Origin of the sequence: Paractinoplanes ferrugineus, assembly GCF_016862195.1 — a bacterium.
In the GTDB taxonomy this organism is placed as follows: domain Bacteria; phylum Actinomycetota; class Actinomycetes; order Mycobacteriales; family Micromonosporaceae; genus Actinoplanes; species Actinoplanes ferrugineus.
Genome location: NZ_BOMM01000052.1, coordinates 173015 through 228171, shown reverse-complemented (window position 1 = coordinate 228171; position 55157 = coordinate 173015). Strand labels below are relative to the sequence as shown.

Sequence of the window (55157 nt, the reverse complement as noted above, 5' to 3'; positions counted from 1 at the left end):
GTTGACGCGCACGCTGCGTAGCGCCCGCAGCACACTGGTCATCGCGTCCATCTGATCGCCGTCGATCATGGGGAATAGCTTCGCCCGCACGGCCTCGGCATAGGCCGAGTCGTCTTGAACGCTGGTGTGCTGCCGGTTGGCGGCTTTCAGGAGACGATCGTGCGAGGTGAACAGCTGCCCGTTGAGTGCGGTGAGCTGCTCGGTGAGTCCGTCGATGTCGGCCGGTACGGAGTCACGTTGAAGAATGAGCTCGCTGCCGACACGAGCGGGCGCGATGAACCATGCCTGTTCCAGTCGGTCGGCGTTAGCGCCGCGCCATCTGATCCACAAGCCGAGCGTGAGCCACTGCGTTACCTCGTCGGTGCCGCGAAGGCCGAACTCCAGCCACCAGAGACCCGTCTTCTCGCGATCCGGGTTGCGGTTGTGATGGCGATCGGCCAGGGTCCCACTGGCGCGCTGTGACATGGACAATGCGGCCGGGCGCACATCGCCGTCGAGCATGGTCGGAACCCAACCGCCGCTGGTGAGCGACTTGCCGGATCCGTTAGGGCCGACGAGGGCTGTCCAGCCGTCGCGGAACAGAAATTGTTCGTCGATCCATGCCCAGGAGTTCACCACTCCGGCCCGGACCGGCTGCCAGCGGCCGGTCGCGCCTGGTTCGGCGTCGACGTTCAGTGGGCGAGCGGTGTTGAGTCCATCGAACAAGGTGACCTCTGTGGGCGGCTTGAGCTGGTCAGTCATGGCTACCGTCCTGTATGAAAAGGTCGTCCGCGATGGGGGGTGTCGCTGCTTGTCGTTCAGGGTTGCTGGGGCGGACCTGCCAGTAGAAATGAGCGCCGGTGGGAACCCACTCGGCGGGATTGTCGGCTCGGCGAGCGAGAACACCGGCCCGTTCCAGAGTGACCAGCGCGTCCTTGGTCAGGGCTTGGATCGAGCCGGCGGTGCGGTGGCTTCTCGCCCAGTCACTGTGAGCGGACATCGCTTGTTCGATGACGGCTACGCATTGCTCAATTTGAACGCTTTCGGGCCTGTTGGCCCGGAGCCAGTGCACGATCAGGAGTGCCGCCTGTCCTCGGATGGACTGAGTGTGCGGGAATTCCAGATCCGTCGTGGCTTGATCAGCGTCGCAGGTGAGCCAGACATTGCGCCGTACGAAGCAGTTGAGTCCGGCCACCATCGCGGTCTGCAGGGCCTGCCGTCGTCCACCCGACGTGGAGAGATAGCGGGCCGCTGGGCCTTCGTGGTTGAGCGTTACGGCGGCGTCGTCGAGTACGGCCCGCAGCGCCCGGTGGCGCCGCTGCAAGTCCTGCTGGCTCTCGGAGGCGTGCTCAGGCAGGTCTTGCTGGTCCTGGCTGAGCACGGCGACGTGGGTCTTCGGCTGATCGAGGTCGATAGGCATCTGGGAGAGGGCTGTTACCGCGAGGAAGTCGTTCAGCCGTTCCGGGTCGCAAGTGATCACTACGTCATTGCTGGCGTCATGTTCGCCGGCCGTCAAGGGTCGATCGGTGCTGATCACATGCCAATGCCGCAGGAGCTCCAGCGCTTCGACGAACGCTCGCCGGTGCTGGTCGGCGCGAGCCTTCGTCTCGCCGGCTTCGGCGACGACTTTGAAGGCGGGCAGGGCGTCTCGCGCTGACTCGCCGGCGCACACTCGAATGACTTCGCGTTGCAGGTCGCCGTAAGTGGCCATAGGTCGCCGCCACAACTGTTCTCCGATCAAACTGAGCAACACCAGGACCAGCGGCGATGACGGGCCACCACCGGGACCGGCGAGCACGCAGCGGTCACGCGGTGGTGCCTGCCGGCGTTTGAACAGCCTGATGAAGCGCCCAAATTCCGATGTCTTGACGTGCCACCCCGCGTTGCTCTGGAACCAGCCAAGCAGCTCCTTGTCGCGGTGCCGAGCCAGCCGGTAGATGTCCGGCCTCGACTCCTCGGTCAGCAGCGGCTCCTTCAGAAGGGCCGAGATGATGGGCGTCAGCTCGCTGCTTTGGAGATCTTCGGGCAGGTCGAACGCGGTATCCAAGTCGTTCATCGCGTGCCTGCCAGCATGGGCTGATGGTCGATCTGTGAGATCTCGATCAGGACGTCGGGCGCTGTGAGGAAGCCATCACCCGCACGCACGCGGTGCACCACGCCAGGCTGGCCCGGGGCCAGCCGAAGCCGGCATCGCAAAGTCAACGCCTCGCCGTACCCAAGATCGGGATCGAAACTGTCCATCGCCTCTTCGATCAGCTCGACCAGGATCTCGAGGTGCTCGTCGTCGACGCCGGTGAAAAAATCTAGGTTTACGATCCCCGGGGTCACCAAGCCGGCAGACAAGTCGGCCCAGCGCGCCATTTCTGCCAGGGCCGCCTGTTCCTCGGCCTCTCGTTTGAGGGCGAGATTCTCCAGCTGCCGGGCGGCGCGCGGGCCCGGGGTCACCGTGGCCGGCCGACGGCCGAGCACGACATGTGTGGCGATGCCGAGTGTCTGCTCGGACCATTCCGCCGGACGCACGTCGTCCTCGTCGCTGATTCCTCGGGGATGCTGAGCGGCCCACAGCCCCGTCGCCGCGGCGAATACCGCATACGCGTCGGAGTCGTTCTCCTGAGCATGGATCATGTAGGCCAGCTGCCGGAAGTCCGCAGCGAGATCACTTGCGCGGTGGGCGGCATGGTAGCGACGCATGATGGCAGACAGCAGGGCGTCGATGGCGAAGTTCGCCGAGTCGATGATCTTGTCGATGTTGCCGCCCTGCACGAACCATGCGTCCAGACTTTCTAACTGCGTCACTGCGTCATCGACCCAGGCCGTGGTGTCGGCGAACACGGCGCCGGCGCCCGGAGCGGCGGCCTCGGCAATGACGTCGTACCCCGTCAGGCGGACGTCGTCCAAACTTCGCCGTAGAGGGATCAGCGCTGCTTGCGTGTGCTGAACGAATTGCCGCAGCACCGTCATAATTCGGCGCCGGCTTTCGCCGAACACCTCATCGTCAGTCACGTCGTGCTGGTTTAGCATGCGAGTCGCCTCGTAGTAGTCACCAGCAGCATTAAGAAGCTGCGCGACATGCGACCGCACCGCCGCAACATCCAATGCCAGCCGCATCGGCTCGTCGTGAAAGTGCAGGAGCAGCTGACGCAACGTCTCTTGGATAGAATCGATCAAACGCGGCGGCAGGGCGAGCACACGATTAAGGTCAATAATTGCATCCCGGACCGACCGTACGATAATGCGGCCCGTTTTACTGAGTGACCATGCCTCCTGTCTGCGGTTGCCGTCCCGTAATTCCTCTCGCGCGGCCGTGGGACTCAGAAACACCAGAACAAGCCGCATCTGAACCAGCTCGTCCAGGCGGTCACGGAGAAGCTCCGAGGTCATCGGCTCCCGATAGCCCTCATCGGCCATCTGCGCCGCGATGTCCTGCATGGTGGACATCGCAGAGGTGCCGCTGAGCCGGAGCAACGCAGACAGAACAGCCGCGTAGTCCTCGCGGGCGTCACCACGAGGCTCCCCGGCAAACCTCCACATATCCGGCTCGATGCCCCGCCACCAGTCCGCATTCATGATCCTCCCCAGGGCGCTTCTGATTCGGGCAGGAGTTTGGCAGGTGGGTACGACAAAAATGTGCCTGCGTACACATGTTCTATCCCAGCGAGTTACTGCGATCTCCGAAACTGCAGTTCAGGGAGCCTGCGAGACGATGCAAGTGGTTCCAAGATCACGGCAGGACACCGCTCTCCTGTGGAACGGACGTGCTAATTCGATGGCCGGTGCGGGCGCGGTGCGCCCGTTGGAGAAGCGGATCATCCGACCGGGCGCGTGCATTTTAGAGTGTGATTGACCTGCCCAAATGCACCGAAGGATTCGATCATGTCAGCGGTTTTTCGCGCATCTTTAGTTGGCCGGGGACCGCGGGCACGGTTCCCGGACGCGGAGCGCTGTCAACGAAGCATTAGCTGGCGGTGCAGATGGCGTACGGTCAGCTCACCGAGCGCTGCGCCGGTACCGAAGAGAAGTCCGGCGACGAGCACGCCCACGCCCGCCAGTACCGGCCGGGCCGCCGGTGGCATGGCAAAGCCCCATGGCGCCAGCATCGATGGGTGGTCCGCTGGCAAGCCAGGGTCGGCGAGTAGACGCCGCAGCCGATGAGCTGGAAGCACCAATGTCAAGAACCGCAACGACAGTCGGCGTACCGTGGAGCACATAGATGGGACCGGCATTCCATAGCCGGGTACGCGGGGTGAGAACCTCCGGCTGATCCCGCCGGGCACGTCGCGCGCGGTGACCACCTTGGGCAGCCCGCACCGTGCGGGCCTGGCACCGACGTAGCCCCCGGGATCGGACCTCCCGACCGCAGGGTGCGGTTCGGGGGCGAGTAGCCCCAGGCGTAACCGAGGGCACGAGCCGACGAGGAAACCGTCATGGCCCGACCTGAACCGATGGATCAACAGGCCGCCGACCGCATCAGCGCTGCCGCTGACCGCGACCCCGACTCGCCGACCGCGACCAGCGGCTTTGACGACCGGGCGCAAGAGGCCGCCGACCGTAATGATGCGCCGGAAGACCCGTACGACTACGACGACTACGACGACTACGACACCGAGTAGCCGCGTCCACGCACGGTGCGCCGTCACCTCACACCAGGCGGGGCACCGTGATCCGGCAGTGACCGCTGGAAGATTTGGAGCGCTCCGAGCCGGTGAGCTGGGCGTGCTGCCCGCCTTGTCTGCGGGGAGTTTAGCGTTGCGGTATGACCCCAGACGCGATGATCCAGGCTGCTCTTGAGGTAGCAGAGGAGGGTCTGGCCCGTGGTGAGATGCCGATCGGAGCCGTTGTGGAGATGGGCGGGCAGATCATCGCTAGCGCGTACACCCAGGACCGAGCGCAGGGGCGCCGGCTGGTGCACGCCGACCTGCTAGCGATGATCGCTGCGGACCAGGCGCTTGGCTGGCGGCCCCGCGCGCATCGGTTACGGCTGGCGGTGAACCTCGAGCCGTGCCTGATGTGCCTGGGCGCGGCGATGGCGCTCAAGGTCGACGAGGTGTTCTTCGGACTCGAGTCGCCGGCCGATGGCAGCTCCGGCATTGCCGCGGCGTGGCCGCCTAGCCCGGACCTGCCTTGGTACGTGCCGCCCTCCATGACGGGTGGTATCCGCCGCGCCGAGGTACAAGATCAGTTCCGACGCTACTGCGAACGCAGCGAGGATTCGGGGTTTCGCCGCTGGGCCCGCACTCTGACTGAACTGCCCTGAGCACACTCTCCCGGACGCGGGTGGGACTGTCGCTCTGATCGCAGCCATCGGCGTGCCCCCACTCCCGCAGCATCACCCGAATCCATGCTGAGGCGACGGCCGCCGCTGGCGGTCAGCCGATCGGCGGCGGGCCCGGGATGGCAATCACGGCCAAGGATCCCGGCGGGACGGTGCGCTGAGGGTGAGGCCGTCGCGTAGCAGCGGTAGCAGCCGGTCGGGGTCGGTGAGCAATCCGCCACCGTCGTACGGCCACATCGCCGGATCGGGGAAAGTGATGCCGAAGTAGGTCGTGTCCGGGTGCAAGTCCCAGGTGGGGTCGACGACGACCCCGTCCGGTGTGACACACCAGCCGTGCGGCAGCGGGAGCAGCTGGGCGCCGGCGGTCACGGTGGCGAACCCTTCGGCGTACATCAGGCCGTCGGTGGCGTAGGTGGCTGCGGTCGAGGCGGCATTGCCGTAGCAAAGCCGGTCCGGCAGTTTCAAAACCTCAATGGGCCGCGCCGCCGCAGTGAAGAACTCGCCGTGCGCGTCGAGCAGGTGGTAGGCCGAGAGGAAAGCCCAGCCGTTCGGTCGGGCGTTGACCTCAGCGACGGTGGCGCAGCCGCGCAGGTAGGACAGCAGGGTGTCCTGTGGCGGGGACAGGTCGGTGTCGCGTAGTTGCTCCAGCGTCATCGCCGCAGAGACTCCTCTCGGATGTCCTGGTGCATCGTAGACCGGTCATGATCACACCGCGGCTCCTTCGCCGCTCGGGAACGCACCATTGACCTAGTGGCGGTGCCCGCAGGGCCGGTAAGGAGCTACGGCGTGCAATTGGTCAGATGCAGGTGCGGTCGGTGCTGCGGGGATCGTCGACGCGGCGGGCCGCGTAGATGTCGCCGGCCCGGGCGGTCCGCCGCCAGGGCCGGGCTTTGTTCAGGGCGATGTCGAGGGCCGGGTCGGCGCGGTCAAGGTCAGCGATGATCAGGTCCTCACCGTCGGAAGCGGCCTGGTGCAGCACTGTGCCGTGCGGGCCGATCAGCGAGGACGGCATCGACGCCGCACATTGGGCTGGCAGGGCGGTGCTGATCCAGAACCCGTGGGTGGCGGCGTACCCGCGAGCGATCACCTCGAAGATCGGGTCCTCGGAGAAGGTGGAGAACAGCACCGTGTCGACCTCAAGCCCCCCGAGTTCCGTCCACAGCTCAGGGAAATTGACCTCGATGCAGATCAACAGCCCCAGACGCCAGCCATCGACCTCGACCACGCAGGCCCGGGTGCCGGGGGTGTAGAAGCCGTTGACCTCGTTATGGGACAGGTAGCGTTTGTCGTAACGGTCAACCATCTGCCCGCGGTCGTTGATCACCCAGAGGCTGTTGTGCGGCCGGTGGCCGTTGCTGAGGCGATGGTTGCCGCCGACTACCACCCAGATACCCAGTTCGGCGGCCAAGGTCATGGTGTGCTCGAGTTGCTCGGTGACTGGTGTCCAGTCGATGTGCCAGCCGGTGAAGTGGCTCTTGGCCGGACCGATGTAGCCAGTGTGGGCGCCCTCTGGCAGGTGGATCAGCCGGGCGCCCGCGCCGGCTGCGTCGCGCATCGCTGCCCGGATCGCGGCGCCGTTGCGTTCCGGGTCTGTCGTCACCCGGGTTTGGCCGATAGCGATACGCAGCGGCGCGCTCATCGCGGCGCCCGGCCGGGCATCCGCTGGTGCTCGTTGAGAAGCTGTAGATGGGTGCCGAAGCTGGCGGTCAGGCTATTCAAAAGGGCTTCCCCCTTGGCGGCGGTTGCCACTGAGGGTCTGCCGATGACGCCGCTAGATGTGTAAGCGCCCATACCGTCGATCAGCAACAGGGACCGATCGCCGGCGACATGGTCTTGCTCCAGTGCCTCGTCACGCAGGACCTCGGGGTATGCCTCGGCGAGGATGGACGCCTCCAGCTCGCCGGCGTGCATGTCGTCGTGCGCGGAGGTCTCGAGCTCTGCGTCACGACGGGCGGTGTCCCAGTCCGTCCGGGTCGGGTACAGCGTCATCGAGCGAGGCGTGTTCGCGTTAGCGGCTTGGACCACGTTGGCCAGTACGTAGTTGCCGCCGTGAGCGTTGACGATCGCCAGGCGGTGCATGCCTTGGGCGTGCAGGGAGCCGGCAACGTCGGTGACGATGGCCGACAGGGTCTGGTGGCTGATGCTGACGGTGCCGGGCCATGCAGCGTGTTCGTGGGAGCAGGACATCGTCACCGCCGGCAACAGCAGCACGTTGTAGGCGGTGGCGATACGTGTGGCGATGGCCGTCGCGATGAGGGTGTCGGTGGCCAGCGGTAGGAAATCGCCGTGTTGCTCGAAGCTGCCGACCGGCAGGACCGCGGTAGTCGGACGTTGCTGCCGTACGTCAGCGGTCGTCGTGCGCGATGTCAGATCCACCGGCTCATCCTGGCATCTCCGCGGCTCACAGGTGGTCAACGAAGGCGCTGCCCGTATCTGCGCGCCCTCGCCGATGGCGACGAGGTGGTGGCGCTACCACCCGATTCAGCTGCAACAGTCCTGGCCGTGCTGTCGGGTCTGGTCAACGGTGCTGAGGCGGATTGGACTACGCGCAGGTCGCGACGGAGGAGGTCACCGCGTCGTAGCCGCCGCTAACGGGCAGGGCCACGACTAGGGCCGCTCGTCGGTGCTGCCCGGGGCGGGTTGGCCAGCGGTTCTGGCGAGGTGCCCCGAGTTGCCGAGTGGTTAAAATGGCCGACATGTCGGAGGTCGATGACACCGTCGCGGACTTCGTTGACGCCTCCGCGTCGGGGCTGGGCAAGGCCGACCTGATCTTTGTGTTCGGATCAACCCTGCCCGATGCTGTGGCGCCGGCCGCGGAGGTCTTCCGATCGGGGCTTGCGCCGCTGATCGTTCTCACTGGAGGTCCGAACCGCCGTAAGCCTGATCAGGTGGAGAGCGACGTGCATGCGCGGCTGCTCCAGTCGCAGGGAATCGCGCCGGAGCAGATGCTCGTCGAACGACGTTCTCGCACCTCCGTGGAGAACGTGGCCTTCGCCCGCCCGCTCATCGAGGAACGTCTTGACGCGGTACGAACGGTCGTCGTCGTGGTCAAGTGGTGGCAACGGCGACAGGTGCACGTGCTCGCCGCAGGCCTGCCTACCGTCGAACGGATCTACGCCGCCATTTGGAATCCGCCCGCCCGCGCTGACGGGCGCCCCTATGACCGGACGAGTTGGGCTTCGAGTTCAGATCGGCCGCGAATCGAAGGCGAGTTCGAGTACCTGAAGAAGCTCTTGAGCAATGGCGACTTACCGCCGCTATCCCGCACGGAGGCGGGCTGGACTCGAACGAAGCCAGGAGCCTGACTCGTCGGGCAGCGGAGACGTCACAAACTTCCCCCCTCTGCCCTACCGCGGCATCATCGAGCCGTAATCACGGAAAGTGGGCGAGAATCTGTCCAGCAGTCGCGTCGCCGGTCGCGGCGGCATTGCTGCGTTCGCGGCGAGGGTGATCCCACCCGCCGTGAGCGTGGTTTGGGCGACCCACAGCGCTAGCTGGAGCAGGGCCAGCGCCAGTCCGCGCCACGCAGAGCGAGCGGTTCACCTACAGGTGCGGCGGGCCACCAACGAGTGCTACTAGGCGGTCGGCTGGGTGAGCAGCCGGCCTGCCACGGGCTCGGCGCGGTCGAGGTGAACCGGCGCCTCGGCCTGTCCCACGACCGCTACGACCTGGCCAGCAGCCACGGCCGCCGCCACGAGCTCGACGCGAAGACGGTCTGATCGGCGCTGCCGGCTAGCGGCGGGCCAGCTCCACGGAGAGCACCCGGCGTAGGGCGGTGACGACCTCGCCGGGTGCGAACCGTTGTGCCGCCTCGCGTTCAGCACGGGCGACAGCACCGAAGATGCGATCCTGGTCGACCACCCGCAGCGTCGCCACGAGCCAGCCCTCCAGGTCGATCAGATCCTCCGGCAAGTCCAGAGCTTCCGGTGGCGGCTCGGGAGTTGGTGTACTCGAGGCGGGTAGCGGCTCTGCGGCTGAGGCGTATCGGCCGGGTGGCAGGCCGACCCGGTAGGGGTGGACACACACGGCGGTACCCGCCTGGTCGACGCGCCAACCGATCTGCCGGTCGTAGGCGATCTCCTGGCTCGGCCGGGCCACTACATCGAACGCGCCAGGGCCCAGCGCCTGAGCTGGGCACACTGCGCAGGTGTCCTCGCTCCATCGCGCCAGCGGCCCACCCATCCCGCAATCGTACGGAAACAGCGACGCGACCAGCCCGCAGTCAGCCGGCGGACACCGCGCGCATCGATGCCGAGATCAGCAGCGACACGGCAGAGCGAGCCCTCGTCGCCTCCTCGGTGAAGCTGCCGACCGTCATACTCACCCGGTGAGGGTATGGGCCGGCATCCGGGCAACCACGGGTGGCTGAGCGACCGTTTGTCTCCGACGGGTGAGCCTGTCGGGACGTGATAGCGGACCCGGCGCGATGCTGCTAACGTCGGCAGTGGCGTGGCCCACCGCCGAACCTCCTGTGACCGTCCCCGACGCGCGGTCCTCGACGGAGGCAAAGGGACTTTTCAAAGTACCGGGTCGCTGTCCTGGATCGCATGTTCCGGACGTCTTGATCGCTCGGGGGATCGACGCACGGGACAGCGGAGGGCCCCATGACAGCAAACAGGAACTTCAAACACCGGGTACGCACCCGAGCCGCCAAGACTGGCGAGTCCTACACCGCTGCGCTACGGCACTTCCGCACGACTCCGCCAGGAGAACCGATGCCGAAGAACACGCCCCTGCGACTGGCCGTCGCCCAACTCACCGTCCACCCCGACCCGGGCGACACCGCAGCCCTGCGCGACAGCGGCGAGCAGATCCGTCGCCTGATGCGCGACGCCCACGCTGCTGGAGCCCGGCTGCTGCACCTGCCCGAAGGGGCGCTGACCTGCCCCAGCAAGCAGACCATGTCGACCACCGGCGCCGATCACATCGGCCCTGCCGACTGGGACCGGGCCGACTGGACCACGCTCGCAGTCCAACTCCAGGCGATCGCAGTCCTCGCCGGTGAACTACGGCTGTGGACCGTTTTGGGCTCGGTCCACCCGCTGACCCCGCCCCACCGACCGCACCTGAGCCTTTACGTCATCTCCGACCAGGGCAAGATCGTCACCCGCTACGACGAGCGGATGCTGTCGCACACCAAGGTCAGCCACATGTACACCCCCGGCTCGACCCCGGTCACCTTCACCGTCGACGACGTCCGGTTCGGCTGCGCCATGGGCATGGAAGCAGCCTTCCCCGAGATGTTCCTGGAATACGAGCGCCTCGACGTCGACTGCGTCCTGTTCTCCACCCACGGCCCGGGAACGCCCACCAACAACGGCCCGTTCGCCCTGCAGTCCCAGGCCCTCGCCGCCGCCAACAGCTACTGGGTCAGCTACGCCAGTACCGCCCAGGACGCACCCAACGCACCCTCCGGCATCATCACGCCCGAGGGTGACTGGCTCACCCAATGCCCGCCGGAACTCACACCCGCCATCACGACAGCCGACCTGAACCTCTCCGCCGACAACCACGCCCGCCCGTGGCGCAGAGTCGCCCGCAGCGGCCTCTACACCCAGTACCAGGCCCTCACCGATCCTCGGAGCCTCGAACGGGCGCGGTCCTGAGTCAGTGAACGTTGCCGGCCGGCGGAACGCGCCGGCCGGCAACCGTCTGGCTTGTCCGCAGAGCTGCCGGGCTCACGCAGTCCGAGCTTGGACAGCGTTGCGGCTACTGCGGGTCCGTGGTGTCGCCACTCGAGCAGGGACCGCCGCCTCTGCACGACATCACCGTCCGGCGCCGCCGCGCCGCCGCGCCGCCGCGCTCACCATCTCCTGGAACATGCTCGGCCTCGCCGGCGCCGCCGGCCGACACGTCCGTGCGGGGTCCGCGTGGCCTCGCCCCGCGGCCGCTACTCTGCGAGCAGGAGAGGCGGTGAACTGATGAAGCGACGGACGTTGCTGACCGGGACCGTGGCCGCCGGTCTGACCGTGGCCGTGGGTACTGCGGGTCAGCTCGACCCGATGCTGCTCGCCGCCGGCACATCCGCCGAACCGTGGACAACCGGCCGGGCAGCCGCCGCCCTCGACGCTGCCAGCAGCTCCTACACCGACTCCCGGTACGCCGCCGCATCCGAGCTGCTTTCACCACTGCTGGCCGCCCTGCACGCCACCCATCAGACGGCCACCGGCACAGCCCGTACCACCCTGGCCGAGATGCTCGCCCGCGCGTACGCGCTCGGCTCCTCACTTGCCACTAAGTACGGCGATGACGCGGTGGCGCTCACCCTCGCCGACCGCGGCCTTACTGCAGCGCGCGCGACCGGACATCGGATCACGATCGCCGCGTCCACCCATGTCCTCGCGATCACCATGCGCCGCGACGGCCACCACAAGGGGGCCCTGCACCTGCTGTCCACCGCTGCCGACCAGCTCGGCGCCGATCGCGGCCAGCCCGGCCTAGAGGTCATCGGCGCCTACGGCAGCCTGCTCTGTACCGCGGCGTACACCGCTGCTCAGGCCGGCGACCGGGCCGCCGCGGACACCTACCTGCGAGAAGCAGCGGACGCCGCCACCCGGATCAACGGAACCGCCCGGCACGGAATGCTGCCGTTCAACTCAGCCACGGTGGACGTCTACGGCATCGGCGCCTACACCGCGCTCGGCGAAACCGGCACGGCCCTCACTCATGCCGCGGCGGTGGTGCCCGCCCAACTGCCGACAACGGAACGCCGCGGCCGGTTCCTGGTCGACGCCGCCCGCGCCTGGCACCGCCACGGCCGGCCAGACCGCGCCGCCCACGCGCTGCTCGCCGCCGAGCGCCACGCCCCAGAAGAGATCAACCGACCATCGGTCCGCGAACTCGTCACCACGCTCGTGTACGCACCGACTCCTACCCCGTCTGAGCTGCGCGCTCTCGCCAGCCGCATCGGAGCCAGATAGTCAACTCGTGACCTCAGCCGGTGGGTCCCAAGCTCGCGAACACCCGGCGTCCGAGCCCACCTCGGTCACCAAGGCAATCGCGCCCTGGTCGGAACCGCTACCGCTGTCGCTGTGCGTCTCGACCAGGCCGGGACAATAAAAGTGTGCGTGTCGCACGGCCCCGACGATCTAGTCGCCCTGCTCCAGCGCCGCAACCCCACTGGGGCAACTGCGTGCTGTTTGACACCCTGCATGATCCGTTCCGACGTCGGCCGATCTGTGGCGGTAGTGATCTCATTCTGTGCCGTAGTACCCCGAATTCACGGCACCAGGCCGTATCGGTGCCGCCGGTGACGTCGCCGTCCTGTACTGCCTCCGGCACGGCGGCGGTGTGTGAGGCTGACCTCCGTGACGGTGTGGTTGTTGGTGGGGTTGACCGGGTCGGGTAAGACGACGTTCGCGCGGCGGTTGGAGGCTCGTGGAGTCGTGCGGCTGAGCGTTGATGAAGAGGTCTTCGCCCGGCATGGCCGCTACGGGATCGACTACCACGAATCGGAGTATTTCGCGAAGGAGGCTCCAGTCGTCCTGGACACGCACCGCCGCCTAGCCGCACTGGTTGAGGCTGGCCGTGACGTGGTGCTGGATGCGGGGTTGTGGCGGCGTACGGACCGGGACGAGACGAAGAAGCTCGTCGAGGCGACGGGCGGCTCATGGCGGTTGGTCTACTTCGATGTGGGCCGGGACGAGTTGTTGCGGCGGCTGACCGACCGCAATCAGCGCGGGGATGCGAACGCGCTTCGGGTGACGCCGGAGGCGTTGGACGATTTCACCGCCAGGTTCGAGGTTCCGTCCGGCGAGGGCGAGGAACTCTTCCACGACGCGTTGTCGTGATCGCTACGGCAGATAGTCAACGTCGGTGCGGGAGAACACGAGGTCGCTGAGGTCCTTGAGGCCCATGTAACCCGCACGGAGCAGGACGGGCCAACTAGGCTGCAGCACCGCGTCCGGATACCTGTGCTCCTGGCAGTCGTTGGCCAGCAGGAAGGAATGGAAACCGCAGGCCGGCAGCGAGTCCAGAACCGCAGCAAAGTACGCACTCCGGCTGGCCGGCCCATGTTCTGGTGCTCGCCTCGGACCCTCCAGCACAACCGCGAAAACCGTCGAACTGATCCGTTCAGACCGCTCCGACCCTCGGGCGCGATTCACGATATGAAGCGAATATGAGCGTCCGGTGTGTAGCGGCTTGACCCTTATCATGGCGACATGCGCGTTCTCGTGGTTGGTTCTGGTGGTCGTGAGCATGCCCTCGCCTCGGCGCTCGCCGCCGATCCATCGGTTACGGCGGTGGCCGCGGCTCCCGGTAATCCCGGGATCGGCCAGCTTGGCGAACTCTTCCCCGCGGCGCCCACCGACGCCGACGCGGTAGCCGGCGCGGCGACCGCGTTCCGGGCTGACCTGGTCGTGGTCGGCCCGGAGGCTGCGCTTGTCGCCGGTGCCACCGACGCCGTGCAGGCCGCTGGAATCGCGTGCTTCGGGCCAACGCGTGCGGCGGCGGAGTTGGAGGGTTCCAAGACGTTCGCCAAGGACGTAATGGCCGCCGCCGGTGTCCCGACCGCCCGCTCGTACTCGTGCACCACCGAGGAGCAGGTAGCTGCGGCGCTGGACGAGTTCGGCGCCCCGCACGTGGTGAAGGATGACTCCCTCGCCGCCGGGAAAGGCGTCGTGGTCACCGATGACCGGTCGGCCGCGCTCGAGCACGCCGCCGGCTGTGACCGGGTGGTCGTCGAGGAGTTCCTCGACGGACCAGAGATCTCATTGTTCGTGGTCACCGACGGAACTACCGCGGTGCCGATGCTGCTCGCGCAGGACTACAAGCGGGTCGGCACCGGTGACACCGGACCGAACACCGGCGGGATGGGCGCGTACGCACCGATCACCTGGGCCGGCGACGCCATGGTCCCCGACGTGCTGGAGAACGTCGTGCACCCGGTGCTGAAGGAGATGGCCGACCGGGGTGCCCCGTTCGCCGGCCTGCTGTACGTGGGGTTGTGTCTCACCGATCAGGGGCCGCGGGTCATCGAATTCAACGTCCGGTTCGGAGACCCGGAAGCGCAGGTACTGCTGCCGCTGCTGCGCACCAGCCCCGCCGAGTTGTTCTACCGTGCTGCCACCGGCACCCTGGAGGGGCTGGAGCCGCTGCGCTGGCACGATAAGGCGGCGGTCACGGTGGTGATCGCCTCGAAGGGCTACCCCGAACAGCCGAGTTCCGGAGATTGCATCACCGGCGTAGACGGACCCGGCTACCTGCATGCCGGCACCCGACTGACCCGAGAGGGGCGGCTGGTGACCTCCGGCGGCCGGGCGCTCTGCTGCACCGCGTTGGGCAACACTCTCGACGAGGCCCGCACGGCTGCCTACGAGCTCGCCGGTCGGGTCACCCTCGCCGGCGCGGTGATGCGGTCCGACATCGGCCTACCGTCACCGTTGACCGGGCAGAGGTAAGCCTCTGGTGACGTGATCCAGGTGTGCATTGACGGCGTCGGAGTCCTTAAAGACCCCGTGCAAAGCAGCCTGCCGTGACGTGCTTGATCTGCGACTGTGCTGGGCACCCGAAAGCCCGATGGCCTGGCACGGTCGGGGCAGGTCATAGGTCTACCGAGGTGCGGAAGTCGGCGAACCGCAGTCCGGTGAGCTGCTCGTAGGCCAGGATGTATCGGCCCGGGTTGCTGCCACCACCTCGTCGGGCAGCGCGGCCGGCTCACCGCGCAGACCGTTGCTGATCAGCCAATCGCGCACCGCCGAACTGAGATCCTTCGCGACATCACCGACCGGTACGGGCAGCTCACCAGCCAGAGCAGCGGCAGCGACCTGCCGGCCCTCGACTACCACTACCGCCTGCACCTCGACGACGATCACGAAGCCGGCCAGATCGGCGGCCTCAGCGTGGAAGCCGCTCAGATCGAATGACTCGCGCAGTTCATCAGAAAGAGCGACCTGTACGGCTTCGACCTCCCGCAGACCGTCGAGGGATTCCTGCAGATCTTCGGTGCGATGACACACTGGTGGACCCAGTTAGCCCACCGTGCGAAGGACTTTGCCTGATGCCCAAAAAGTCTACTGCAGCCACCGAAACGTGGACCGGCACCTGCCTCTGCGGCGCTATCCGCTTCACCGTCAGCGGGGAACCCGACTTCCCCCATCTGTGCAGCTGCTCTCACTGCAAGACCCGCGGTGGTAGCCCCATGCAGTGGTGGATCGGCTTCCCGCTCTCCAGTCTGACCTGGACCGGCGAAGGCGAACTCACCTGGTACGACACCTTCCCCAGCGGAACCAAGCGAGGGTTCTGCCCGGTCTGCGGCAGCCACATCGCCGCGCTCGATTACGGCGACACCACGATCGGCATCAACGTTCCCGCGCTCGACAACCACGACGATCCTCGTCTCGTACCGACCAGCCAATCGTTCAGTGATGATGCGGTCACCTGGCTGCCCCGGGTCACCGCCGGCCAGCACAGCACCGGGGGCTGATCCCAGCGTCCGAGTAAGACAGCTGCGACGGCTTTTCGCCCGGGTCCGCGGGGCCGACCAATGCGGACCGCAGGCCATGCACAGCGCACACCCGCCACCCGATCACCGGGCCAGCCGGGCTCCCGAGCCCCGGAGGTGGTCGCTAGCCTGCCCGGGGCCACTGGCCGCCGCTCGGCTGGCTCGCCCACGACCTTGACGATCACGGCACCGCCCGCCGTCACCTGACCCAAAGCCTCGTGCTTGCCCGCCGCGCCGTCGCGCTACCGCTGCTGGCCAACGGCTACTACCGGCTTGGGCGGGTCATCGCCGGACACCGCACCGAAGAAGCCATGCACCTGTTCGGCCTCGGGCAACTCGTCGCCCAGCAGTCCAGCTGCCACGCCAGCGTGGCGATCCTGCACGCCAACACCGCCTGGGCACACGCTCTGCTCGGCCACGACCGGCACGTCGTCAACAGCCACACCCGGGCCCGCGATGAGCTGCGCCACGCCGACCCGGGCACCGCCCCCACCTGGACCCAATTCGCGCTCGCACCCGCCGATACCCACGGCATCTCCGCAGTCTTCTACGCCGAACTCGCCCACCACCCCGGCCAACACCGCCACGCCGACACCGCCCTCGACCACGCCCACCACACCGTCACCCTGCGTCAACCACAAGATCAACGATTGCGGATCTTCGACCGCATCTCCCTGGCCACCGCGAGTAGTCTTACCGGCGACCACGCCGCTTTTGGCCGCAACGCCGTCGCGGCCGTCGACCTCGCGGAGGATGGAATGGCGTCGGCACACGTACGTGACCGCCTCGACGCGCTGTGGCAGCTGACACGACCACACACCGCCGAACCCGAGTTCGCCACGTTCGGCCACCGGTTCCAGACCAAGACCGTCTGATGGCAACCGGCCTGTCCACCACGGTCGAAGCGGAACTACGTGACCGGCTCAGGGTCGTCTGCCAGCACGCCGGTATTCCGACCGATAGCGCGACCCTGATCAAGTACACGATGAACGCCGTTTTCCGCGTCGACGACTACGTAGTGCGCCTGGCCCGCGGCGACCACGCCCGCACCCTCGCCCAGCGCACCACCGTCCTTGCCGCGGAACTCGCCCGCCGCAACATCCCCACCATCCGCCTAGCAGCCGAGGTCGCGCCGACACCAGTCCACGCCGGCGACTGGGTCGCCACCTTTTGGCAGTACGTTCCTACCGCCAACGAAGACCCTTGGCCTGTCGACCTCGCCGTACCGCTGCGCGCCCTCCACGCCGTTGACCGATTCGACACTGCGCTATCCACCTGGGACACCATCACCAAGATCCGCCGCCGCATCGCCAACGCGGCGAGCCTGCAGCCCGCCGCCGCAGCCGAGCTGAATAAGTGGTCCAACGCCGAGCTGGGCATACCCGCCGGCCACCTACTCGAAGTGCTCCGCGACTGGTGCGACGACATCCAGCGACAGCTGCCCGCGATCCGCTGGCACTTGCCAGCCGGCCCCGTGCACGGTGACGCCCATACCGGCAACCTGCTGCTACGACGCGTCCCCCACCGCCCTGCAGCCGATCCGAGCGCCCTGCTTTGCGACCTGGACGGGCTCAGCGAAGGCCCCCGCGAATGGGACCTCGTCCCGACCGCTCACGGCACCACCCGCTTCGGCCGGCCCCGCACCGCCTATGACGCATTCGCCGACGACTACGGCTTCGACATCCTCAGCTGGAGCGGCTGGCCACTGCTGGTTCGACTGCGAGAACTCCAACTGGTCACCAGCGTCATCGACTCGTTCACCGGACGCCCCGCCGTCGCCAACGAACTCGCTCTCCGGCTCCGTTCACTATTCGCGGACGACCCGGCAGTCATCTGGACCCGCTACCACTAATCAGAGGTGGGTCAATTCGACCGGAGCACCTGCCTCAGGGGCGGTGACGAATCTACCGGGTGGGAACGATCCGCGAGTTCCTGCCTTAAACCACCCCGGGCAGCATGACACCGAGCTTGGCGAGTCACGTCCCAACAACCGTTTCACCGCTCGCGGCGTGTCCGCCGACGCGGTCCAGAAAGACGCCCGCTACGCTACCGACAACACTGCATATGGTGCCGACAAACCTCTTACACCACAACAGATTGTGATGTGCGTAGCCGTGACCGATGTTACCTTCACTCGCCGCGCCAGCCCCGATTCAACCGATCAACAGGTAAGGCGCAAGGCCGGTTGCACGACCGCCTTCCGGATCGACGACCTCGCCGGCATCCTGACCACCGCGGTCTTGAGCGGCGACACGGACACAGCCACCTTCGTTCTGCGGGTCGGCAAGCACGGCTCCACCCTCGCCGGTCTCACTGAGGCCCTCGCCACCGCGGCATCTCTGGCATTGCAGCACGGCGCCCCGCTGACAGACATCACCGACGTATGGCGGCACACTCGGTTCGTCCCGAATGGTCGCACCGACGATCCCGACGTCCCTGACACCACATCGCTGGCCGACTACGTTGCCTGCCGCCTGCTCCTCGACCACCCACCCGCCGTCGCCAGCACCACGGCGACCATGGTCCATGACGGGCGGATCGCCCGCCGATGACATCCCCCATCCCCCAGCCCAAAGCACAGTTCATCGCGCTGTTGCAGGCGTCGCCGTGGATGATGCGGGTCCTCACTACGGTGCGCGACAGCAAGCTGCCAGATGCCTGGGTCGGCGCCGGCACCATCCGAGATCTTGTCTGGGGCACCCTTTACGGGCACGGCTTCGACCCCGCCACGGTCCACGACATCGACGTCGCCTTCTACGACCCCGCACGCCTGGACTGGGAACGCAACGACGCGGCCACCGCCCTGCTCGCCGCGATGTGGCCGCAGCAGCCGTGGGAGGCCCGCAACCAGGCGGGCATCCACACCTGGTTCCACCACCGCTTCGGCGGTGACCCGGTCGCTGAGCTCACCTCGATCACCGACGCCGTCGCGACCTGGCCCGAAACGGCCACCGCTGTCGCCGCACGCCTCGACCACGCCGACTCGATCGAGGTGTGTGCGCCGCATGGTCTCGACGACCTGCTCGCCGGGATCTGGCGCCGCAACCCTGCTCGCGTCAGCCTCGCTGAATCCCGGGCACGGCTGGCCCGCCACCAGCCACAGCAACGGTGGCCCGGCGTCAACGTCATCCCGCCAACCTGAACCGGCTCGCCACCATGCTCTGCGGCGTGGCTGTCACCCGGCTGGCCGCCCCTTCGATCACACCGAGGAGGTAAAGGCATGCCGCCTCTCACACCCGTGAGCGACGCCAACTGGTCCGCGGCGCACCGGCTATGGCGCTACCACCGGCTCGAGCAGCCGTTGCGCGCCTGCGACGCCGCGATCGTGTGCGGTAGCCACGACCTCGCCATCGCGACCTGCGCCGCCGACCTGTACCAGGCCGGCTGGTTTCCGCTGGTCGTCTTCAGCGGCGCGGGTAACCCTGTGCGGCCTGAAGACTTCCCGGACGGAGAAGCCGTGCGGTTGCGGCACCTGGCCGTTGCCGCGGGCGTTCCCCTATCCGCCACGCTGCTCGAGCCGGATGCGACCAACACCGGGGAGAACATCACCTTGTCGCGTGACGTTCTTGCCGCCGCCGGAGTCCATCCGCGCAGCGTGATGCTGATCTGCCGGCCCTTCGACCAGCGGCGGGCATTCGCGACCTGCCGCAAGCTGTGGCCGGCCGTCGACCCTGTCTGCGCCTCACAGACGATCGAGTTCGACGACTACCTCGCCCTGGCCGGCGACGATCGGCTCGTCATCGACATCCTCGTCGGTGACCTGCAACGCATCATCGAGTACCCCGCCCGCGGCTACGCGATCTCCCAGCCGGTCCCTGCGGACGTCCACGACGCGTACGAGCAGCTGCGCGCTGCCGGCTTCACCAGCCGACTGCTGCCTGAGCCCGTGTAACGGCGCTGTGCCGGGTGAGTCGGCGGGCCGCCGGTCCCGTTCAGGGTCCACGCAGACCTCGGGGATGCGCCGCCATCGATTCCAGTCGTGCGGTTACTCCATACGGGGCAAACGCGTCGACGGCTGCCTCCCTGGTCGGCCAGGATCGCGGCATGGATGTCGACAAGTCGGCACGTATGCGCTGGGGTCAGCTTCCTGCCGACGTGCGGGCAGGGGTGGAAACGGTGCTCGGGTCCCCAGTTCTGTCGGCGCAGTCGCAAGCGGGCGGGTTCTCCAACGGCACCGCCGACCGGGTACGTACCCGGTCTGGGAGCACCGCGTTCGTCAAAGCGATCAGTACGGCGATGAACGCGGGTGCCGCCGATCTCCACCGGCGCGAGGCCCGGATCACGGCGGCGTTACCCTGCGGGGTCCCCGCTCCCCGGCTTCTCGGCGTGTACGACGACGGCAACTGGGTTGCCCTCGCCTTGCAGGACATCGAGGGACACAACCCGGCCTTGCCCTGGCATGAGCCGGACCTGCACGCCGCCCTCGACATGCTCACTCGGCTCGCCGAGCTGGTGACACCCTGCCCGATCACTGCCGTCCCGCCGGCCGGCGAGGTGCTGGCGGAGCCCTTCGCCGGCTGGGACCGCATCGCCGCGTATCCTCCTGACGATCTTGACCCGTGGGCAGCACAGCACCTGCCGGTGCTGCGCCGCCTCGCCGCCGACGCGCTCGGCGCCGTGCAGGGCGACACGCTGGTGCATTACGACGTCCGCGCAGACAACCTGCTTATCGACGCCGCCGGCAAGGTGACCCTCGTCGACTGGCCGTGGGCCTGTCGAGGGGCGGCGTGGCTGGACACCGTGATGCTGCTGGGCACGGTGTACATGTACGGCGGGCACGACGTCGAGACGCTCCTGAGCCGCAGTGTGACCTCGCAGGCCGAACCGCAGAACGTCACGGCTGTCCTGGTCGCTCAGGCGAGCTACGCGCTCGACGCCGCCCGGCTCGTCCCACCGGTCGGGATGGGACAGCTGCGCGCTTTCCAACGCGGCAAAGCTGACGCCCTGCTGCGTTGGGTCCGCCGGCGCTTGGACGGCTGAACGGCGTCAACCTCGGCCAGGACACCGCCGGTACGCGCTGCATACCGGTTTCGTCGTTTTCTCGACCCGAGCATTGAGACGGTGCGGGGGCGTCGTGCCGCCCACCGGAGCATGGTCACGAAATACTGACCTATGCGCAGAGACTGGGCCGCTTTACCAGCAAACATCGTGAAAGTGATCAGCGAGAGAGTCGGCGGGACCCGCGTGATCCCGGCCTCGGACGGTGATCACGCGGAGATCGCAGCGACTGTCACCGGCGGCGGTGAAAGCGTATTTATCAAGGCGGCGGTCTCCGAGTTGGGCGTTCGGTCCCTGCGTTATGAACTGCTGGTCAGTCGGTCCATCGACAAGCCCTACGCCCCTGCGGTCGAGTGGGACTTCGAGGCAGACGGCTGGCTGGTGGTGAGCTTCGAGCACGTCGACGGCGCCCGCGCGGACCTGTCCCCGGACAGCCCCGACCTCGACCTCCTCGACAAGGTGTTGAAAGACCTTATCGAGACCCGCGTGCCGGGCGACCTGCCGTTGTTCAGCCCGGCGGCCCGGCTCGGGTTCGATCATCCCGCGATGCAGGGCGACACCCTCGTGCACACCGACCTGAACCCCGCCAACCTGATCGTGACCCCAACCGGTGTCCGGGTCGTGGACTGGGCGATGGCGGCCAAGGCCGCCCCATGGGTCGAGCTGGCCCTGCTCGTCCCCTGGCTGATCGGCAGCGGCCACCCCCCGGAACAGGCCGAAGGCTGGCTGGCACGCCATCCGGCATGGGACGCGACCGCGCCGGGGATCCTCGACGATTTCGCGTCGTCCAACGCCGCGAAATGGTCACTGAAGGCGCGGCAGAGCACCGCACCGTGGATGCATGACCTCGCCGCCTGGACCGGCCGGTGGTCGGCGTACCGGAGCGGAGAATCCGTCTCATCTTCGGCTGGCGGAAAGTAGGCCAGATGGCTGACCCCCGTCGCCTTCTGCTTACTGAGGCTGGCGCAGGGCCGGGGTGGCCGTCAGCCGATGTCGGCGACGACCATGCCGGTTGTCATCAGCGGTACCTGCGTCACGATGTCGCCTTGGGGGGAGATGACGCTGGTCGGGCCGTAGGCGATCCGCGCGTCGCCCCGCATACCGGTGACATCCGCTGACACCAGCCACATGCCCGTCTCGCGGGCCCGGTCGGCTCGCATACTGTGGTGCAGGTCCTTGCACTGTTCCGCGACCGGGCGGCGCAGCATGTTCTGCGCCGCGACCAGCAACAGATGGGCTCCCTGCGCGGCGACCTGAGCGGCCGGTTCGGGGAACTGGGTGTCGGAGCAGATGTTGATGCCGTACCTGACACCACGCAGCAGAAAGGTCGGAAAGGCGGCGCCTGGCTCGAACACAGTTTCGCCGCGCATCAGCCGGGTTTTGCGGTAGCGGCCGACCAGCCGGCCACCGGTGATGACGGCGGCGGTGTTGAAATACCTGCCCCGCTCGGTTTCGATGACCCCGACGACAACAGTGGGCGTGATGGGCTCGAGTCGCCGCAGCACAGCGGCGAACTCCGGCGAACCAAGGTCCAGAGCATGCCGGCTGACGTGATCCGGGTCGACCAGGTAGCCCTGCAGGAAGCATTCCGGGAATAGCAGCAGATCAACGTCGTGGTCGGCGCCCTGCCGGGCGAAGTCCTCGATGCACGCCAGGGCCGCGTCCGGGTCGGCGAGGATCTCCGGGGTTTGACAGGCGCCGACCCGTAGTCCGCCGGTCGGGTTCCGGTCGGTGTCGTCAGCCATCGATGATGCTCCCGTCGCTCATGTGCTGGATGGTCATTTCCCGCAGTGGCGGGTTGGCGGTGAAGGTGTCGTAGACCGCGCCCAGGGACGAGTGATCTTCGATGACGGTGTGCCCGCGCGGTTGCGGGAAGTCCGGGATCTGCTCCCGCAAAACGTGCAGCGGATGAGCCGGATATTCCCGGACGCGGGTGATCGGCATGGCGTAGCCGCGGGGCACGTCACGAAGATAGGCGTAGACCGACGCACCGTTGCCCGGCCGGGCCTGTTCGGCGAGCGCGGCGATCCGGCAGGGCTCGTCCACAATCGCGGGCTGCAGGTCGATGACCGCAGCCAACGCCGAGGCCGGCGCGGTGAGGAACACCAGCCAACTCACCGATGTACCGGTGAGGAAACGGCGCCGGAACTCATGGCGCTTGGCGCGCGCCCAGATCAGCTCGTAGTAGGCGGGTTCCAACGCCATCAACACCCTGGCCGCAGGATCTGTAGTCAACGCGTCCTCCAGCGGACCGGCGATGGCACATCTGCCGGGAGCCGGGTCACAGGGACATCCGTAGGTCCCAGCCGGGAAGGTCGGCGCCCTCGTAGGGCACGAGGACGGGCGTGAAGGCGTCGGCGGCTGGGCGGCCTGCGTGCTCCCATCGCTGCAGCCAGGCCCGCAGCGCCTGCAACGAAGGTGAATCCGGGCCGTCGGCGAGGATGGCGCCGTCGGGATCGATGAGGGCGGCCGAGGTGGGTGTGGTGTGCCCGATGCCTCGGATTTCGCCGCGCAGGGCGGCGACGCTGAGGTGCGGATCGTCGAGGACGGCGGTGTAGGCGTTCCAAGACCGCCAGTCCATAGGGGTCGGCTCGTAAATTTCGGTGTGGCCGGGGTTCAGGAGCCGGTCCAAGGCGGTGCGAGCGCCGGTGTGCAGCCGATCGTCGTCGGCGCGCCAGGCGATCGCGATCCACGACGGAACCGGGTGCGGGATGCACCAGTCCACCCAGCGCGGTGGGACGCTGTGCACGTCAGCGACCGCCCCGGTAGTGCTCTGCGCGTACCCGCCGAACGTGATGCCCTGAACGTAAGGTTGCCCGTCGGCGAGGACGATGGTGACGATGACGGTGGTGGACGGCAGCGCCGCGATCGGCAGGCACGCGACGATCCGCCCGCCGGGCCTCAGCTGCTCGGCCCACGCCCTGGGTAGCCGCGGCGCCGCGCACCACGCTGCGATGCGGTCGTACGGGGCCTGCGGTGGGTAGCCCGTCATGCCGTCCGCCTGGTGGCAGCGGACCGTGGTCAGGCCACGCTCATAGTGCAGCAGGTTCGCCCAGCCTACGAGGTGCGGGTCGACGTCGACGCTGACCACCGACCCGTGGGGGCCGACGAGTTCGGCCAGCAAGGCGCTGGAGTATCCCGACCCTGTGCCGATCTCCAGCACCCGCGCACCGGCTGGGACGTCAAGGGAGGTCAACTCCCGGTGGATCCATTCCGGTTCGGAGCGGTGCACGGTCTCACCACGCTCGCGATGATGGGTGTAGTAGTCGACAGGGACGGTGCTGAACAGTTTGTCGCTGTGGGTCATGGGGCTCCTTCTGCTCGGCGAACGCGAGCGGCATGCTCAGGTACAGGGGGTCACCTGCCGACGGTCAGGTGGACGGGGTCTGCGGAGACGGGCGGTAGAACTCGTAGCGTTCCTGCGCCAGTCCGTACTGCTCGAAGCTGCCGACGTGTGCCGCGCCGAGGCGTTCCAGTAAGCACCGTGACCCGGTGTTGGCGTGCTGGGTCGTGGCGATCACCAGGTCCTCGTCGGTGTGGGTGAAGAACCATCCGAGGATCAGCGATACCGCTTCGCTGGTCAGCCCTTGCCGCCACCATTGGGGTCGTAGCTGGTAGGAGATTTCCCAGGGGCCTCGTTTGCGGGCCATGCTTCCGCTGCCGGCCACCACGCCGGCGGCACGGTCGACGATGACGAACTGACCCCATTGCGAGTCGCTGATCTTCTGTGCGGCTCTGGCTTGAGCGGTGGCAGGGTCCACGGGGCCGCCGATGTAGCGACGGACCTGTGCGTCGGTTGCCATCTCCACGAGCGCGGGCTCGTCGCCGGCCGCCGGGGTTCTCACCACCACGCGCTCGCCAGTCAGTGCCGTGGGCAGCCATTCCATGACCGGCTCGTCCCTTCTCCGAACGTGAGCGGCGACTTCGCCAAACCGGGCTGGAGCCCGCTGACGGCAGGTCCGTGTGGTCGCCGGTGATGCCGGAAAACCGTCCAGGGCGCCTGGCGCCGGGCCATGCGCGGCGCGGTCATGAGGCAGACCCCGCATCGCTCAGGCTGCCCAGGAACCGCTGGACGTGTCGCCGGCTCGTCAGCCGGACAAAGCTCACCTGCTCCTCGTACGCGGCGACGAGGCGCAGCACGCGCGGGCGCATCCTGCGCCGGTAGCCCAGGACGTAGGTGATGACCGACCAGTTCAGGCGGTCGTAGACGCCGTCATCGTGCTGCCCACCGCGGTAGCGCCACCGCCGCTGGGCGATGCCCCACAGGCACGTCCAGGCGGGCAGGTCGAGGAAGATGACGGCATCGGCGCGGGCCAGCCGAACCGCGAGCGTGGAGGCGTAGTTGCCCTCGATGATCCACCGCTCGCCCGCGGTGAGGTCACGCTGGCGGCGGGCGAACTCGTCGGCGGCGATCGGCTGCCACGCGCTGTCGTAGTAGATGGCGTCGAGGTGCGTGATCGGTGCGTCGACGCGCTGGGCGATCTGATGGGCGAGAACGGTTTTTCCGGAGCCGCTACACCCGATGATCAAGACGCGCTGCCCGGTGCGGGGTTTCTCGGTCATTGATAGTCCTGCGTCGTCGGCCGGGAGCCGTCGTGGGTGGCTGCGGTGCGCGGGGTGAGCAGGGCTCCGCGGTGGGTGCTGATGAACGCGGCGGCGCGTCGGTAGCCGGCGGCGAAGTGGTACTCGCCGTGTTCGGCATAGTCGGCGTTGCCGGCGTGGACCTGCTGGTCGATGTGTGCGGCCATGGACAGGAGCCGGATCGCGGCGTAGTCGACCAGCAGGGCCGGGCGCAGGCCGGGGTCGTAGGCGGTGGCAAGGGTCCTCAGTCGGCGGCCGCGGTCGGGTTCGGTGTCCCAGCCGAAGCCGGCAAGGTCCTCGGTGGGGTGCAACGGCACCAGTTGGTGGGCGAGGTAGGCCAGGTCGTAGACGCGGTTGGACGGGCCGGCGAAGTCGAAGTCGATGATCCCGGTGACCTGGTCGCCGTCGAACAGCAGATTCCACGGGGCGAGGTCGCCATGGCCGATGCAGTCGATCTCGGCCGGCACGGTCACCTCCTGACGGCCCCAGACTCCTGGCTGCGGTGCGATGAAGCCGGCCGTGGCGTCGTGCAGTGCGCGGACGGTACGGGCGGCAGAGCGCAGCGCCTTCTCGGAGCGCACCGCGTCGGGTAGCGGTGGGTGGGCGCTGACCCCGGGCAGGTAGGTGAGGACTTCCCGGGCCCGGTCAGGGGTGAGCCCGAGCGGGCGCGGGGCAAGGTCGAAACTCTGCCTGGCGAGGTGCTCGAGCAGGGCGTGGATGTTGGCGGCGCCAGGCCCTGTGCGCCGGGTGACGGTGTCGCCGTCGCGGATCGGGGCGGCGAACCGGCCGCCGGTCAGCATCTCATCGGTCATCAGAGGCTTCCCATCGCATCAGGAACGTTCGGCTCGGCGGGGTGGTGCAGCGCCGTCCAAGGCAGCAGAGCGGCGCTGCCCAGCAACACCACGGCGAGCACGGCGATGGCGGTGCGGATCCCGGCAGCGGCGGCGAGTACGCCGGCAGCGGCGATACACACCGGCTGGACGACTTTGCTCGTCATGGCCCAGGCTCCGACGACACGCGACAGGTGCGTATCAGGGGTGATGGCCATTCGACAGGTGGCAAACGCCGGGTTAAAGATCCCGGCACACAGCAGCAAGGCGCTGTCGCTGGCGATGATCAGCACGAGTCCGGCAGTGGTGGGTGGCGCGAGCAGGATCGGGCCCATCCACAGGCAGCGGGCCGCCCCACCATAGAGCAACGTGCGGCCGAGGCCGACGCGGCGGATGATCGCCGGCGCCAGCAGCGAGCCGGCCACCCCGGCGGCGCACGGCACACCGAGCGCGATCCCATACTGTAGGGCGTTGAAGTGCAGGTCGCGCAGCAGGTACACGGCGATCAGCGGGGTCGAGGCCATGATGCACCCGCCAAACAGCAACGCGTTAAAAAACAGCTGCCTCAGCGTCCGGTGAGCGAGGATGTACTGCCAGCCCGCGACGGTGTCGACCAGCCATCTCTTGCGCCCTCCGGACGTCGGTGGCGGTGGTTCAGGCCGGCGGATGCGCCGCCACCCGAACGCGGCGAGCAGGTAACTGATGGCGTCGATCCCGATTGAGGCCACCGGGCTGGTCACCGACACGAGCAGCCCGCCGACCGGCGGGCCGAGGGCGCCCGTGGTCCAGGTGGTCGTTTCCAGCCGGCTGTTCACCCGGGCCCGCTCGCAGGCGGGAACGAGGGCTTTGAGGTAGGGCTGGCTGGCGGCGTTGGACATGATCATTGCTGCGGTCTGCACCACCGCGACCGTGCACAGCTGCCCGTAGCTGAGGACGTCCAGCCAGGCGGCGGCCGGGATGCTGGACAGTGCGGCGAACCGGATCAGGTCGGCGGCGATCAAGGTGGGTCGTTTGTAGTGGAACTCGATCCACGGCCCCAGCGGCACGGCCATGGCCACGCCGGCGAGGCCACCCAGCACGGCCAGCAGCGACACCTGCCAGTCCGAGGCGTCCAGGAGAAAGATCGCCACCAGCGGCAGGGCGCCCGCGCCGATACCGCTGCCCAGCGCGCTGACCGCATACGCCGACCAGAACCGGCGTACGTCGCCACCGGGTTCCGAGACGCGGTTCTGGCCGGTGCCCGGCGCGAGAGGCGCCGGCGGTGGCCGGGTCCGGCCCGTCACCGCCGCTCCGAGGTATCGGCATCCGCACAGGTGAAGCGACTGTTGACCTTGGCTGCTACCGCGGCCAACACGGTGCGGGGATCGAAGCCGAGGCTGGCCGCGGCGACCATCGCGGTGAACGCGACGTCGCCGAGCTCGGCCGCGACGTCTTCCACTGTGGACGTGACGCCTTTGCGCGGGTTCTGGCCGCTGACGCCGGCCCAGGCCGTAGACACCTCGCCGTACTCCTCGGCGATTTTGAGGATGCGCATCGTCAGCTCTGCGCGGTCGGTGCCATTGGTGTCGTCAAGCCAGCTGCGGGCGCGGTCGATCGTGTCCCAGATCGTTGCCTCGCCACCACCGCTGTCGGCGGGCCGGGCGGGCTGATGCGGATCATGAGGTGAGCCGTTCATGCCATGTCCTCGACATTTCCGGCCAGGCCAGGCCAGGTGATGGCGATGGTGGTGTGCCGTCGATGCACGAGCAGCCGCAGGCCATCAGTGGTGGGCAGGGGTGCGCCGGCGGGATGCACGGTGATGCTCGGTCCTGGGCCGTGTCGGTGCTGCTGATCCCAGACGACGATGAGCTCCGCGAGCTGCGCTGTTAGGTCAGCAGCGTCGGGTCCGAAACCGTGGGCGCCGAACTGGTAGGTGCCGCGGTCGGGTTGGCGCAGGGTGAGATGGGCGAAGCTCGTGGCGGTCAGCAGGCAGGGGCAGGTGAACCTGTTGTCCGGGTCGAGCAGGTCCGCAACACGGTCGCGGTCAACGGTGAGGACACCGTAGAAGCGCGGTTGACAAGCCAGCCACAGATGGATCGACTCGAAGGCCCCGCCGTCGTCCATGGTGGCGGTGACCGGCGGCCAGACCTCCCTGCGCGGCAACTCCAGCGCGGCGGCGAGCGCTTCACCGTCGGCCTGAGTCGTCGTGTCGTCCACGGTCAGGACGATGTCCTTGCCGCGCAGCGGTAGCCGGCGGACGGAGGTCTTGCCTTCTCCCTGCATCGGGACGAATCCGCATTGGATAGCGGCGATCGCGGCGAGGTGATCACCGCGGTTCTGCAAGGTGAGGCAGCGGGTGTTGCCGCGCATCCGCACCGGCGCCACCAGCAACCCGCCCGGGGCGAGCTGCTGAGTCCAGGCCGGCGGGATATCGGCGGTCTCCACGGTGACGATGATCGCGTCGAACGGGCCGTTGTCCGGATAACCGCCTTCAGCGTCGGCCAGGGCCACCTCGACCTGAGAGTAGCCGGTTCGGAGCAACGCCACCCGCGCGTTGGTCACGACGTCGGCGTCGATGTCGATGCTGGTCACCGCACCGGTCGGGCCGACCAGCTCAGCGATCAGCGCCGCGTTATAACCCCCGGAGCCGATTTCCAGCACCCGCGATCCCGGCCGCAGCTGGGCGGTCTCCAGCATGTACGCCTGCAACCACGGCGCCGAGATCGAACTGGAGGTCTCTCCCGCGGCGTTCTTCTTGGTAACGACCACGTCATCGGCGTACGCGGCCTGCACGTTCGTGGCGGCCGGTGCGAACTCGTGTCGCGGCACCGCCAGGAAAGCAGCAGCCACCTCCGGGCGGCTGAGACGGCCTTTGGCCGTCAGCTGCTCGACCAGCTGCTGCCGCGCAGTGTCCGGGGTGAGTTCTTCGGCAACGTTGCTCATGAACGTCCTTCACGTTGATCTTGTTCGGTGGTTGTTGCGCAGCAGTCCGGCACGTCAGTGGCGGGAAGAGTTCTCACGGTCCGCCGGAGCAGTGGTCCCCCCGGCCAGCCCGCCCCTGCCGGTCGCCGGGTTGGGCGGATGGCGAAGGCGAGACCGACGGTCGTCCGTCGGAAGAGGTGGCGAGGTGAATGACCGCAGCCGATGGCCCTGGACGGTCGCATCCCGCTCAGCCCTGGGCCCCGTCGTGCGTGACGTCGCAGCCATTGCCATCAGTCCTGCTGTGGTAGCCGGCAGCTTGCAATGTGAACAGCTCCGCGTACCGGCCGCCGGCAGCGACCAGCTCGGCGTGGGTGCCCTGCTCTTCGAGGCGCCCGTCGTGCAGGACGAAGATCCGGTCGGCGTGGATGACGTTGGCCAGCCGGTGGGTGATCAGGATCGTCGTCCGGGTTCCCTGCCGGCTGCGGATGGACTGGAACAGGGCGTCCTCCGCCCGCGGATCCAGCGCCGACGACGGCTCGTCCATGATGAGCAGATCCGCGTCGCGGTAGAAGCCGCGGCCTGCGGTGATCCGCTGCCACTGCCCGCCGGAGAGATCCTGGCCGTCTTTGAAGGTGCGATCGAGCAGGGTTTCGTAGCCGTGCGGCAGGGTCAGGATCGTCTCGTGGGCGGCGGCCTGCCGCGCCGCCGCCTCGATGCGGTCCAGGCCGGGCCTGACGGACAGGTCACCCATCGCGATGTTGGCCGCTGCCGTGTACGGCCACCGGTGGTGATCCTGCAGGACCACGGCCATCCGTGCCCGCAGAGCGTCAGCGTCCCAGTCCGCCAGAGGCCGATCGTTCCATTCAATGACCCCGGCGCTGGGGGTGCGCAGCGCGGCGATCATCGCGGCGAGGGTTGATTTGCCGGAACCGTTCTCTCCGACGAACGCCACCGTCTGCCCGGCCTCGATCGTCAGGCTGACCTGGTCGACGGCATTGTCGTCGCGGTCGGGGTAACGCAAGCAGGCACCGCGCACGGTCAACCGCTCCAGCGCCGGCGGCGCCGGCCGCACTCCAGCAGTTGTCGGGGGCAGGTAGGCCGTGGCCCGCTGCAGGAAGCCGAGGTACTCCTTCATGAACTGGCCCTGGGTGAACACCCGGTCGAGCTGGAACGTCACCGCCGACAGGGCCCGCTGCGCGGCCTGGACCGCGACGACACACGTCACCGACGCCGCCAGGGGAATCCGGCCGCCGGCCAGCAACAGGCCCAGCAGCACCCACACGCCGGCCAGGCCAAGGCCACTGATCACCGCACCGACGCTGGTCGTGGTCGTGACCCGCCGGGCCAGGTTCAGGTCCACGTCGGTCTGGGCCTGCATCACCCGGTCGTACTGGCCCAGCAGGAAGCCCCGCAGCCCGTAGCTGCGCAGCTCCGGCGCCGAGTCGCGCTGGGCCATCTGCCGCTCGAGAACCCACAGCCGGCGCCGGCGCACCGACCCCGCCACGAACTCCTCGTACCGCAGATGCCCGGCCCGCAACGCCGCATAGCCATTGGGCACCGTGGCAACCAGCAACGCGAACAGCAGCAACGGGTTGATCACGACGATCGCCACGGCGACCGCGAGCAGATTCACCACCCCGGCGAAAACGTTCGCGCTCTCCTGCACCAGCGTGGCGGCGCTGTCCGGGCCGCGGCTCGCGCGTTCCATGTCGTCGGAGAACGCGTCGGCGTCGAACGCGGCCAACTCCACCAGCGAGGTCGCCTCGAACAACCGGCGTTCCGCGGTCTGCACGACCCGAGGAGTCAGCCCGTTCTGCGCGTAGCCCATCACGATGCCCAGCGCCCCGCGGACCATCGTCACCACGGCCAACAAGGCCAGCGCGGGCAATGCCGCGCGCACCCGATCCGCGGTCGGGGCGCCGCTGAACAACTGCACCAGGACGCGCTGCGTCGACAACAACCCGAACGTCGACATGACCCCGGCCACCAAGGTCACGACCATCACCACAAGCGTGCGGGTGCGGTCTGCGCGCCAACTGATCCTCATCGCCTCCCGGATCAGCCCGGGTAGCTCGGCGAAGACCCCGAGCACCCCGGTCTGCGCCCGCCGGCGGATGCCGACCTCCCAGTCGGCCGCGCGCAGCTCCGGCAACACCGACTCCATGTCCGCGGCACCGGGCTGCCACGGGATCGTGCCCTGCACTGACCCCTGGCGTGTTGGTGTGCTCACCCACTCATCTCCTTGGTAGCCGGCCGGCAGCTCGGGCTATCGGTAGATCGTTCGGCGCGGTCGCCCACCATTACCGGCTGCCGAAGGCCCCCGTGTGGCGCGACGCGCACGCCTGGTCGCCGGGATGAGCGGTTCTGCAGCTCAGGCCGTGTCCGGATCGACTGCGCCGCATGTCGAAGTGACGGCGGCCGATCCGCCGTGGCGCCGATGCCTGAACCGGGTCGTGTCGTCATGCCACCCACGGTGGTGGGCTGAATCGCCGTGGTGGCGGGCGCGTTGTCCGGCACACGGCAGTGTCGGCGCGGTACGTTCCCGCGTGCCAACGCCGACCATCCTGCCCACCACAGGCGCAGGGGTGCGTCCTGGAATCGGGGAGAGCGGTCATGAGCTCGGACGAGTTGCGAACACAGATTCGCCAGACGATCGCCACAATCGACCCGCTGGATGCCGTCGAGGCGGACGCGGCGACATCGGTCCTGGCCTGGATCGACTCCGGCGCGCCCCTGTTTCGGGATCACGGGCCGGTCCCACCACGGCATCTCGCCGTCTACTTCGCGATACTCGACGAGAACCGGCGCACGGTCCTGCAGGTGGACCACATCAAGGCCGGAGCCTGGGTGTTCCCCGGCGGTCACGTCGATACCGAACCTCCTGCGACCGCAGTGCTGCGCGAAACGCGCGAAGAGCTTGCTGTCGTCGCCGACTTCCACCCTGCCTTCGGTGATCAGCCGTTGTTGCTCACCGAGAGCCTGACCCGGCCGCCGGGCGAGCACGTCGATGTCACTCTCTGGTACGTGCTGCAAGGCAGCGAGGACATGCCCATAACCGGCGATCCGAGCGAGTTTCACCGCATTCGCTGGGTCGGTCTCGACGACGTCGACGGGTGGGTCGAGAGCTGCTACGCCCCGGCCCAAGTTCGCCGGTATCTGACCAAGCTCCAGCAGACCCTCGGTCCCGCGGTCGCCCTTCGAAGGTGAGCCGACGCAGGAGTGGCGACTCGTGTTCACCGGCGTGCGAACCACGACACACGGCTTGGTCGCCGGGCCGTGCGCTTCGATCACCCAGCTGGGTGACACTCCGTCGCGCACACGTGACGTTGACTGACAAATGGCCAGCCAGACGTCACATATCCCGGGCGGACACGACGTCTTTGGGTGTCGCTGGCAGGGCGCGAGCGGTAGGTTCGTCCGGTTCCTCACGTCAGGCCCGGCGGACCGGGCTCGCCGATTGGTTGGAGGCGTCTCTTGTCGATCACTGACTCGGAGATCACCAGTGCCGTTACCGCCTATCTCGAGCGGTACCCCGATGAGAAGGCGCTGCTGGCAGAGCCGATCCAACGCCTCGGGCAGGGCTACGATTTCGCTTCCCGGCGTACCTTTCCGATGCACGTGACTGTCGGCGCGCTGCTGACCCGTGGTGGCACGGAAGTCCTGCTGGTCGGCCACCTCGCCTACGGCATCATCCTGCAGCCCGGCGGTCATTGTGAGCCGACCGACACGACGCTGATCGGCGCCGCGGTACGCGAGCTCGTGGAGGAGACCGGCATCGATGCAGATTCGGTGGTTGCCACATCGAAGTCGCCCGTCTACATCGAGTACGGGTGGGTTCCTGCTCGACCGCTGAAGGATGAGCCGGAACACTTCCACCTGGACATCGGATATGCCTTCGCAACGGTGACCGGGGACGTCGGATGCATTCAGGAGTCGGAGGTGACCAGCGCAGCCTGGTACCCGCTCGGCGAGGCGCAGCGGCTGGTGGGGGCTCGTATCGCGCGGGCGTCCAATGCGCCGGCGCGGATCGGCTGATCCCGCCCATCGGCTGAGGCCGGCACGGTCCCCAGGTTCGAGGTGCAGTGGCTGAGCGTGCGGGTCGGCCCCCTTCAGGCGGCTCGACGGCCAGCCGTGACCGTCGAGGCCGTCCGTAGTGATAGCTGATCCATGCATCACTCGAAGGACGCCTTGCGGGTCCGGGTGCGCTTGAGTTCGAAGAAGCCGTCCGTTGCGGCGACCAGGGTCAGGCCGTCCCAGAGACGGCCCGCGGCTTCACCGCGGGGTGCCGGTGTGATGACGGGGCCGAACAGGACCGTGCGGCGGATGCGCAGGACGGGCGTTCCGACATCGAGCCCCACCTCGTCGAACGCCCGGTGGTGGGAGTCTTTGATCTCCTGGTCGAACTGGGTGCTGGAGGCTGCCGTCGCCAGCGAGTCGGGCAGGCCGATCTCAGCGAGCGCCTCGCCCAGGACCGCGGGGTCGTCGCGGCGCCGTTGGTTGTGCAGTCGGGTACCGATGGCGGTGTACAGAGGTCCGAGGATGTCGTGGCCGGCGTGTTCGGTGGCGGCAGCGCAGACCCGGACCGGTCCCCACGCTCGCTGCATCAGCGCCCGATAGTCCTCGCTGAGGCCCTTGCCCTCGCGTTGGTCGAGGTTCAGGTAGGCGAGCGACATGATCCGCCAGTCTGCGCGCACGGGTCGGACCTGTTCGACCTCTAGGAGCCAGCGGGAGGTGATCCATGCCCAGGGACACAGCGGGTCGAACCAGAACGGAACTTCTTCGCGGTCCGGTTGCGCGTCGATCATGTGCGTCGTCCTCTCAAGCCGGTTCGGTTGTCGCTCCGCCGGTCTCGGTCGGTAGGGCGAACAGCTCGTCTTGGATGGGCGTGTTGCATTTGGCGGTACGTCCGGCGAGCTTGACGAGGTCAGCGAGGGATTCGACCCGGCCGCTGTCCTGTGCCAGGGCGATGAGTTGGAGGAACACCTGCGCGGTCACGTCGACGTCGGCTGCGGCCCGGTGGCGGTCCGCCGGATGTCCTATCGCGAAATGCGCCAGCAGCGTGTCGAGCCGATAATTGACCAGCCCCGGAACGCAGTCCTTGGCCAGCGGAATCGTGTCCAGCAAGTCGATGCGGGCCAGCGTGGGGCAGTGTTCTCGCTGGTTGTAGATAATGTTGGCCTCGGTAGCAGCGTGTTGGGCCACCAGCAGATACGAGGCGTCACCTCGGAAGCGCCGGTCCAACGCGCCGAGAGCCTCAGCCGGGGTGGGGGCCGTCCTCAGATGCTCGGCGGTCAGCCCCGTCTGGGCGGTGACGGCCGGTGTCACCGGCGCGAACTCGGGGGGCCGGATCAGCGAGGTGCGTCTGCCGGTCTCCTGCCACCCGCCATCGCCGTAGCGCAGCGCGAGCACGGCGACTTCGATCGGCTGGGAGGGATAGCCGGTAGGCGTCGTGGCCTCGAAGTCGATGACCACGAACGTCGTCGCTCGGAAGGCGACGTCATCGGTCAGGCCTCCCATGCGTTCGCCTTCCTTGTCGGTTCCACACCTCGGCTAACGATCGCGTGAGCTGCGCGGCGGGCTCTCTCGGACCAGCTGCCGCGTCGATGCCTGATCACCTGCCGATGACCTCGGTGACCGTGCGGGTGGCGTCGCCCAGACTTGGCGCGTTCCACAGCCGCTCACCTATCCACGCCTCGCTCAGTGAGCGGTACAGGTCCGACATCACCGGCAGAAACTCTGCGGGGAGCCGCGCCGGCGTGGGCCACTGGTCTCTGGGCACGCCCTCGGTGATCAAACGGGAGGTGGGCACCTCGAGGCCGTTGTTCACGTACCAGTTGCGAAGGACCTGCTTGCCGCAGTGCACGCCCTTGAACAACAGGCGGCACTCGTCGGGTGTGCCAGGGCTGTCGGCCAGCACCACGTGACCATCGCTCGACAGCAGGAACTCGGCTTTGCCGTCGCTGAGGATCAACCCGATCTTGGCGGCGTGCCGGCTCAGGACCTCGTTGACCCGGACCGCGACATCGCACATCGACTGGACCTGCTCATCGCCCAGACCCGACAGGTGCTGGGCCTCGGAACGGCCGATGAACCGGTTGACCGGCTCGACCATGGTCGCGTATTCGATCAGCGGCTGTTGCAGTTGCTCACCGACCTCGGGAACGTGGGCGAGACCGGCTTCGGTCAGGGTCAGCGCGCCGCTGGCGAGTCGGCGATGAACCGAGCTGCCCTGCGGGAGCTCGTTGCGGAAAAGGACCTGCACGGGGACCAAGACGTTCCCCGTCGCCCGGGTGGTCGGCACGGCGCCCGTCTCAGGTATCCGCGCGAGGTCGAACTCGATGCGGTTCGGGGCGATGAACCGCCGGAAGTGGGTGTTCACGCCGGCCGCTTCCAGCATCCGGAAGTTGAAGACGGCCATGCGGCAGGTCGCTTCGCCCTTGCCGGGGATCGGGTCCGGCATCCGGCCGTAGTGGAAGACGGTGTAGTTGTCGGTGTACTCGAAAACTCCGACGCCCCCTCGCGTCGTGGTAGCAGGTTCGACGACCTCAACGTTTTTGGTCGAGTGCAGGACGGGCATGACGCTCCTCCGATCCGTCGGGCCGCTCGGTGTTCTCTCTCGCTTCGTCCGCGGATGCCAGGTGACCACCGCTGGTGACCGTGAGTACGCGCATGCCGGCGGCTCGCGCCGCGGTGATTCCGGCAGGGGCGTCGTCGATGGCCAGGCAACGCTGAGGCGGCACGCCGAGCCGGCTGGCAGCGGTGGTGAACAGGTCGGGGGCCGGCTTGCCGCGGGTGGCGTCCTCCCGTGCCACGACAACGGCGAATTCATTGCGCAGGCCGAGAGCATCGATGCCGGGCTGCACGAGGAGGTGGCTGGCGTTCGACGCCACGGCGCAGGGCAGCCGTGCGGCGCGGGCGGCACGTACGAGGTCTACGACGCAGGCGACCGGGGCGATCGTGTTCATGGCGGCCAGCAGGTGGGTGCGGCTGTGCCGCATGATCTCGTGGTGGGGCAGGTCCCGGCCGCCCGGGAGTTCGGCGAGCAGGTCTGTGATGGACAGTCCGACGTGCTGTCGGTACCAAGAGGCGTCCACGTCGAGGCCATACGGGTGCAGCGCCGCCCGTAGTGCCTGTTCGTGGATGCCCGTGGTATCGGCGAGAGTGCCGTCGAAGTCGAAGACCAGGGCGTCGATATCATCCGCTATCGGCGGCACGCAGCTCCCGGTGGCGCTCGGGCACTGACGGGTGGCAGAGCCGGCCGCTAGACTCATGCCACGACCGCCTTCGATGGCAGGCCGCAGTACATGCACGGGGCCGGCGGATCCTGCCAGGGTTCGCGCACGCATCCGAGGTCTGCTCCAGCGCTGCGGACCCAGCCTTCGATGAGGCCGGCCGCCTCGTGCTCGCCGACGGTGCGCCTGTCCACGACCCGGTAGCGTGCCGGATCGCTCGCGGCGACCCGCTCGAACAGAGTGGATACCGCGCGCATGAAGGTGCTCTGCTCGTCGGTGAAGATGCACCGGTCGCGCTGCTGCGCTCGCTCGATGGCCCGGTTGGCGTCATCGGTGACGAGGATCGTGCGGTCCGGCAGGGGACGGTAGGAGCCTGCCAGGTCCAGCAGAGCGGTTGCCGTGGCGAGGGCGGCGTCCGGGTCGTCGGGGTGTAGTAGCGCGGCCTGGCAGACGGCGGTGCTGTCGACGCCGCGGCCCTCGAGGACGGCATGTCCTCTGGCCAGGTCGGGGACGACGGAGTCCAGGTCGTGGCGTTTGATGGCCATCAGGATCAGTGCCTCGGCCATGGGGGCGCCGCCGCGGAGGAAGGGGTCGCCCGCGCTGGCGTCGCGCAGGCAGCGCAGCAGCGCCGCTCCCAGGTCCGAGTGCATGGTGGTCCGCGCGGAGAACTCGTCGAGCAGCAGCAGCTTGCTGTCGAGCAGTTCCAGGGCGCGCCGGGTCAGGTAGGTCTTGCCGACCCCGGTGACGCCTTCGATGGAGATCAGCGGACCCCGGGTGCAGCAGGGGTGTTCCAGGACGGGTGTCATGCGGCCTTTCCCTTCATGACAGGGGTGGCCTGCCGATCCATCAGCGCGTTCACGGTCCGCCCGAGGGCTTCGGCGGTTTCCTGGGGCGAGAGGTCGGCGACATCGAGGAGGACGAAGCGCTCGGGGTTGTCCACGGCTATCGCGCGGTACAGCCGGTCGATCTCTTCAATCAGCGCAACGTCGGCTGGCGCGATTCGACGCCCGATCCGGTTGGCGAAGCGCTGCGTGCACACGGCGGGGTCGCCGGTGAGGAGCACCGTCGCGTCGGGAAGGCCGCACCATCGATGGGCATCGGACAGGATGCGACGCGCCAACTCCTGCGCTGGCTGCCGCGGGTGCTCGGCGCACAAGATGGCGGCCTGGTACACCGCGACGGAGTCCATACCTCGGTCCTCGATGATCACGTCGACGCCGGTCAGGTCCCGCCCGGCCAGGCGCTCAGACTTGCGTACCTGCAGGGCGAGCAGGGCGAGCGTCTCCACGACGGGGTGGCCGGTGCGCAGGAACAGATCGCCGTTGCCGCTCAAGGCGGCAATCACCTTCCCGGGCAGCGTGTCGTTCGCCTGGTCGGTGAGCTCGTCGAGCAGAACGCCGCGCGTCCCGAGCGCGGCGGCTGTTGCGCGGGCTGCGCTGGTCTTGCCGACGCCGTTGATCCCCTCGATGCTCACCCACAGCGGAGCACCGGCTTGCGTAGCGGCGGTCACGCCAGCCTCGGACGGGCCGGGTACTCGGTAGGCGGGACCTGGGACGCGTCCGGGTCGTCGCCGAGTCTGGCGGCGTCCGTGTTCAGGTGGTTTCGCAGACGATCACTGATGCTCGCGACGCCGAGCATGTCCCGCAGGTCGTCGAAACCGTCATCGGCAGGCTCGCCGCCACTGTGGCCGGGCAACGAATCGTCGCTGTCGTCGGTCAGTTGTGCGGACGCCATGCGCGTGCCTCTCGATCGATGATCTGGGCGTAGCCGTTGAGGCGGTGCTCGTCGTCTCGGTCGGTGAGGATCACGGCGAGGGTCCGGTCGATGACTGCGGTGGCGTTGCGGCAGCCGGGGCCTGCCCAGGCAGCGAGTTCGTGGCGCCGGTCCGCCGGCACCAGGCGGAAGCTGCCGACGCTGTTGGGGACTCCGAGGTTGGCCAGGTGCTCGCAGAATGCGCGGGTTTGGGGCAGGGTCACGGTGGCGAGGAAGCTGTAGCCGTTCCACCGCTGCCCGGACGGCGCGGCTGGCAGGTGAAGGCCGGGTGTGTCGGCCAGCAGCTTGCCCAAACGCGCTGCTTGGCGTTGCCGGCGGTTGAGGAAATCGTCAAAGCGGGTCAGGTTGTGCCCGGCGATCAGCGCGAGGGGTTCGGCGAGCCGGTAGTTGTGCGCGACCCGAGGCGGGAAGCCGTCCGGTGGAGGTGGTAGGCCGTGCGAGCGGTAGGAACGGGCGGCGGCGGCGTAGGCGTCGTCGTCGGTGAGCAGATAGCCGCCCTCGCCGCACCACAGCAGCTTGCCGTCCTTCATGCTGAAGCAGCCGATCGCGCCGTGGGTGCCGGCGAAGCGGCCATCGGTGTGGCTGCCTTGGGCTTGGCATGCGTCCTCGATCACGAGCAGCTGGTGTTCGTCGGCCCAGCGGCCGAGTCTGGCCGGGTCGCCGGTGCGCCCCCACAGGTGTACCGGGAGGACGGCCTTGGTGGCCAGGCTCGTTTTGGCGGTCAGGTCGGTGTAGTCGAAGTCGGTGCCGTCCGGGTTGCAGTCGACGAATACCGGGCATGCGCCGGCGTGGATGATCGGTGCGATCGACATGATCACTGACAGGGCCGGTACGAGTACCTCGTCACCGGGCCCGATGCCCGCGACGACCAGCGCGGTGTGCAGTGCGGCGGTGCCGGAGGACACCACGATGGCGTGGCGGGCGCCGAACTGGTTAGCGAGTCCGTCCTCCAAGTCGTTGACGTATGTGGTCGCCGTCGGGTCCGGCATCGTGGCGAGCAGGTCCGCCAACTGCGCGTCCAGTGCCGAGAGCTCGGTCATGACGGTGTGCCGGCAGGAGTGAGGAACCGCCCGAAGTCGGTCAGGGGCCACATGTTGACGCAGTCGCGGGAGTACAGCGCGCAGTCCGCGCAGGTCCCGCCCCTGCCGAACAGTGTCTCGGCGGTGGCGCTACGGATGTTGCGGTGCCGTTCGGGCGGCGTTGCCTGGATCTTGAGGCCGGAGGGGCAGTCCCAGACGCTGCCGTCCGGTTCGATGAAGAACAGGTCGGTGCCGCCGAAGCAGCCCGCGACGTTGCCGGGCGCCCGGGTGCTGATCGTCTCGAGGAACTGTCCGGCATAGCCGGACGCCGGAAGCGCGACTGGTGGTTCGCGGTAGAGATCGCCCAGCTGCCGGGCCACATCGGGTGCGTCGTCAGCGGTCAGCGACAGCTTGGCGTACAGCGGATGATCTGGTTCCAGCGAGATCGGCTGGGGCACGAAGTAGTCGCAGCCCAGCTCGGCGGCGAGGGCACCGACGGAAACGATGGCCGAGGTGTTGAGCCGGGTGATCACCGTGTAAAGGCCCACCCGAGGGGCGACGCCGCTGCCTCGGGCCGCGAGCAGCGCTCGCAACCCGGACAGCACGCTGGCATGACCGTCGACGCGGTTGCGGGCCGGCCGCCAGGTGTCGTTGTATCCGGCGTCGGCGGAGTCGAGCGACACCGAGACCCCGTCGACGCCGAGCGCGAGTATGCGGTCGACCAGGTGTGGCCGGTTGAGCGGGATGCCGTTGGTGCAGAGCACCACCTGCACACCGGTGTCCTTGATCGCCGACACCACGTCCATGATCGGGGGCCAAATCAGCGGCTCGCCGCCTGCCAGGAAGACCCGTTCAACGCGGGATTCACGCAGGGTCTGCACGAACGCTGCGATGTCGGCCAGAGTGAGGTCGGTCCGCGCCAGGTGCGAGAGCACACCGACCTGGTCCGGCGGGGTGTCACGGTGTTCTTCGATGGTGCCGAAGTAGCAGTAGCTGCAGCCCAGATTGCAGGGTGAGCGCAGCGCCCACAGCAGGGAAATTCCGGTCATGACACTCGGTTCTCCTTCAGCGAGACGCCACAGCGTCTCCAGTGCGTCGAGGAAGTCCTCGGCGGACCGGCCGTCCCGGTCGATGACGTGCCATCGGCTAGCAATGCGGTTCGCCGCGGGTGTGATGGAGGTGGTCGACGTGGTGCAGTCTCACGGCGGTAGTCGTCAACCGGCGGGGGTGGCGACCTGCTATTCGGGTAGGTCTTTCCGACGTCGTTGAGCGCCCCGAACCCGCATCCATGCCCTTCAGCGGTTCAGGCCGGGCGCCGGCATACGTACAGCATTTCCGTCGCCGCCCGCGGGACTGCGGCAGCAGCTACCGTGTCCAGCAGCGCAGGTGACACGGTTTCGCGGAGCCGCTGGTACCACGTTCGGGCGCCCTCACCGAATTCCTCAGCCAGCGCTGCGGATGTCTCGTCGGGCGACGGGGGCAGCAGGCCGACCTTCTCCTGCACTACCAGCCCGCACTCGGCCAGGATCGGCTCGAGTTCGGCACTGTTCCATTCGTAGACGTGCACCCGGTATTGCAGCGGCCGCGGCGCCAGGCCGGGCGTCTCCGGGGTCGACAGGTAGAGGACTCCGCCAGGTCGCAGCGCCGCCGCGGCATGCTGGAGGCTGGCGATCGCCAGTTCCCGCGGCAGGTGCTCCAGCGCGGAGGTGTAGACGGCGACGTCGAAACCGTCACCTACCGCAGCAGTAGGCCACGGATCAGAGACGTCGCACTCGACGAACTCGATCGGGAACCGCTGCAGCCCGTAGTGAGCATCGAGGTGCGCGATGCGAGCGCGAGCCTCGGCGATGTTGCCGGCCGCCAGGTCCAGCCCGACGTACTGCTGCAACCCGGGCGCGTACCGGTAGAGCGTCGGCAGTTGCAGCCCTCGGCCGCAGCAGATGTCGACCACCTTGGCCCCGGCTGGGCAGCGCTCGGCGATGTAGAGCCGCTGGGCCAGGTTCATGATGCCCGATGGTTTGACTTCGCCCGTGGGGATGGCGGTGTAGAAGTCGTCCATCTGGTTGATCGAGTACGGGCCGATCATCGGGGTGCCCGGTCGGGTTGTACTGAGTGCGCCGTCCCCCTCGGGGGCCGAGGTGATGGCGGTGGTCATTGATTTTCCCACGGGAAGATCACCCATCCTTCGACGGTGGTGCCGATGTAGGTCAGCGTCTCTTCGGGAGTCTGCGGGCCTTGCCAGTTGCCGGCATTGACGATGCAGACAGCGCTGCGGACGCGGGTGGCGCCGGCTTGGGTAACCAGCTTTGTTGAGTAGGCCATCGTGCCGCCGGAGCCGGCGATGTCGTCGACGACGAGGACGTCGCGGCCGGCGAGATCGCCGAGGCTGGCGGGGTTCGCTACCTGCGGCGCTTCGGTCTTGGCGGCGTTCAGGGTGTCGCTGGTGGTGTGCAGGACCTCTACGGCGCGGACGGTGCGCACGGCAAGGGCGTGCGCGAACACGGTTGCGGGAACCATTCCTCCGCGCAGGATGCCCACCACCACGTCGGGGCTGCCGTCGTCGCGTACCTTCGCGGCGATTTCCTTGATCGTCGCGGCCAGGTCGTGCCAGGGCAGAATGATCGGGGGCACGTCAGCGGCCACGTTCATCACCCCACAGCAGCACGTGTAGACGGCTGGTGAGGTTCCAGCCGTGGGTCAGGGCCGGCTCGGCGAGCTCTCGCAGGCCGGCGAGGACTGACGCCTCGGTGGTGCCCTCCGGCATGACCCATACCCGCTGCAGGGACAGCTCGGTTTGTAGCTGTACCAGCTCCTCGATATCGGCCGGGCCGGTGATGACGAATTTGAACTCGGCCTTGCCGCAGTCACGAAAGGCAGCCAGCGCTTGGCGGCGCAACCGGCGTTGCTCAGGGATACCGGATCCGTTCAGCTTCGGTGACACATTGAAGGCGCTGATCACTTCGAGCAGCGCTGCGTCCGGCGCAATGGTGCCGTTGGTCTCCAGCTCAACGCGGTGCCCGCCGGCAACCAGTTCGGCCGCTAGTTCCCGCAGGCGCCGATGTTGGATCATGGGTTCGCCGCCGGTGATGACTATCAGGTCTGTGTCAAGGCCGGCCGCCCAGGAGGCGATTGCGGCAAGGGGCATGTCAACGGTCTGCTTGTCGCGGCTGAAGCGTTCCCAGTCCCAGGTGTACGGGGTGTCGCACCAGCCGCAGTCGAGGTTGCAGCCGGAGAGGCGTACGAAAAGCGCACGCTGTCCACAGGAAGGACCCTCGCCCTGAAACGTCGGGCCGAACAGTTCGGCGACCTGGAGCACGCGCGATTGGCCGGGCGTGGAGGTGGTCATGATTCTCGACCCGGCCGATATTCGGCCCACGACGACGGCGTCTCGCTGACCCGGACGGCGACCAGAGTGCCCGGGATCTCAGGCTCAACATTGCTGATGAACCATCCTGCCAGGCATTCGGCAAGGTTCTCGCTGGTCGGCGCCGTCACCATGGCGTCGTTCAGATGACGGTGGTCGAACGTTTCCTCCAGGTAGCTCTTGAACGGTGCCAGGTCGCCGAAGTCGGTGACAAATCCCGGCTCGACGAGTCCGTCAGCGGCCAGCGTGACCTCGATGGAGTAGTTGTGGCCGTGCAAGCGCCCGCACTTGTGGCCTTCCGGCAGACCAGGCAACTGGTGGCTTGCCTCGAAGGTGAAGCTCTTGCCGATCGTGTGTCCCACTGTGGTTTCCTTTCACCGCAGAGAAGAACGGATCGCCCGACCCTCAGCGGGTGGCTGCCAGGAATCGCAGCCATTCGTCGCGCCGTTCGGGGTCGTCGAGGAGTGCGCCGCGTCGCGCCGTCGTTGTGGTGACCGCTCCGGTGGCGCGCGCTCCCCGCAGGCTCATGCAGAGGTGTTCCGCGCGCAGTTGCACCCCGACGCCCCGTGGTTGCAGGTGCTCGCCGATCCAGTCGGCGATCTGCCCGGTCATCCGCTCTTGCACCTGCAACTGCCGGGCGAACAACTGGACCACCCACGCCATCTTGGACAGCCCGACGATCCGGGCGTCCGGCAGGTAAGCGATGGTGGCCGTGCCGACGAACGGCAGGACGTGATGCTCGCAGAGGCTGAAAAACGGCACCGCCTCCACGACGACGAACTCGTCGTAGCCGTCAGCGTTCTCGAACGACGTCGGGTCGAACCGTGGCGGTGTGAGCATCTCTCTCAATGCGCGGATGAACCGCTGCGGCGTAGCCAGGCGGTGCTCCCGGTCAAGATCGACGCCGAGCGCGGCGAACATCTGCGCCGCCGCCTTGGCGGCAAGAGTGTCCTCTACCTCGAGTGGCGTGGTAGCTAGACCAGCGCCAGGCATCGCCAGCGCCGCCGTGCCGGCCCGGGCACTGTCCGGAGGCTCGGTGCGCTCGCGGCTCGCTAGGTTCGGCGGCGCCTCGACTGCGGTCTCAGTATTGGCCTTCATTGACCCCTCCCGATATAGGTGGAACCGTCAACGCGGCGGGCATGTATTGGGCTCGGCAGTTCCCGCCTTGACCCGATTTCGAAGCCTTCACTGTGTCACTCCACAGTCACGCATCGTGTTTCGTCGGGGAAGACCACCCGCTGGGGAATTCAAGGGGAATTTCGAGGGGAATCAATCCCCGCGACCTGCACGACCCGCGTTGAAGCTGCGTCTGCGCCTCGTATGTAGATCGGGACGGTCGCTCGATACCGGGGAGTTTGGCTGCCTCCTGGCGCTGCTGGGCCAGCACGCAGGGCTGGCGTTCCTGTCGTTCTCGACGTCCGCCGTCATGGCGGGCTGGGCTCACAGATCGTCAGCGGACAGTTGCGTCGCTAGTTCGTAGGCCACTGAAGTCGACGGCGGCCATCGGCACGCTCGTCATGCAGTTGCCGCCGGCACGTAGCCGAGTCCTGCGTAGCGGATGCCGAGTCCGGTGATCGTGTCCGCGTTCAGGTTGCGCCAGGAGTCGTAGATCAAGGCGGGCCGGGCGTCGCCGAGCATCGTGGTGATGTCGATGGCGCGGTAGTCGGGATGGTCGTTGGTGACCAGGACGGCGTCCGTGTCGGTGAGCGCCTTGTCGAGGCTGACTGGTTCGCCGCCGTAGTTGCGGATGACGTCGGCGGGGACCATGGGGTCGTGGCCGAGGACCGTAATGCCGGCGGCCGCGAAGATCGGCATCATGATCTCGATCGCGGCGCCGCGCATGTCGTCGGTGGGCGGCCAGCCCTTATACGCCCACCCGAGCACCGCCAGCCGCAGACCTCGGGTCTCGCCGCGGGCCTCGCGGAGCATCCGGACGATCGTGTCTGCGACGTGCGCGGGGAGATGCTCGTTGAGTTCCCGGGCCCGCCCGACCAGGAACGGTTCGTAGGTGCCCGCGCTGTTGATCATGATGTAGGGGTCTTTTGAGAGGCAGCCCCCGCCGACGTATCCGGGCTTGGACAGATCGGGCCGCGGGTAGTCGACGTTGGCTGCGCGAATGACCTCCAGGGGGTCAAGGCCGTTCTGCTCGGCGATCAGCGCGATCTCGGCGCCAAACGCGTAGATCAGGTCGGTGTGGCAGTTGTTGGACAGCTTGACCATCTCCGCGGTCTCCATGCTGGAGACCGGCACGACGGTCCTGGCCAAGCCGTCGAAGAACGCGATGCCGAGCCGGAGACTCTGTTCGTCGAGCCCGCCGATCACTTGGGGCAGCTCGACCAGCTCGCGCAGTGCCTGACCCTGGATGGTGCGCTCGGGTGCCATCACCAACCGGACCTGGTCGCCCCAGGCGGCGCGCAGCTCTGGAAGGACCAGGCGGCGACTGGTGCCGACCGGGACAGTGCTGCGAACCACGACGAGGGTGCCGGGCCGGCAGGTGGCGCCGATCGTGCGGGCAGCAGCGGTGAGGTTGTCCAGGTACGGACGGTGGGTGGTGTCGTCGACCGGGGTGGACACGCTTATCACCGCCACGTCGACGGTGTCTTGCGGGAGGTTGGTGCCGACGTGAATGCCTCGGCCGACGTGGGTCCGCAGCGCGTCATCGACGCCGGGTTCGAAGATGTACGAGCGGCCCTGCGACAAGGCGGCGATGACGGTGGGTGAAATGTCGGCGCCGTGCACGGTGTAACCCTTGTCGGCGAGCGCGGCGGTGAGGGTGAGCCCGACGTAGCCGAGTCCGACGACGCCGACAGTCGGGAGGTGCTGGTTCTGCATGTGCTTCCTCTCAAGGTTCAGCGCGGTGGGCAGTGCGAAGGTTTCGGGCCGATGATCGTGGGGGTGGTCCGCTGCGTTGCGACATCAGCCCAACCCGGTTCGACGCGCTTTCGCCGCCGGGATGCGAACTCGACGTTGCACGGATTCGAGTCGCCGGTGAAGGTCCTGGTGTCGGCCCGGGTGCACGCCAGGCCGGGCGGCATTTGTGTAGTTACTGGGGTGTCGGTGCCAGGTTGAGTCCTTGGGCCTGGGCTGCGGAGTTGTTGGCCGCGAGCCAGCCGGCAGGACTGCCGCAGTCGTGGTATTGCCCGGTGACCTGGTGTATCAGCACGTCATGGTCGCGGGCGAACGCATCGATGGCGTCGGTGGCCTGGTATTCGCCGTTCGCCGCCGGTTTCAGCTTCAGGAAGTAGTCCAGCGCCGAGGCGGGGAGAAGGGTTCGGCTGATGTTGATGTAGGCGGTGGGCTGATCGTAGGTGTCGGGCTTCTCGACCAGCTGGTCGAGGAGCTGGTGGCCGTGGGTGGTGGGGCGTGGCTTCAGGACGCCGTACCGGTGGGCGTCCGCGCCCGGAACGGTGGCGGCGGCGAGCGCGCCGGGTGTCGCTGCGGCTGCCCGGGCGGCGGCGAGGTCGGCGAGGTCGGATCCTGCGTCGGTGCGGAGCAGCAGGTCGTCGCTCGCGGTGAGGAGGAAGTCGTCGTCAGCGATGAATTCGGCGGCGAGCATCACGGGCAGCGCGGTTCCGTAGCGGCCGTCGCGGGGCTGTTCGAGAAAGGTGAATTCGGCCTGGTGGTGCAGGTCGGCGAGCGGGGCGTATTTCGCGTCCCAGCCTCGGGCGGTGAAGAACGCCTTCAGGTCGTGGTCTTCGGTGAGATAGTGCTGTACCTGTCTACTGGTCTCGCCCGGAGTGGGGGCGAACGCGATCTCGTGGGCGCCGGCGGCTATGCAGTCGGCGATTGCGTAGGCGACGACCGGCCTGTTCAAGATAGGCATCATGGCTTTGCTGACGGATTTCCCGATGGGGAAGAATCTGCTGCCGATGCCGCCGACAGCGATGATGGCTTTCATGCGCTCGCCCTTCGATCTGGTTGCACTGGGCGTGTAGTGCCCGATGACGGGGATGAGGCTCTATCAGCCGCCTCAGTTGCGCAGGGAGCGGTGACGCGGCCAAGTCGCTGGCACGGCGCATCACCGTCGTGAATCCGCGGTCATCTGGACGTCGTCCTCGAGGGGAACGGCGCTGGCCTTGCTGGGTGGAGGCCGACAGCAGCGGCTGGCCCGGCCTGGCGGAGGTCAGCGCCGTCCACCGTTGGGGTGGTGTGTCGCCCGGCCTGCGAGCGGGTTTCTGACTGCGCGGGCCGGCGGGTGTACCGTGCCGTGGGCCGACCGGCAGAGTGGCCGATCGGTAAGGCAGCGGCGTCTTGGCGGGGCCGCGCAGCGTGGAGGCGATAGAGCCGGTGAGTGGTTACGACAAGGTGCGGACAGCTGCTTTGGCGATCGTGCCGGGCGCGGATGCGACGATCACGTTCGTCCATCAGGAGCGAGGCCCCTACGCCGGACATTGGCTGTTGCCGGGCGGGCAGGTCGAGTTCGGGGAGTCGCTGCCGGACGCTGCGCGGCGCGAGACCTTGGAGGAATCCGGGTGCCGGATCGACAAGGTGACCATGACCGGCGTGTACGAGATGCGCGGGCAAGCGCGCAACGGCCCCTACCACGTGATCATGTTTGCGTTCCTGGCCGATAGCCCGGTGGAGCTCCCCGCACGGACCACCACCGACGAGGGGGTCGGCGAGATCATGCAGGGTGACCCCGCGGTCGTGCGTCCCCACCCGACGGTCATGCGGATCCTTAACGATGCGGGCGTCGCCCAGTTCGATCAGGCGGAGATCGATGAGCTGCTCGAGCGTGACGGCATCGCCATGCTGAGCATCCCTACGGCAGGGCGCACGGTGTTCGCTTAGCGGCCAGGTCATAGGCTCGTCTCCGGAACCGGTTTCCAGGTGAGCCCGGCGCCGAGCAGCCCGTCTTCCAGAACGGTCACGGTGATGTCCCGGTTGGCGCCGTGGCGTTGTTTCAATGCCTCAGCGACGCGGGCGGCGAGCCGTTCGCAGCTTTGCGGCCCGTAATCGATCGGACCGTCACCCGTTGGTGGCGTGTCGGCCAAGGTGGGCAGCAATGCGGTCAACCATCGGGCTGCGGCGTTGATCTCGATTTCGCGATCATCGTGAAAGACCTGCAGCTCCACCGTGACGACGAACAGGTGGCGATGTGGTGTGCCGAGGTATTCCTCGGGTGCGGCGGCGCCGGGCCAGTGGTGCAGTCCGTCCACCTGCGCACCGATCTGGATGAATGTCGAGGTCGGCATCACGCGGCCTGCCGCTCGCGGTGGTTCGGGTCGTCGGTGTTGAGTCCGGCCGCGGCGCGCAGCATACGAATGTTGGCTGCGGCCAACGCCAGGGCGTCGCTGCTCAAGGTGGTCGAGATCAGGTCCGGCTTTCCGGGTGCTTCGCGCTCGGCCCGGCCTTCGCCTGCGTCGACGGGTGTACCGGTGGCTGGATACCAGAACGCGAAAGATGAGTCGTTGCTGACCACGGCGGAGTCATGGCCGCGGTGGCGGTGTTCGGCCAGTTCCCAGGGCAGCGACCGGTCACCGCCGAGCAGGTGCAGCGGTAACGGAACCCCCGTCTGTAAAAGGATTTTGACGCAGTCGAGGCGGCTCTCGGCGACCGGTGCGTTGAAGCTGAGTGGAACGGACAGCTTGCTGAGCCCGATCATGGTCACCCCGGGGATCTGGACCAGGCGCCGATAGCAGTCCAGCCACTCGGCCCGGGTACGGCCCTGCGGTACCGCCATCAGTTCGTACGGTGTGCCCGCTGCCTCGGTCAGGAAGGAGCGGGTGGTGGCGACGGTGGCGGCGCCGTCGTACAGGACGTCCTGACAGATGACCACCGTGGCGGCGATCCGCTCGGCTGCGGCGAGGACGGCACCGGCGTTCAGACCCTTGCCGGTGTCGGCTTCCAGTTCGTAGGCGCTGTTGTCGAGCACGATCCGCACCCCAGCCCGTGACCGCGCGAGGAAATAGTCGGCGTAGTCGTCGTTGGTCAGGACCAGGTGGGTCAGCGCCATGTCGATGGAGCCGAGCGCAGACAGGTCGTGCAGGTGCGGGACGCTGGCGATGACGGCGAGGTTGATCATCGTGATGCCTCCTCGATGCGGGCGATGGCGTAACCGCATTCCTCGGCGAGGAAGCAGTCAGCGCAGTTCGGGGTGCCGGCGGTGCAGGTGGTGCGGCCGACGAGCAGGAAGATGAAGTGGGCCGGGGCCACGTCGGGGCCGTATTCCAGCAGGGTGCTGATGAGTTTCGCGGCGACGCTCTTGCTGTTGCGGCCGTCGTGGGTGGCCAGGCCGAGGCGATCGACGACTCGGAACAAGTGGGTGTCCACCGGCAGGGTTCCGGTGGTGGCGCCTGAGAAGACGAGCACGCAGGCGGCGGTCTTGTGCGCTACCCCGGGCAGCGCTTCCAGGTAGGTCAGGGCTTGCGGTGCGGGCTGACGGACGATCTGCTCGAAGGCGGCGTCGCCGAGCGTCGCGATGGTGGCCGCGGCCTCGGACAGTCGGGCTGCCTTGTACGGGCCGGCGGAGCGGATCAGGTCGGCCAGTTCGGCGACGGGTATCGCGGCGATACGCTCGGCGGTGATGCCGTGGCAGGCGGCGGCCAGTTTCGGGAAGACCTGCCGGACGGTGTCACCGGACCTGTTCTGCGATAGGACGGTCAACACGAGCGCTTCGAACGCCGGGGTGGTCATGACGATGACCCCGCTGTAGCGGGCGCGGAGGCTAGTCAGGACAGGATGGCCGTCGAGGTCGAGGTTGTCGATCTGCTTGTCGGCGGGGAATGCCGCGGTCAGCGCATCGCCGATCAGTCGGGCGTCGTCGGGGCTGGCCTGATAGGAGAAGAGCAGGCGCTGGTGGTCGCGTTCGACCTGCACGACGACCGGTTCACCCTGGGGGTAGTAGGTGCGTTCCCACCGGCCGAGGCCGGCAGGCTGCCAGGCCAGGGCGGGGATCTGAATGTCCATGGTCGCCTCCAGGTCGGGGACGACGTCGAAGGCCAGGATCATTGCTGCAGAAGTCACGGTCACCTCGGGGACGTGGGCAGAGAAGCGGCGATGGCCCGGCCGGCGATGATGCCGGACAAAGCAGCCGCCGACAGACTGGCGGTGTAGCCAGCCGCGTTTCCGACAACGAACAGGCGCTCGATGTCGTTGCTCTCCCACGTCGCGGTGTCGATCGGAACGCGGTAGTTGTAATACTTGATCTCGGGTGCGTACACGAGGCTGTCGGGGCTGAGCACCGGCGGCAGGACGGCACCCAGGGCGCGGATGTAGCCGGCGAACGCGTCGTGCAGCACCGCCGGCAAAAGCTGGTCCAGCGCGGCGGGGCGGGTCTTGGGGTTGGTGGCCGTGACGCCCTGGGCGACAGCCGCGCCGGACAGGTCGGGCAGGAACTCTCGTAGCGGCTGGACGACCGGGTAGCCGCCGGTGCCAGCGGTGATGTCGCGGGCGAGCTGGCGTACGTAGGCCTTGGGGTCGGCCGTGAACGATTCGTCAATCGTGGCCAGGATGGCCAGGTTTGACTGGCCGCTGGCACGGTTGAGGAAGCTGTGGCCGTTGACCGCCCGAATCCCGAGTGGTCGGTGGAATTCGTTGACGATGAAGCCGTTGCCGTTGACACAGAAGCTGCGCACGATGATCCCCGCCGAGCTTGTGTGGGCGACCTTGAAGTCGTAGAACTGGTCAATGAACGGTGCCAGCGCCGCCGCGGTCGTCTCCAGTCGGATACCGATATCCGCTGGACCCGTCTCCAGGGTGACGCCGGCGGCGCGTAGTTGCTCTTCCAGCCACGGGGTGCCGGTCATGCCCGCGGCGAGTACCACGGCGCCGGCCTCGATGGCCGAGCTCTGCCGGGACCGGCGAGAGCGCAGCACGGCTCCGCTGACGCGATCGCCGCTGATCACCAGTTCGGTGGCTTCGGTGCCGGTGAGGAACGTGACGCCTCGCTCGCGCAGGTCGGTGGCGAAGCGCTCGCCGAAGAGCCGTACGCCGTCGGAGCCGACGTGCAGCAGCGGGTAGCTTTCGAACCTCAGTCCTGCCTGGTCGTGGCCGGCCAGGGCGTCGAGCACGGTGACGGGTGGGTAGTCGACGCCGTCGGGAACAAAGCGCCGCACAGCGGCATCCACCACCGCGAGCAGCCGGACCTGGTCTTCAGTGAAGAGCTCCTGGCCGTGCGTGCCGCGAGTCCCGGACAGGGTGATCTTGCCATCGGAGAAGGACCCGGCACCGCCCTCCCCGTCGAGCACGTCACAGACCTTGCAGTCGCATCCAGGCCCGGGCGGGCAGATCCGCGACGGCATCGGCTGGCCTTTCTCCACCAGCACGACGTCCTTGATGCCCGCTTGAAGGAGCTGATCGGCGGCGAACAATCCGGCGGGCCCGGAGCCGATGACCAGGACTTCGCATCGGCGAGGCTGGAGGGTCAGGGATGTCACGGTGTCGGGTTCCTTTCCACGGCGAGAGCTTCGACGGCGGCGATGGCTGCGCCGAGAACGTGTGCTGACGGTTGGGCGGCGTCGATGTCGATGAATCGGGCTGCCTCGCTCTCGCTGAGCAGTGCGATGCACCGTTCATAGGCAGCGGGGAGGGTCGCGGTGAAGGTGGGCTGCTCCCACCTGCCCTGCAGAGGTTCGCCTCGGTTCGCTGCGATCGCGGGCGCGACGGCAAGGTGCAGATACAGGTCGGGCCGGCGGATACCTTCGTTGAGGCTGCGGTAGAAGGCGGGATCGATGCCCTCGGCCAGGTGGTAGGCGAGCCCTGACAGGTAGTACCGGTCGGAGAGCACCACGCGATGCCTGGTGAGCTGCATATGCAGCGCGCTTTGCTGCTCGTGGCGGTCGGCCGCTGACAGTAGCGCCGCGGCGGTCGCCGGCAAGGACGTGTCGACGGTGATGCTCCGGAAGAACGCGCCGATCGGACCGCGGCTGGGCTCGGACCGCGCCACCGCATCGATGCCGGCGGCCGTCAGCGCGGCCGTCAACGCGGCGACCAGGGTGGTCTTGCCGCTGCGGTCGATCCCTTCCACGGCGACCAGAAGGCCATCAGAAATCATGGCCGCGTCCGTCTGAAGCGGCGCCGGCCAACGCCGTGGCACGACGGGCGATCTCGGCAGGATCCGCCTGTGCGAGGCGAGCCACTCCGAAGCTCTCCACCGTCAGCGAGGCGACAGCCGCCGCGATCGCTGACGCCGCGATCAGACCGTGCCCGGCCAGCTGGGCGGCGGCCAGCGCTCCCGCGAAGCTTTCTCCGGCTCCGGTCGGGTCGATCGTGACGCTCGGGTAGGCAGGGATTTTGATGACGGTGCCGTCGGAGATCAGGTAAGCGCCACGGGCGGCGTCGGTCACGCAGGTGGCGCGCCGGCCGGTGATCTGTATGGCCCATTCCAGCGCCTTGCGCAGGTCATGATGCTGGGCAAGCAGCAGCAGGTCCTGCACGTCGCAGATCAGCACGTCAACCAAACTCCAAAGGGCGAGCACCCTAGGGCGGTCGCTGCGGATCCGGGCGGCGAAGGTGGTGGCGGACACCGGCAGCTGTTCGCCGTGCTCGGCGCGCAGCGCGGTAGCCATTTCTAGTTGGATCTCCGGTGGGCCGGTTGGGCAAAGGTGGACTGCGGCCGGGTGCGGGCATCCGCTGCTCACCATCGGGTAGGTGATGGCCGCCTCTGCCGCCGCACCGTCGACGGTGTAGTGAGCCCTCCACGCGCTGTCGTAGCGGATCGCGAACCGCAGCCCCGGCCCGGTGACGGCCTCTAACACCGGGTGGACCGAGCGCTGGCGCAGACAATCGGTGGCGGCAACGGCGATGTCCCTGCCTACGGCACCAGCCAATATGACCGGCCGGTCGCAGACGGCGGCGGCACCGAGTGCGGCGTACAGGCCAGCTCCCCCGATGGTGTGAACGCTGTTCCCGATCGGTGGCGTCAGATCGTCGGAGGAGACACTGCCCACGACCAGCATCGGAGCAGCCGGACCGCGCTTGCAATGTGCACTATCAGCACGGACGTGGCGCCCCCGGAGTTGTGGGGCTATTGAGGCTGGACCAGGTAAGACGCCGCCGGCACCGGCGCCTGCGGCTGCGCCATCAGCGGGCGCATTGCTTCCGTATCCCTCATCGTCCGGTGTCGCGTCGGCTGCGGTCTGGGCATCGGTGTTCATCGAGTTCTCCGATCCAAAGTGGCACCGCTAGCGCGGCGAGCACGCCGTGGGTTCGACTGCCCACGTTCCGGCCTCGACTCAAGAACCCTTCACTGTGTTACCTCACAGTCACGCATGGCGATGTCTCGCGGAAGGCCAGAAAGACGGGAATCTAAGGGGAATCTGAACGGGAATTAGTTGCCCTGACCTGCATAAATCCAGGCAGGGCTATCTCTTGCTCCGCCAGCCATCCCTCGGCGTTACGGCTCATTTAGCCGAGTCACGGCTTCCACAACTCGACGCGATGCCTAAGAGCGCTATGCGCTCGCGTGCCACCGCTGGGCCACGGCTGTCATGACGACGGGCTAGCTCCACGCAACTCCCAGTGAGCCCTGTTCCCGGATATTGAGAGACGCCCTTACACTCAGGTCTCACAAGACTTCGCCCGGTGGTGATCACAGGAGCCATGACCTCGTCGCGACGGCCGCCCAACCTGCTGCTCCGCGCGGCACGACTGCGTCTTGAGTCGACCACGGGCGACGGCCCGATGTCGCGGGAAGAGCTGGCAGACCTCGCCAACAGCATCATGGACCCACGCGATCAAGACGGTCCTGTCACCGCCAACGACATTGGCAAACTCGAACGCGGTCTCGTCTCCTACCCGCGGAAATACCGACGCCAGGCTCTTCGCACCATCTTGAAGGTGGAGACGGATGCTGAGATCGGCTTGGTCAACCGGAGAATCAGGCCGACCGACGCGATACCCGGCGCCTTGCCACTCGCAGGGGCCGGAGCCACCGTTGAGCGCTCCAGCCCTGCGCCACGTTTACCCGTACGGGTCGATCAGTCAATCGAAGACCCCGCGATAACGGTGAAGCCCGGATCGGGCCTCGGTATCACCGCGCCGGCACTGACGCTCGACGACCTCGACCGCATCGACGCCGTCGCCCGCGACGCGCGCCGATACCTCGACGAGACCCTCATCGGCTTTCTGGACGACGAGCTAACCCGGTGCGCCGTTGACGACGGCCTCCACGGGCCCCGTTACGCCCTACCCGGCGCCCTGGGAATCTTGGCGATCGTTCAGCGCAACGCGCGATCGGTCAAATGGGCCGTGCGCCGGCCGCTGCTTCGCGTCGGCGCCCGAGCTGCGGAATTCACCGGCTGGCTTTACCGCGACGCCGGACATCCGGCAGCCGCCGATTACTGGCGCGACCGGGCATCCGAGTGGGCCATGGAAGCCGCCGACTACGCCATGCCCGGGTACATCCTGATCAAGAAGAGCCAATCGGCATGGGACGCCCGCGATGCCACCCGGATGCTTGGTCTTGCTGAAGCCGTCCAAGACGGCCCTTGGCAGTTACCCGCCCGCGTCATGGCCGAGGCCGTACAACAGCAGGCCCGCGGCCTGGCCATGCTTCAGTCGAGCCGCACCGACGTCGACGACACCCTCAAAAGAGCACGCGACCTGCTCGAGCAAGGACCTGCAGATAAGACCCCGCTGGCCGCACACTACGACGCCGTGCTGTTCAGGGTGCAGACCGCGATCTGCTACGGCGAGTCTGGTCGGCCCGAGGAAGCCGCCGCAATCTACGAAGCCGCCCTGAAGCCCACCACGTTCTCTACTCGCGATTATGCCTACTTCTCCGCGCTCCATGCACAAGCGTTAGTATCAGCAGCGCGCCCCGTCGAGGCGGCGTCGGTGGGCATGGCCATCATGCCTGGGGCGATCGCGGCCGGCTCGACCCGAACCGTGCGGGAACTGACGCGGTTGGGCACCGTACTCAGCCCGTGGCGGCAGCGAGCCGAGGTCCAGTCATTCATAAGAATGATGCAAAATCAATAGTCGACCTGCACTGCTGTTACTGATGCATCCCTTAACCGTTGCCTGCCAGAGGGATGCGCTCAACCGTGTTCCATTTGTAAGAGTGACCATGGCGTCGCACCTCTACGAGAGCAACGTCGCCGATGTTGACCCGCACCTGCGGGACATTTTTCGCCTCGGCGACACCGGCAATTACCGGACCAGCGGCCCTAACCTGATTACTGTACGCGATAGTAATGTGCGGCAGGAACGGGCTCGTTGAGGTCGGTTCCAGACGCGGCAAGTTTGCGTTGCCGAGCCGAACTCTCAGGTCCACGACCGGCTCCCAAGGCGTGACACTGAATCGAATCGCGCCAGCCGAGCCAGCCAATGGACCCACATCGAGCGAGAAGGGCTCAACAACTTCACATGCGGAACGCGCACGACGGACGACTTGAGAAACCTCGCCCATCGCTGTTTCATCCGACCATGCCAGCTTTATCACTGACAGGTGCAGCCAGTCAGCCTCGACGATATCAAAGTCATCTGGAACAAACTTCGATTGGCATTCGGTCGCAAGTCCCACCAGGGATGGCGAGTCAAACGTCATATACCAATAGTAGGCAGATCTTCCCGATGTCCATCCAGGTCTATCCCAGTGATTGACCATCCGTGACAACGAGCTGAATCGCGACCAATCATCGTCGTAACGGCTCGGGTGAGTCTTCATCGAGCCTCGCATTCTTTGAGCGTCTCCCCGAGCTGACGGACCGTATCAAGATCTCGCCATGGCTCCGCACCGGCGAGAATCTCACGCGCCCGAATCAGTACAGACGCTATGGGACGTTCCGCAGAGATATCCAGAGCTTGCGCTGCAAGAATAG

Annotated in this window: 60 protein-coding genes and 2 pseudogenes (2 of these 62 running past the window's edge); 20 read left to right on the top strand and 42 right to left on the bottom strand. The window is 67.6% G+C overall.

Annotated elements, in window-relative coordinates; all coding sequences use genetic code 11:
* From Afe05nite_RS30485 to Afe05nite_RS30475, 3 genes and pseudogenes are all read right to left on the bottom strand, one after another.
* Positions 1-741: pseudogene (locus Afe05nite_RS30485) on the bottom strand (hypothetical protein); its annotated part reaches 1144 nt to the left of the window's first position; the annotation flags it as partial.
* Positions 734-2035, bottom strand: coding sequence for a DUF2398 family protein (locus Afe05nite_RS30480; protein WP_203820687.1), 1302 nt, complete (start codon positions 2033-2035; stop codon positions 734-736). The gene Afe05nite_RS30480 and the pseudogene Afe05nite_RS30485, both read right to left, overlap by 8 nt.
* The gene (locus Afe05nite_RS30475) at positions 2032-3546 is read right to left on the bottom strand and encodes a DUF2397 family protein (RefSeq protein WP_203820686.1); all 1515 of its coding nucleotides are present in this window, start codon (positions 3544-3546) and stop codon (positions 2032-2034) included. Before Afe05nite_RS30475 ends, Afe05nite_RS30480 begins: the two co-directional genes overlap by 4 nt.
* 857 nt (positions 3547-4403) lie before the next feature.
* Here Afe05nite_RS30475 and Afe05nite_RS30470 point away from each other — a divergent pair.
* On the top strand, positions 4404-4589 hold the full coding sequence (locus Afe05nite_RS30470; RefSeq protein ID WP_203820685.1) for a hypothetical protein: 186 nt from the start codon (positions 4404-4406) through the stop codon (positions 4587-4589).
* Positions 4590-4732: 143 nt separating this feature from the next.
* Positions 4733-5233, top strand: coding sequence for a nucleoside deaminase (locus Afe05nite_RS30465; protein WP_203820684.1), 501 nt, complete (start codon positions 4733-4735; stop codon positions 5231-5233).
* Between the two features lie 144 nt (positions 5234-5377).
* Here Afe05nite_RS30465 and Afe05nite_RS30460 read toward each other — a convergent pair whose 3' ends face one another.
* The 3 genes from Afe05nite_RS30460 to Afe05nite_RS30450 all read right to left on the bottom strand — a co-directional run bounded on the left by Afe05nite_RS30460 (position 5378) and on the right by Afe05nite_RS30450 (position 7627).
* The gene (locus Afe05nite_RS30460) at positions 5378-5905 is read right to left on the bottom strand and encodes a hypothetical protein (protein ID WP_203820683.1); all 528 of its coding nucleotides are present in this window, start codon (positions 5903-5905) and stop codon (positions 5378-5380) included.
* 142 nt (positions 5906-6047) lie between these two features.
* The gene (locus Afe05nite_RS30455; protein WP_203820682.1) at positions 6048-6890 is read right to left on the bottom strand and encodes a carbon-nitrogen hydrolase family protein; all 843 of its coding nucleotides are present in this window, start codon (positions 6888-6890) and stop codon (positions 6048-6050) included.
* Positions 6887-7627 carry a creatininase family protein gene (locus Afe05nite_RS30450; protein WP_203820681.1) on the bottom strand — a complete coding sequence of 247 codons (741 nt, stop codon included), beginning with the start codon at positions 7625-7627 and terminating at the stop codon, positions 6887-6889. Before Afe05nite_RS30450 ends, Afe05nite_RS30455 begins: the two co-directional genes overlap by 4 nt.
* A 320-nt stretch (positions 7628-7947) precedes the next feature.
* On the opposite strand from Afe05nite_RS30450, the gene Afe05nite_RS30445 reads away from it, so the two are divergent.
* Together Afe05nite_RS30445 and Afe05nite_RS30440 are read left to right on the top strand one after the other, a co-directional pair.
* Positions 7948-8556 (top strand): YdcF family protein, encoded by a 609-nt coding sequence (locus Afe05nite_RS30445; RefSeq protein WP_203820680.1) that lies wholly within the window; start codon positions 7948-7950, stop codon positions 8554-8556.
* 264 nt (positions 8557-8820) lie between these two features.
* Positions 8821-8970 (top strand): hypothetical protein, encoded by a 150-nt coding sequence (locus Afe05nite_RS30440; RefSeq protein WP_203820679.1) that lies wholly within the window; start codon positions 8821-8823, stop codon positions 8968-8970.
* A 13-nt stretch (positions 8971-8983) separates the two neighbouring features.
* Here the strand turns inward: Afe05nite_RS30440 and Afe05nite_RS44865 are convergent, their stop codons facing one another.
* On the bottom strand, positions 8984-9433 hold the full coding sequence (locus tag Afe05nite_RS44865) for a hypothetical protein (protein WP_203820678.1): 450 nt from the start codon (positions 9431-9433) through the stop codon (positions 8984-8986).
* 533 nt (positions 9434-9966) lie between these two features.
* On the opposite strand from Afe05nite_RS44865, the gene Afe05nite_RS30430 reads away from it, so the two are divergent.
* The 4 genes from Afe05nite_RS30430 (at position 9967) to purD (ending at position 14652) form a co-directional block, all read left to right on the top strand.
* Positions 9967-10857: a carbon-nitrogen hydrolase family protein gene (locus Afe05nite_RS30430; RefSeq protein WP_239118297.1), complete on the top strand. Its 891-nt coding sequence runs from the start codon at positions 9967-9969 to the stop codon at positions 10855-10857.
* A 315-nt stretch (positions 10858-11172) separates the two neighbouring features.
* Positions 11173-12171, top strand: a complete 999-nt coding sequence (locus Afe05nite_RS30425; protein WP_203820676.1) for a hypothetical protein — start codon at positions 11173-11175, stop codon at positions 12169-12171.
* Between the two features lie 387 nt (positions 12172-12558).
* Positions 12559-13041 (top strand): P-loop nucleotide/nucleoside kinase family protein, encoded by a 483-nt coding sequence (locus tag Afe05nite_RS30420; protein ID WP_203820675.1) that lies wholly within the window; start codon positions 12559-12561, stop codon positions 13039-13041.
* A gap of 372 nt (positions 13042-13413) precedes the next feature.
* A complete protein-coding gene (gene purD / locus Afe05nite_RS30415; RefSeq protein ID WP_203820674.1) occupies positions 13414-14652 on the top strand; it encodes a phosphoribosylamine--glycine ligase in 1239 nt (412 codons plus the stop codon).
* 150 nt (positions 14653-14802) lie between these two features.
* Here purD and Afe05nite_RS30410 read toward each other — a convergent pair whose 3' ends face one another.
* Positions 14803-15210, bottom strand: a complete 408-nt coding sequence (locus Afe05nite_RS30410; protein ID WP_203820673.1) for a hypothetical protein — start codon at positions 15208-15210, stop codon at positions 14803-14805.
* On the opposite strand from Afe05nite_RS30410, the gene Afe05nite_RS30405 reads away from it, so the two are divergent.
* The 8 genes and pseudogenes from Afe05nite_RS30405 (at position 15114) to Afe05nite_RS30370 (ending at position 21614) form a co-directional block, all read left to right on the top strand.
* Positions 15114-15677 (top strand): GFA family protein, encoded by a 564-nt coding sequence (locus Afe05nite_RS30405; protein WP_307835659.1) that lies wholly within the window; start codon positions 15114-15116, stop codon positions 15675-15677. The genes Afe05nite_RS30410 and Afe05nite_RS30405 overlap by 97 nt on opposite strands.
* Positions 15678-15859: 182 nt before the next feature.
* Positions 15860-16570, top strand: a pseudogene (locus tag Afe05nite_RS30400) (NsdA family TPR-like regulatory protein); the annotation flags it as partial.
* Positions 16570-17547 (top strand): phosphotransferase, encoded by a 978-nt coding sequence (locus Afe05nite_RS30395; protein WP_203820670.1) that lies wholly within the window; start codon positions 16570-16572, stop codon positions 17545-17547. The pseudogene Afe05nite_RS30400 and the gene Afe05nite_RS30395, both read left to right, overlap by 1 nt.
* Positions 17548-17704: 157 nt before the next feature.
* Entirely contained in the window at positions 17705-18247 is a 543-nt protein-coding gene (locus tag Afe05nite_RS30390; RefSeq protein WP_203820669.1) for a TSCPD domain-containing protein, read from the top strand.
* The gene (locus Afe05nite_RS30385; RefSeq protein WP_203820668.1) at positions 18244-18837 is read left to right on the top strand and encodes a nucleotidyltransferase family protein; all 594 of its coding nucleotides are present in this window, start codon (positions 18244-18246) and stop codon (positions 18835-18837) included. The genes Afe05nite_RS30390 and Afe05nite_RS30385 overlap by 4 nt, the downstream gene beginning before the upstream one ends.
* A gap of 96 nt (positions 18838-18933) precedes the next feature.
* Positions 18934-19587 (top strand): YdcF family protein, encoded by a 654-nt coding sequence (locus Afe05nite_RS30380; RefSeq protein ID WP_239118295.1) that lies wholly within the window; start codon positions 18934-18936, stop codon positions 19585-19587.
* Positions 19588-19739: 152 nt separating this feature from the next.
* The gene (locus Afe05nite_RS30375; RefSeq protein WP_203820666.1) at positions 19740-20675 is read left to right on the top strand and encodes a phosphotransferase; all 936 of its coding nucleotides are present in this window, start codon (positions 19740-19742) and stop codon (positions 20673-20675) included.
* A gap of 168 nt (positions 20676-20843) precedes the next feature.
* Positions 20844-21614, top strand: a complete 771-nt coding sequence (locus Afe05nite_RS30370) for a phosphotransferase family protein (RefSeq protein ID WP_307835658.1) — start codon at positions 20844-20846, stop codon at positions 21612-21614.
* A gap of 62 nt (positions 21615-21676) precedes the next feature.
* Here Afe05nite_RS30370 and Afe05nite_RS30365 read toward each other — a convergent pair whose 3' ends face one another.
* The 10 genes from Afe05nite_RS30365 to Afe05nite_RS30320 all read right to left on the bottom strand — a co-directional run bounded on the left by Afe05nite_RS30365 (position 21677) and on the right by Afe05nite_RS30320 (position 31169).
* Positions 21677-22438 (bottom strand): carbon-nitrogen hydrolase family protein, encoded by a 762-nt coding sequence (locus Afe05nite_RS30365; RefSeq protein WP_203820664.1) that lies wholly within the window; start codon positions 22436-22438, stop codon positions 21677-21679.
* Positions 22431-22898, bottom strand: coding sequence for a hypothetical protein (locus Afe05nite_RS30360; protein ID WP_203820663.1), 468 nt, complete (start codon positions 22896-22898; stop codon positions 22431-22433). Before Afe05nite_RS30360 ends, Afe05nite_RS30365 begins: the two co-directional genes overlap by 8 nt.
* A 76-nt stretch (positions 22899-22974) precedes the next feature.
* On the bottom strand, positions 22975-24000 hold the full coding sequence (locus tag Afe05nite_RS30355) for a methyltransferase domain-containing protein (RefSeq protein WP_203820662.1): 1026 nt from the start codon (positions 23998-24000) through the stop codon (positions 22975-22977).
* 64 nt (positions 24001-24064) lie between these two features.
* Positions 24065-24580, bottom strand: a complete 516-nt coding sequence (locus Afe05nite_RS30350) for a GNAT family N-acetyltransferase (protein WP_203820661.1) — start codon at positions 24578-24580, stop codon at positions 24065-24067.
* 139 nt (positions 24581-24719) lie between these two features.
* Positions 24720-25256 carry a P-loop NTPase family protein gene (locus Afe05nite_RS30345; RefSeq protein WP_203820660.1) on the bottom strand — a complete coding sequence of 179 codons (537 nt, stop codon included), beginning with the start codon at positions 25254-25256 and terminating at the stop codon, positions 24720-24722.
* Positions 25253-26086 carry a phosphotransferase enzyme family protein gene (locus tag Afe05nite_RS30340; protein WP_203820659.1) on the bottom strand — a complete coding sequence of 278 codons (834 nt, stop codon included), beginning with the start codon at positions 26084-26086 and terminating at the stop codon, positions 25253-25255. The genes Afe05nite_RS30345 and Afe05nite_RS30340 overlap by 4 nt, the downstream gene beginning before the upstream one ends.
* On the bottom strand, positions 26086-27387 hold the full coding sequence (locus Afe05nite_RS30335) for an MFS transporter (protein ID WP_203820658.1): 1302 nt from the start codon (positions 27385-27387) through the stop codon (positions 26086-26088). The genes Afe05nite_RS30340 and Afe05nite_RS30335 overlap by 1 nt, the downstream gene beginning before the upstream one ends.
* Entirely contained in the window at positions 27384-27779 is a 396-nt protein-coding gene (locus Afe05nite_RS30330) for a MazG-like family protein (RefSeq protein ID WP_203820657.1), read from the bottom strand. The genes Afe05nite_RS30335 and Afe05nite_RS30330 overlap by 4 nt, the downstream gene beginning before the upstream one ends.
* Positions 27776-29026: a methyltransferase, FxLD system gene (gene fxlM / locus Afe05nite_RS30325; RefSeq protein WP_203820656.1), complete on the bottom strand. Its 1251-nt coding sequence runs from the start codon at positions 29024-29026 to the stop codon at positions 27776-27778. The genes Afe05nite_RS30330 and fxlM overlap by 4 nt, the downstream gene beginning before the upstream one ends.
* Before the next feature lie 226 nt (positions 29027-29252).
* On the bottom strand, positions 29253-31169 hold the full coding sequence (locus Afe05nite_RS30320) for an ABC transporter ATP-binding protein (protein ID WP_203820704.1): 1917 nt from the start codon (positions 31167-31169) through the stop codon (positions 29253-29255).
* Positions 31170-31618: 449 nt separating this feature from the next.
* On the opposite strand from Afe05nite_RS30320, the gene Afe05nite_RS30315 reads away from it, so the two are divergent.
* Together Afe05nite_RS30315 and Afe05nite_RS30310 are read left to right on the top strand one after the other, a co-directional pair.
* A complete protein-coding gene (locus tag Afe05nite_RS30315) occupies positions 31619-32212 on the top strand; it encodes an NUDIX domain-containing protein (RefSeq protein ID WP_203820655.1) in 594 nt (197 codons plus the stop codon).
* A 267-nt stretch (positions 32213-32479) separates the two neighbouring features.
* On the top strand, positions 32480-33040 hold the full coding sequence (locus Afe05nite_RS30310) for an NUDIX hydrolase (protein WP_203820654.1): 561 nt from the start codon (positions 32480-32482) through the stop codon (positions 33038-33040).
* 137 nt (positions 33041-33177) lie between these two features.
* Here Afe05nite_RS30310 and Afe05nite_RS30305 read toward each other — a convergent pair whose 3' ends face one another.
* The 16 genes from Afe05nite_RS30305 to Afe05nite_RS30230 all read right to left on the bottom strand — a co-directional run bounded on the left by Afe05nite_RS30305 (position 33178) and on the right by Afe05nite_RS30230 (position 46291).
* Positions 33178-33810, bottom strand: a complete 633-nt coding sequence (locus Afe05nite_RS30305; protein WP_203820653.1) for a mycothiol-dependent nitroreductase Rv2466c family protein — start codon at positions 33808-33810, stop codon at positions 33178-33180.
* A gap of 13 nt (positions 33811-33823) precedes the next feature.
* A complete protein-coding gene (locus Afe05nite_RS30300; RefSeq protein ID WP_203820652.1) occupies positions 33824-34522 on the bottom strand; it encodes a 3'-5' exonuclease in 699 nt (232 codons plus the stop codon).
* Positions 34523-34616: 94 nt separating this feature from the next.
* A complete protein-coding gene (locus tag Afe05nite_RS30295; protein WP_203820651.1) occupies positions 34617-35582 on the bottom strand; it encodes a phosphoribosylaminoimidazolesuccinocarboxamide synthase in 966 nt (321 codons plus the stop codon).
* Entirely contained in the window at positions 35551-36219 is a 669-nt protein-coding gene (locus Afe05nite_RS30290; RefSeq protein ID WP_203820650.1) for an HAD family hydrolase, read from the bottom strand. Before Afe05nite_RS30290 ends, Afe05nite_RS30295 begins: the two co-directional genes overlap by 32 nt.
* A gap of 53 nt (positions 36220-36272) precedes the next feature.
* Positions 36273-37043 carry a nucleoside/nucleotide kinase family protein gene (locus Afe05nite_RS30285; protein ID WP_203820649.1) on the bottom strand — a complete coding sequence of 257 codons (771 nt, stop codon included), beginning with the start codon at positions 37041-37043 and terminating at the stop codon, positions 36273-36275.
* Complete coding sequence (locus tag Afe05nite_RS30280) at positions 37040-37747, bottom strand: nucleoside/nucleotide kinase family protein (RefSeq protein ID WP_203820648.1); 708 nt, start codon at positions 37745-37747, stop codon at positions 37040-37042. Before Afe05nite_RS30280 ends, Afe05nite_RS30285 begins: the two co-directional genes overlap by 4 nt.
* Positions 37744-37971, bottom strand: a complete 228-nt coding sequence (locus tag Afe05nite_RS30275; RefSeq protein ID WP_203820647.1) for a hypothetical protein — start codon at positions 37969-37971, stop codon at positions 37744-37746. The genes Afe05nite_RS30280 and Afe05nite_RS30275 overlap by 4 nt, the downstream gene beginning before the upstream one ends.
* Positions 37953-39050 carry a DegT/DnrJ/EryC1/StrS family aminotransferase gene (locus Afe05nite_RS30270; protein WP_203820646.1) on the bottom strand — a complete coding sequence of 366 codons (1098 nt, stop codon included), beginning with the start codon at positions 39048-39050 and terminating at the stop codon, positions 37953-37955. Before Afe05nite_RS30270 ends, Afe05nite_RS30275 begins: the two co-directional genes overlap by 19 nt.
* On the bottom strand, positions 39047-40078 hold the full coding sequence (locus Afe05nite_RS30265) for a radical SAM protein (RefSeq protein WP_203820645.1): 1032 nt from the start codon (positions 40076-40078) through the stop codon (positions 39047-39049). Before Afe05nite_RS30265 ends, Afe05nite_RS30270 begins: the two co-directional genes overlap by 4 nt.
* A gap of 254 nt (positions 40079-40332) precedes the next feature.
* Complete coding sequence (locus tag Afe05nite_RS30260) at positions 40333-41184, bottom strand: class I SAM-dependent methyltransferase (protein ID WP_203820644.1); 852 nt, start codon at positions 41182-41184, stop codon at positions 40333-40335.
* Positions 41181-41672, bottom strand: a complete 492-nt coding sequence (locus Afe05nite_RS30255) for a phosphoribosyltransferase (protein ID WP_239118294.1) — start codon at positions 41670-41672, stop codon at positions 41181-41183. Before Afe05nite_RS30255 ends, Afe05nite_RS30260 begins: the two co-directional genes overlap by 4 nt.
* On the bottom strand, positions 41662-42375 hold the full coding sequence (locus tag Afe05nite_RS30250; protein ID WP_203820642.1) for a 7-carboxy-7-deazaguanine synthase QueE: 714 nt from the start codon (positions 42373-42375) through the stop codon (positions 41662-41664). Before Afe05nite_RS30250 ends, Afe05nite_RS30255 begins: the two co-directional genes overlap by 11 nt.
* Positions 42372-42755 carry a 6-pyruvoyl trahydropterin synthase family protein gene (locus Afe05nite_RS30245; protein ID WP_203820641.1) on the bottom strand — a complete coding sequence of 128 codons (384 nt, stop codon included), beginning with the start codon at positions 42753-42755 and terminating at the stop codon, positions 42372-42374. The genes Afe05nite_RS30250 and Afe05nite_RS30245 overlap by 4 nt, the downstream gene beginning before the upstream one ends.
* 43 nt (positions 42756-42798) lie before the next feature.
* Complete coding sequence (folE, locus tag Afe05nite_RS30240; RefSeq protein ID WP_239118293.1) at positions 42799-43491, bottom strand: GTP cyclohydrolase I; 693 nt, start codon at positions 43489-43491, stop codon at positions 42799-42801.
* A 417-nt stretch (positions 43492-43908) separates the two neighbouring features.
* Positions 43909-45225, bottom strand: coding sequence for a nucleotide sugar dehydrogenase (locus Afe05nite_RS30235; RefSeq protein ID WP_203820640.1), 1317 nt, complete (start codon positions 45223-45225; stop codon positions 43909-43911).
* A gap of 211 nt (positions 45226-45436) precedes the next feature.
* Positions 45437-46291 (bottom strand): sugar phosphate nucleotidyltransferase, encoded by an 855-nt coding sequence (locus Afe05nite_RS30230; protein ID WP_203820639.1) that lies wholly within the window; start codon positions 46289-46291, stop codon positions 45437-45439.
* Positions 46292-46680: 389 nt separating this feature from the next.
* On the opposite strand from Afe05nite_RS30230, the gene Afe05nite_RS30225 reads away from it, so the two are divergent.
* Positions 46681-47184, top strand: coding sequence for an NUDIX hydrolase (locus Afe05nite_RS30225; RefSeq protein WP_203820638.1), 504 nt, complete (start codon positions 46681-46683; stop codon positions 47182-47184).
* Between the two features lie 8 nt (positions 47185-47192).
* Here Afe05nite_RS30225 and Afe05nite_RS30220 read toward each other — a convergent pair whose 3' ends face one another.
* From Afe05nite_RS30220 to Afe05nite_RS30195, 6 genes are read right to left on the bottom strand one after another with little or no spacing between them, the layout of a single operon-like run.
* Positions 47193-47588, bottom strand: coding sequence for a hypothetical protein (locus Afe05nite_RS30220; protein WP_203820702.1), 396 nt, complete (start codon positions 47586-47588; stop codon positions 47193-47195).
* Positions 47588-48418: a hypothetical protein gene (locus Afe05nite_RS30215; protein WP_203820637.1), complete on the bottom strand. Its 831-nt coding sequence runs from the start codon at positions 48416-48418 to the stop codon at positions 47588-47590. Before Afe05nite_RS30215 ends, Afe05nite_RS30220 begins: the two co-directional genes overlap by 1 nt.
* Positions 48415-49359, bottom strand: coding sequence for an endonuclease III domain-containing protein (locus tag Afe05nite_RS30210; RefSeq protein WP_203820636.1), 945 nt, complete (start codon positions 49357-49359; stop codon positions 48415-48417). The genes Afe05nite_RS30215 and Afe05nite_RS30210 overlap by 4 nt, the downstream gene beginning before the upstream one ends.
* 2 nt (positions 49360-49361) lie before the next feature.
* On the bottom strand, positions 49362-50771 hold the full coding sequence (locus tag Afe05nite_RS30205; protein WP_275407522.1) for an NAD(P)/FAD-dependent oxidoreductase: 1410 nt from the start codon (positions 50769-50771) through the stop codon (positions 49362-49364).
* Positions 50768-51388 (bottom strand): dTMP kinase, encoded by a 621-nt coding sequence (tmk, locus tag Afe05nite_RS30200; protein ID WP_203820635.1) that lies wholly within the window; start codon positions 51386-51388, stop codon positions 50768-50770. Before tmk ends, Afe05nite_RS30205 begins: the two co-directional genes overlap by 4 nt.
* Positions 51378-52292, bottom strand: coding sequence for a PfkB family carbohydrate kinase (locus Afe05nite_RS30195; RefSeq protein ID WP_203820634.1), 915 nt, complete (start codon positions 52290-52292; stop codon positions 51378-51380). The genes tmk and Afe05nite_RS30195 overlap by 11 nt, the downstream gene beginning before the upstream one ends.
* A gap of 625 nt (positions 52293-52917) precedes the next feature.
* On the opposite strand from Afe05nite_RS30195, the gene Afe05nite_RS30190 reads away from it, so the two are divergent.
* Positions 52918-54315 (top strand): NsdA family TPR-like regulatory protein, encoded by a 1398-nt coding sequence (locus Afe05nite_RS30190; protein ID WP_203820633.1) that lies wholly within the window; start codon positions 52918-52920, stop codon positions 54313-54315.
* 31 nt (positions 54316-54346) lie between these two features.
* Here the strand turns inward: Afe05nite_RS30190 and Afe05nite_RS30185 are convergent, their stop codons facing one another.
* Positions 54347-54883, bottom strand: a complete 537-nt coding sequence (locus tag Afe05nite_RS30185) for a 2'-5' RNA ligase family protein (protein WP_203820632.1) — start codon at positions 54881-54883, stop codon at positions 54347-54349.
* A gap of 116 nt (positions 54884-54999) precedes the next feature.
* Positions 55000-55157, bottom strand: the 3' portion of a protein-coding gene (locus Afe05nite_RS30180; protein ID WP_203820631.1) for an NsdA family TPR-like regulatory protein. The gene runs 1249 nt beyond the window's last position; the window shows 158 of its 1407 coding nt (coding positions 1250-1407); the start codon falls outside the window, past its right edge — the gene reads right to left on this strand; its stop codon occupies positions 55000-55002.

Bases quoted from the DNA above. Each gene is read 5' to 3' on its own strand.
- Afe05nite_RS30480 (WP_203820687.1), bottom strand. From the start codon at position 2,035: ATGAACGACTTGGATACCGCGTTCGACCTGCCCGAAGATCTCCAAAGC.
- Afe05nite_RS30475 (WP_203820686.1), bottom strand. From the start codon at position 3,546: ATGAATGCGGACTGGTGGCGGGGCATCGAGCCGGATATGTGGAGGTTT.
- Afe05nite_RS30470 (WP_203820685.1), top strand. From the start codon at position 4,404: ATGGCCCGACCTGAACCGATGGATCAACAGGCCGCCGACCGCATCAGC.
- Afe05nite_RS30465 (WP_203820684.1), top strand. From the start codon at position 4,733: ATGACCCCAGACGCGATGATCCAGGCTGCTCTTGAGGTAGCAGAGGAG.
- Afe05nite_RS30460 (WP_203820683.1), bottom strand. From the start codon at position 5,905: ATGACGCTGGAGCAACTACGCGACACCGACCTGTCCCCGCCACAGGAC.
- Afe05nite_RS30455 (WP_203820682.1), bottom strand. From the start codon at position 6,890: ATGAGCGCGCCGCTGCGTATCGCTATCGGCCAAACCCGGGTGACGACA.
- Afe05nite_RS30445 (WP_203820680.1), top strand. From the start codon at position 7,948: ATGTCGGAGGTCGATGACACCGTCGCGGACTTCGTTGACGCCTCCGCG.
- Afe05nite_RS44865 (WP_203820678.1), bottom strand. From the start codon at position 9,433: ATGGGTGGGCCGCTGGCGCGATGGAGCGAGGACACCTGCGCAGTGTGC.
- Afe05nite_RS30430 (WP_239118297.1), top strand. From the start codon at position 9,967: ATGCCGAAGAACACGCCCCTGCGACTGGCCGTCGCCCAACTCACCGTC.
- Afe05nite_RS30425 (WP_203820676.1), top strand. From the start codon at position 11,173: ATGAAGCGACGGACGTTGCTGACCGGGACCGTGGCCGCCGGTCTGACC.
- purD (WP_203820674.1), top strand. From the start codon at position 13,414: ATGCGCGTTCTCGTGGTTGGTTCTGGTGGTCGTGAGCATGCCCTCGCC.
- Afe05nite_RS30405 (WP_307835659.1), top strand. From the start codon at position 15,114: ATGACTCGCGCAGTTCATCAGAAAGAGCGACCTGTACGGCTTCGACCT.
- Afe05nite_RS30395 (WP_203820670.1), top strand. From the start codon at position 16,570: ATGGCAACCGGCCTGTCCACCACGGTCGAAGCGGAACTACGTGACCGG.
- Afe05nite_RS30385 (WP_203820668.1), top strand. From the start codon at position 18,244: ATGACATCCCCCATCCCCCAGCCCAAAGCACAGTTCATCGCGCTGTTG.
- Afe05nite_RS30375 (WP_203820666.1), top strand. From the start codon at position 19,740: ATGGATGTCGACAAGTCGGCACGTATGCGCTGGGGTCAGCTTCCTGCC.
- Afe05nite_RS30365 (WP_203820664.1), bottom strand. From the start codon at position 22,438: ATGGCTGACGACACCGACCGGAACCCGACCGGCGGACTACGGGTCGGC.
- Afe05nite_RS30360 (WP_203820663.1), bottom strand. From the start codon at position 22,898: ATGGCGTTGGAACCCGCCTACTACGAGCTGATCTGGGCGCGCGCCAAG.
- Afe05nite_RS30355 (WP_203820662.1), bottom strand. From the start codon at position 24,000: ATGACCCACAGCGACAAACTGTTCAGCACCGTCCCTGTCGACTACTAC.
- Afe05nite_RS30350 (WP_203820661.1), bottom strand. From the start codon at position 24,580: ATGGAATGGCTGCCCACGGCACTGACTGGCGAGCGCGTGGTGGTGAGA.
- Afe05nite_RS30345 (WP_203820660.1), bottom strand. From the start codon at position 25,256: ATGACCGAGAAACCCCGCACCGGGCAGCGCGTCTTGATCATCGGGTGT.
- Afe05nite_RS30340 (WP_203820659.1), bottom strand. From the start codon at position 26,086: ATGACCGATGAGATGCTGACCGGCGGCCGGTTCGCCGCCCCGATCCGC.
- Afe05nite_RS30330 (WP_203820657.1), bottom strand. From the start codon at position 27,779: ATGAACGGCTCACCTCATGATCCGCATCAGCCCGCCCGGCCCGCCGAC.
- fxlM (WP_203820656.1), bottom strand. From the start codon at position 29,026: ATGAGCAACGTTGCCGAAGAACTCACCCCGGACACTGCGCGGCAGCAG.
- Afe05nite_RS30320 (WP_203820704.1), bottom strand. From the start codon at position 31,169: ATGGAGTCGGTGTTGCCGGAGCTGCGCGCGGCCGACTGGGAGGTCGGC.
- Afe05nite_RS30315 (WP_203820655.1), top strand. From the start codon at position 31,619: ATGAGCTCGGACGAGTTGCGAACACAGATTCGCCAGACGATCGCCACA.
- Afe05nite_RS30305 (WP_203820653.1), bottom strand. From the start codon at position 33,810: ATGATCGACGCGCAACCGGACCGCGAAGAAGTTCCGTTCTGGTTCGAC.
- Afe05nite_RS30300 (WP_203820652.1), bottom strand. From the start codon at position 34,522: ATGGGAGGCCTGACCGATGACGTCGCCTTCCGAGCGACGACGTTCGTG.
- Afe05nite_RS30295 (WP_203820651.1), bottom strand. From the start codon at position 35,582: ATGCCCGTCCTGCACTCGACCAAAAACGTTGAGGTCGTCGAACCTGCT.
- Afe05nite_RS30285 (WP_203820649.1), bottom strand. From the start codon at position 37,043: ATGACACCCGTCCTGGAACACCCCTGCTGCACCCGGGGTCCGCTGATC.
- Afe05nite_RS30275 (WP_203820647.1), bottom strand. From the start codon at position 37,971: ATGGCGTCCGCACAACTGACCGACGACAGCGACGATTCGTTGCCCGGC.
- Afe05nite_RS30270 (WP_203820646.1), bottom strand. From the start codon at position 39,050: ATGACCGAGCTCTCGGCACTGGACGCGCAGTTGGCGGACCTGCTCGCC.
- Afe05nite_RS30265 (WP_203820645.1), bottom strand. From the start codon at position 40,078: ATGACCGGAATTTCCCTGCTGTGGGCGCTGCGCTCACCCTGCAATCTG.
- Afe05nite_RS30260 (WP_203820644.1), bottom strand. From the start codon at position 41,184: ATGACCACCGCCATCACCTCGGCCCCCGAGGGGGACGGCGCACTCAGT.
- Afe05nite_RS30250 (WP_203820642.1), bottom strand. From the start codon at position 42,375: ATGACCACCTCCACGCCCGGCCAATCGCGCGTGCTCCAGGTCGCCGAA.
- folE (WP_239118293.1), bottom strand. From the start codon at position 43,491: ATGAAGGCCAATACTGAGACCGCAGTCGAGGCGCCGCCGAACCTAGCG.
- Afe05nite_RS30235 (WP_203820640.1), bottom strand. From the start codon at position 45,225: ATGCAGAACCAGCACCTCCCGACTGTCGGCGTCGTCGGACTCGGCTAC.
- Afe05nite_RS30230 (WP_203820639.1), bottom strand. From the start codon at position 46,291: ATGAAAGCCATCATCGCTGTCGGCGGCATCGGCAGCAGATTCTTCCCC.
- Afe05nite_RS30220 (WP_203820702.1), bottom strand. From the start codon at position 47,588: ATGCCGACCTCGACATTCATCCAGATCGGTGCGCAGGTGGACGGACTG.
- Afe05nite_RS30215 (WP_203820637.1), bottom strand. From the start codon at position 48,418: ATGATCAACCTCGCCGTCATCGCCAGCGTCCCGCACCTGCACGACCTG.
- tmk (WP_203820635.1), bottom strand. From the start codon at position 51,388: ATGATTTCTGATGGCCTTCTGGTCGCCGTGGAAGGGATCGACCGCAGC.
- Afe05nite_RS30195 (WP_203820634.1), bottom strand. From the start codon at position 52,292: ATGCTGGTCGTGGGCAGTGTCTCCTCCGACGATCTGACGCCACCGATC.
- Afe05nite_RS30185 (WP_203820632.1), bottom strand. From the start codon at position 54,883: ATGACGTTTGACTCGCCATCCCTGGTGGGACTTGCGACCGAATGCCAA.